This is a genomic window from Mycobacterium sp. NGS50, assembly GCF_059812545.1.
Window position 1 is genome coordinate 115000 of the sequence record NZ_JCALCW010000008.1, and the last position, 51183, is coordinate 166182.

The following is a 51183-nucleotide window of genomic DNA, read 5'->3' on the forward strand; positions in this document are numbered from 1 at the left end:
GGCCACCACCTTCGTGGACAGCACCAGCACCACCACCACGGCGATCTCGCTGATCACCCAGGCGGGACGCCGGCCAAACCCCTGCAGGTAGGCGACCGCGCACGCCGCGCTCCAACCGATCAGCACCGCGAACAGCACCCAGCCCAGGGCGGGGCGCTGCAGATCCGAGCTGACCGCGATGTGAAATCCCAGCGCGTAGAGGCAACTCAACAGCCGGAACACCTGCGCCGCCCGCCACAGCGGCACCGTCGGGTCAAGACCACGATCGGGGCGCATGGGCAAAGCATAAGGGGCTGTACCGGGCCGCCGGAGCGGATGATTTAGTGGTTGATATGAAGCAGCTTGCCGCCATCTTCGCATCGCTGACCGGGGCCGCCGTCACCGTCAACGGCTACCGACCGTTGTCCCGAAGCGGCTACCTGTCGACCTACACCTTCGTCTTCGGTGTGTTCGCCACCGAGCTGCCGCTGCACCTGATCGCCTGGCAATCGGCGGCGCTGGCGGCGGTGTCGAGGTGGCTGTCTCCGCGCACCCGGTGGTTCGCCTGGCTGGTGTCGGCGCTGTCGTGGCTGGGCCTGCTCGGCCTGCGCCGGTCCGGGCTCGGCGCCGACGTCCCGCTGACCGCCGCGCTGGACGCCGGGCTGGGAACCGACCGGTGCACCGAGACCAGCACCATCTGGAAGCGGCCGACCTCGGGCGAGCTGGCTGCGATGAAGCGCGGGATGATGCCGATGATGCGGGTCTACCGCGGCTACACCCACGACTGCGATGTCGCCTACGGCGCCTACGGCAGCCGTAATCATCTGGACATCTGGCGGCGGCCCGACCTCGACCGCAACGGCCGGGCCCCGGTGCTGCTGCAGGTTCCCGGCGGCGCCTGGATGATGGGAAGCAAACGCGGACAGGCGCATCCGCTGATGAGCCACCTGGCCGAGCGGGGCTGGGTCTGCGTGTCGATCAACTATCGGCTCAGCCCGCGCTCGACGTGGCCCGACCACATCGTCGACGTCAAGCAAGCGATCGCCTGGACCCGCGAGCACATCGGCGAGTACGGCGGCGACCCTGACTGGATCGCGATCACCGGCGGGTCGGCGGGCGGACACCTGTCCGCGCTGGCCGCACTGACTGCAGGCGACCCGCAGTTCCAGCCGGGCTTCGAAGACGCCGACACCCGGGTACAGGCCGCGGTCCCGTTCTACGGCGTCTACGACTTCACCGAAGACGCCCCCTACCAGCATCCGCAACTGGTCGGCGTGATGCAGAAGTACGTGTTCAAGCAGCATCGCCGCGAGTTCGCGGAGGTCTTCGCGGCGGCATCACCGATCAGCCACGTATCCGCCGACGCGCCGCCGTTCTTCGTGCTGCACGGCACCAACGACACCCTGATCCCGGTGGGGCAGGGCCGCAATTTCGCCGAACGGCTCCGCGAAGTCAGCGACAACCCGGTCGTCTACGCCGAATTGCCCTACGCGCAACACGCCTTCGATACCTTCGGCTCCCCCCGCGCGGCACACACCGCGCTGGCGGTCGAACAGTTCCTCGCCGAGGTGTACACCCGGCACCACGCGGCGCGGCAGTCCGCCTGAACAACCCCGCCGCAATTAGCCCGGCGCGGCCGCCGCCGATGTGCCAGACTTCGGGCATGGAAGCCGCCCCCGTGCCAAGCCTGCTGCCGCATCTCTGGAAATCCACGCTGGTGTCCGGGATTGTGTCCCTGGTCCTCGGCGTACTGGTGCTGACCTGGACCGGTGACAGCCTGATCGCCGCCGCGATCCTGTTCGGGGTGTATCTGCTGGTCACCGGGACCGCGCAGGTCTTCTTCGCGTTCAGTCTGCCGTTGCTGGCCGGGGGGCGGGTGCTGTTGTTCATCAGCGGCGCCGCATCACTGGTGCTGGCGGTGTTGTGCTTCCGGCACTTCGGTGAGGGCTACGCGATTCTGCTGCTGGGGATTTGGATCGGGGTCGGGTTCATCTTCCGTGGGGTTGCCACGACGGTGTCGGCGATCAGCGATCCGCAGCTGCCCGGGCGCGGGTGGCAGATCTTCATGGGGGTGATGACGCTGCTGGCCGGCGTCGTGGTCCTGGCCTCCCCCGTCGAATCCCTGGTGATCCTGACCTGGGTCGCCGGCATCTGGCTGGTGGTGATCGGGGTGTCGGAGATCATGTCGTCGTTCGCTATCCGACGCGCCTCCAAGGACATCGCCGCGGCGGTGTCCGGCCGGTAGCGATGCGCGTCACTGCCCGGGCATCCGGGTAACCCGCGCAACATTTCCCTGGTGCGGGGTCCGCCCGTACTACTACACTGCGTCGTAGTAACGTTCCGTAGCCGGGGAGAAGGCAGATGGACGTCGTCGACGTATCGCGGTGGCAGTTCGGGATCACCACCGTCTATCACTTCATCTTCGTGCCGCTGACCAGCGGACTGGCCCCGCTGGTCGCTCTGATGCAGACGGTGTGGGTGTGCACCGGCAACACCGCCTGGTACCGGCTCACCAAGTTTTTCGGCAAGCTGTTCTTGATCAACTTCGCCCTCGGGGTGGCCACCGGGATCGTGCAGGAATTCCAGTTCGGGATGAACTGGAGCGAATACTCCCGCTTCGTCGGCGACGTGTTCGGCGCACCGCTGGCGATGGAGGGCTTGGCCGCCTTCTTCTTCGAATCCACCTTCATCGGGTTGTGGATCTTCGGCTGGGGCAGGTTGCCGCGAGGCCTGCACCTGCTGTGCATCTGGATCGTGGCCATCTCGACCAACGTGTCGGCGTTCTTCATCATCGCGGCCAACTCGTTCATGCAGCACCCGGTCGGTGCGCATTACAATCCGGTTACCAAACGCGCCGAATTGGACAGCATCGCAGCGTTGTTCGCCAACAACACGGCGCAGGCGGCCTTTTCCCACGCGGTCACCGGCGCCTTCCTGACGGCGGGGACCTTCGTCGCCGCGGTCAGCGCCTGGTGGATGGTGCGCTCGCGGCACAGCATCGCCGCCGGCGGCGATCCGCAGACCGCCGATTCCGACGCCCGCGCCATGTACCGGCCCGCGGCCATCCTGGGCTGCCTGGTCGCGCTGGCGGCGGCAGCCGGGTTGTTCCTCACCGGTGACACGCAGGGCAAGCTGATGTTCGTTCAGCAACCGATGAAGATGGCCTCGGCGGAGTCGTTGTGCGACACCGCAACCGACCCGAGTTTCTCGGTGTTGACCGTGGGCCGGCAGAACAACTGTGATCATCTGACCCGGGTGATCGAGGTGCCCTACGTGCTGCCGTTCCTGGCCGAAGGACGGTTCAGCGGCGTGCAACTCGACGGCGTGCGCGACATCCAGCAGGACTTCCAGCAACGCTTCGGGCCCGGCGACTACCGGCCCAACCTGTTCGTCACCTACTGGTCGTTTCGCGCGATGATCGGCTTGATGCTGGCTCCGGTGCTGTTCGCGCTGCTCACCCTGTGGCTGACCCGCCGCGGGCGGATCCCGAAACAGCGCTGGTTCGCCTGGGTCGCGCTGCTGACCATCCCGACACCGTTTCTGGCCAACAGCGCCGGCTGGGTGTTCACCGAGATGGGCCGGCAGCCCTGGCTGGTGGTGCCGAACCCGACCGGCGACCAGGATGTCCGGCTGAGGGTCGCCGAGGGCGTCTCGGGCAACGCCGTGGGTATGGTCGTGGCCTCGCTGGTGATGTTCACCCTGGTGTACGCCGTGCTGGCGGTGATCTGGTTCTGGCTGCTGCGACGCTACATCGCCGAAGGACCACAGCACCACGACGCCGAGCCGGCGCCGCCGGCCCCGCCCGGCTCCCGGGACGTCGCTCCGCTGTCATTCGCCTACTGAAACACCCACTGAGACAAGGAGGTACCCGCCATGCAACAGCTGTGGTTCATCCTGGTCGCGGTGCTGTTCCTCGGGTTCTTCATCCTGGAGGGCTTCGACTTCGGGGTGGGCATGCTGATGGCGCCGCTGGGCCGGGTCGGTGACGCCCCGGAGCCGCATCGGCGCGCGGCGCTGAACACGATCGGCCCGGTGTGGGACGGCAACGAAGTGTGGCTGATCACCGCCGGCGGCGCGATGTTCGCCGCCTTCCCCGGCTGGTACGCCACGGTGTTCTCGGCGCTGTATCTGCCCCTGCTGGTGATCCTGTTCGGCATGATTGTCCGAGTGGTGGCGATCGAGTGGCGCGGCAAGATCGACGACCCGAGCTGGCGGGCGTGGGCGGACCGTGGCATCGCCGCCGGATCGTGGCTGCCGGCGATCCTGTGGGGAGTGGCGTTCGCGGCCCTGGTTCGGGGCCTCCCGGTGGATGCCGACCAGCATGTTCATCTGTCGGTGGGTGACGTCCTCAACGGCTACACCCTGCTGGGTGGCCTGGCCACCGGCGGGCTGTTCGCGTTCTACGGCGCGGTGTTCCTGACGCTGAAGACCGCCGGCACGATCCGCGCTGATGCGCATCGTTTCGCGACGCGGTTGGCGGTGCCGGTGACCCTGCTGGTCGCCGGGTTCGGGCTGTGGACCCAGATTGCGCGCGGCGCGAACTGGACCTGGCTGGTGCTGGCCGCCGCGGTCGTCGCGCAGCTGGCCGCGGTGACATTGGTGTGGCGGCAGGCATCGGACGGTTGGACGTTCGTCTGCGCCGCCGTGGTGGTGGCGGCGGTGGTGGTGCTGTTGTTCGGCGCGCTGTACCCGAATCTGGTTCCCTCCACGCTCAACCCGCAATGGAGTGTGACGATCTACAACGCATCGTCCACCCCCTATACCCTCAAGATCATGACCTGGGCGGCGGCGATCTTCGCCCCGCTGGCCATGGTCTATCAGGGGTGGACGTATTGGGTGTTCCGGCAGCGGATTTCGGCTGAGCGGATTCCGCCGCCGGTCGGGCTGGCCAGGCAGGCGTCCTGAGCGCCGGCGGCCGGACCCCGGTAGACCCGCGACTGTGGCGGGCCTCCCGTCAGATGCGCCGGTTCGTGGTCGCCACCGTGGCACACGGGGTGGTGATCTCGGGGTGTGCGATCGCCACCGCGATCATGTTGGCGCACATCGTGTCCCACGTCATCACCGATCCGGCTGCCCGCGGCCTGGGCCAGTGGACCCCGATGCTGGTGATGCTGGCCGCGGTGTGGGCGCTGCGCACCGTGGTGCACTGGCGTCAGGCCCGCCTCGGCCAGCGCGGTGCCACCGCGGTGATTGCCGAGCTGGGCGGCCGGGTGCTGACCGCCGTGACCGCGCGCTCCCCCCGGGAATTGGCTGAACAGCGGGATGCGGCGGCGCTGGTGGTGACCCGTGGTCTCGACGGGCTGCGCCCGTATCTGACCGCGTACCTGCCGGCGCTGGTGCTGGCGGCGATCCTCACCCCGGCCAGCGTGCTGGTCATCGCCGCGTTCGACCCGAAGGCGGCGGCGATCGTGGTGATCACGCTGCCGCTGATCCCGCTCTTCATGGTGCTGATCGGTTTGGCGACCGCCGAGCGGTCGGCGGCCGCGCTGGACGCCATGACGGTGCTGCAGGCGCGCCTGCTGGATCTGGTGGCCGGCATCCCCACCCTGCGGGCGCTGGGCCGCGCCGACGGGCCGCAGCATCGGGTGGCGGAATTGTCTGCGGCGCATCGCCGCTCCGCAATGGCGACGCTGCGGATCGCGTTCTTGTCGTCGCTGGTGCTGGAGCTGTTGGCCACCCTCGGTGTGGCGCTGGTCGCGGTCAGCATCGGTCTGCGGCTGGTGTTCGGCGAGATGAGCCTGACGGCGGGGTTGACGGTGCTGCTCCTGGCGCCGGACGTGTATTGGCCGCTGCGCCGCATCGGGGTGGAGTTCCACGCCGCCCAGGACGGCCGGGCCGCCGCCGATAAGGCCTTCGCGCTGCTGGACCAGACAGCTGCGGCGCCGAGCGGGCAACGCCGCGTCCGCGCCCGGGGTGCGGTGATCGCCATTGACCGGCTCAACGTTTCCGGCCGGGACGGCTGCGCCCCCTGCGATTTCTCCGCCGCGATCGAGCCCGGCCAGGTCACGGTGCTGACCGGCCGCAACGGGGCGGGCAAGACCACCACCCTGGCGGCCATCGCCGGGCTGAGCGCACCCGATGCGGGCCGGATCACGGTGGCCGGTATCGCCGTCGCCGACCTCGATCCGACCGGCTGGTGGCGTCAGCTGTGCTGGCTGCCGCAACGGCCGGTGTTGATCCCCGGAACCGTCGCCGACAACCTCACCCTGTTCGGCGACCTCGTCGACGCGGATTCCGCCTGCGCGGAATCGGGTTTCGATGATGTGCTGGCGACTCTTCCCGACGGTCTGCACACCATGGTCGGCCGCGGCGGAGTCGGGCTTTCGTTGGGTCAGCGACAACGCCTCGGGTTGGCTCGGGCGCTCGGCTCGCCGGCGCCCGTGCTGCTTTTCGACGAGCCGACTGCCCATCTCGACGCCGACAGCGAGGATCGGGTGCTGGCCGCTATCGTGGCGCGGGCCCGCGCCGGGGCGACGGCCGTGGTGGTCGGTCACCGGCAGCGGGTACTGGCGATCGGCGACCGGGTGCTGACCGTGTGCAACGAGGCCGATCATGTGCATGTCTGATCCACTGATCACCGCGTCACGGCTGCTGCTGCGCCCGCGGCTGACCCGACTGCTGGCGGCGGTCGCATTGGGGGTGCTGTCGCTGGGCAGCGCGCTGGCATTGGCCGCGGTGTCGGCGTGGTTGATCACCCGGGCCTGGCAGATGCCGCCGATATTGGACCTGTCGGTGGCCGTTGTCGCGGTGCGTGCGCTGGCGATTTCGCGCGGTGTCCTGCATTACTGCGAACGGCTGGTCACCCACGATGCGGCTCTGCGCGCCGCCGGCACCGCCCGCGAACAGATCTATCGCCGCCTGGCCCGCGGGCCGGTGGAGATCGCCAGCCGACTACACAGCGGAGAACTGGTGGCGCGGGTGGGCGGCGACGTCGACGTGTTGAGCGACGTGCTGGTGCGTGCGCTGCTGCCGATCGGTGTCGCGGCCGTCCTCGGTGTGGCCGCCACGGCCGTGATCGCGGTCATCTCGCCGACGGCTGCCGCGGTGATGGCGGTGTGCCTCCTGGTCGCCGGGGTCGTTGCACCGTGGCTGTCGGCCAAGGCGGCGCTCGCCCAGGAAATGGTTGCCCGACAGCATCTTTCCGATCGTGACGTCTCGACGATGCTGGCGCTGGACCACGCGCCGGAACTGCGGATCGCCGGCGTGCTGCCCGACGTGATCGACGACGCGCGGCGGCGCTACCGCGCCTGGGGTGATGCCGCGGACGCCGCGGCCAAACCGGCGGCGGTGGCCGCGGCGATGTCCACCGCCGCGATCGGCGTCAGCGTGCTCGGGGCGCTGCTGGCCGGTATCGGGATCGCCGGAGTCGTTGCACCCACCACGTGCGCGATCCTGATGCTGTTGCCGCTCTCGGCGTTCGAAGCGACCACCGCGCTGCCGGCCGCGGCGATCCAGCTGGCCCGGTCGCGGATTGCGGCGCAACGCCTCCTCGACCTGACGCCACCCGATGACGCGGCACCGGCGACCGGACGCGCACCGGCGCGTTCGGTATCGACGCCGCGCTTGGTCGCCGACGCACACACCGGGCATCACCTCGATCGCTCGCAGCAGGCGACGGTGGATCTGGCACCCGGTGCCCGGCTGGCGATCAGCGGGCCGAGCGGCTGCGGCAAGACCACGCTGCTGATGACCCTGGCCGGGCTGATGCCGACGCTGCACGGCGCGGTGATGTTGGATGGGGTTGCCCTGGATCAGTACGGCGAGGGCGAGTTGCGGTCGTTGGTCGGGTTTTTCGCCGAGGACGCACACCTCTTCGCCACCACCGTGCGGGACAACCTGCTGGTGGCTCGCGGGGACTGCACCGACGACGAACTCACCGACGTGTTGGGTTTGGTCGGCCTGCGCGGATGGCTGACCGGTCTGGGCGACGGGTTGTCCACCGTGTTGACCGGCGGCGCGCAGGCGCTGTCGGCCGGACAGCGCCGCCGGATGCTGTTGGCCCGGGCGCTGCTGTCGCCCGCGCGCATCGTGCTGCTCGACGAGCCGACCGAGCACCTGGACGCCTCCGACGCCGGGGATCTGCTGCGCGCGCTGTTGGAGCCCAGTCGCGCACTGTTCGGCGCGGATCGCACGGTGGTGGTGGCCACCCATCACCTGCCCGACGACATCACCTGTGCGCGCCTGGAGTTGGGTCCGGCTACAGCTGGCGTCGGCGCGGCATGAACTCCAGCGACAGCAGCACATAGATCAGCGGGACCAGCTGGCTCAGTGACACCAGCGCGTAGCGTCGGGCACCGGCGGCATGAAACTTGCGCAGGTAGCGGTACAGCGACTCCAGGGCGATCAGCGGGTCCAGCAGGTGGATGGCGTGGTAGAAGAAGCCCTGCAGCTTGCTGCGCCGGGTGGCGTCGAAGATCTCCGGGAACGCCGCGAAGGCGAGCGAAACACGCTGCGCACCAGCCTGTTTCGCGGCAGCGACCATATCGGCCGTCAGCCGTTCGTCAAGCCCGTTGGGGGCGCCGCGCCGTCGCCACGGGACGTCGAGACTGAAGTCGCTGCCGCCGCCGACCACCGCATAGCGGTGAAAGCCCTGCACACGCCCGTCGGCGTCGCGCGCCACGATCAGCTGAATCCCCGGGTAGCGGCCCTCCAGGGCGCCGTCGAGCGCCATGCAGAAGCCGCGCTCGGTCCGCGCGCCGCTCGGTGACGCCGCCAGCACCTCGGTCAACTCGGCCAGCAGCTCATCGCCGAGGTCCTGCTCGGCCACCACTTCGGTGGTGATCCCGAAGTTGCGGGTGCGCTGCACAGCCTGGCGCAGGTTGCGGAACTTGCGGCCCACCATGTCGAAGCTGGCCACGTCGATGACGACGTCGCGGCCGATCGGTACCGTGCGCAGCGCCTGCCCGACCACGGCCGGGTCGCTCCACAGCCCGAGCCGCGCCTCGCTGCAGCCCAGCACCACGATGCGCCAGCCGCGGCTGTGGCACAGCGCGGCGAAGTCGGCGACCAGTTCCGGGTAGCACCGCGGCTCCCCGATCGGATCGCCGCTGACCACCGCATAGCCGATGCGGGTGCGGTAGGCCAGCGCGGCGGTGCCGTCGGCGCTGAAGTGATACGACTTGAGTGTCTGCATGGCGAACGGCGCCAGCGGGTCCTCACGGGTTCGCTGCAGCAGTCGCCACACCTTGGGCAGGTCCGCCGGTTGCGGATACGCCGAGGTGGGCCACATCAGTGCCAGGCCGGCGCTGGCGATCAGCACGTCGGCGAGCAGGTTGGGGTACACCAGGTGCACCCCCAACCCGGCCAGCAGCAACAGCAGTGCGACGAAGGCGTGCAGCGCGGTGACCGGGCGGCCCAGGAAGATGCCGCGGGCGATAAACACCACGGCAGCCAGGATGGTCAGCGACCACCCCACCCGCCCGGCGGCCCGCACCGCCTCATGGTCGTGGGTGATCAGCACGGCAAGCCAGCCGACCACCGAGAACAGGGCTAACGCACCGATCCAGCGGGCGCGCGGCGAGTCCACGTGCACGACGACACGTTCGCGGGCCTGCACGCCCGTCGACAGCTCGCTCACCCCTAACCCTCCGTCCGCGGCCCTTTCACACCAGGTCTACCCGCATGAGGGGAACGTTACGCCCAGGTCGGGGAGTCAGCGCGCAGGAAATGCGCCGGGTCAGCGGGCCGAGCCGGGAAAATATTTGAGGATGCCCTCTTGCACGACGGTGGCGATCAGCTGACCGGCCCGGTCGAAGAAGTGCCCGGTGCCCAAACCGCGGGAATCCGTCGCCACCGGCGACGACGTCGCATACAGCACCCAGTCGTCGAAGCGCACCGGCCGGTGAAACCAGATGGTGTGGTTGGCGCTGGCGGCGAAGATCCGGTCGAACCCCCAGGACAAACCGTGTGTGGTGATGATGGAGTCCAGCACCGTGGTGTCCGAGGAGTACACCATGACGGCGGTGTGCAGGGTGGGGTCGGCGGGCAGTTCCCCGTCCGCCTTGAGCCAGACCCGGTTGTGGTCGAGTCGCTCGCCCTTGTCCCGCATCACCCAGGCCGGGTCGTTGGTGTAGCGCCATTCCACCGGTTGCAGTGCGTTGACGAAGTGCGGGACGGTCTGCTCGTAGCCGCGCAGCAACTCCCCGATCGTCGGCAACGTCTCCGGTGCGGCCACCTCGGGCGGCTCGACGCTGTGCTCGAGGCCGGCACCGCCGGACAGGTAGGAGATCATCGCGGTCGCCAGCAGCGTCCCGTCCTGCACGGCGTCGACCCGCCGGTTGGCGAAGCGGCGCTCGTCGCGCAGCCGCACCACCCGGAACTCGATGTCCTTGGCCGGGTCGCCGCCGTTGATGAAATGCACGGACAGCGCGTTGGGCGGCAGGTCGCGGGTCAGGGTCCGGGTGCTGGCCACGAACGACTGGGCCATCAGCTGCCCGCCGAAGGTGCGCAGCGGGGTCTTGCTCGGATGCGCGCCGACGAACACGTCGTCGCCGACGTCGTTGAGGTCCAGGACCGCCATCAGCTCCGCGAAGTCAGCGTTGGCCATGCGTTAGACGTCGTCCTCGCCGATCCGGTGCACGTGGATCAGGTTGGTGGAGCCCACCGTGCCGGGGGGCGCACCGGCGACGATGACCACGGTGTCGCCGCGCTGGTAGCGGCCGAGTTCCAGCAGCGATTTGTCGACCTGGCGGATCATGCCGTCGGTGGACTGCATCGGCGGCACGATGAACGTCTCGGTGCCCCAGGTCATCGCCAGCTGGCTGCGGATTTCGGGCAGGGCGGTGAAGGCCAGCAGCGGCAGCGGGGTGTGCAGCCGGGCCAGCCGACGCACGGTGTCCCCGGACTGGGTGAAGGCGACCAGGGCTTTGGCGTCCAGCCGTTCTCCGATATCGCGTGCGGCATAGGAGATCACGCCGCGTTTGGTGCGCGGCACGTGGGTCAGCGGCGGCGCCGCGGTCGAATGGGCCTCGACCGCGGCGATGATGCGTGCCATGGTCCGCACCGCCTCCAGGGGGTGCTTGCCCACCGCGGTCTCCCCGGACAGCATCACCGCGTCGGTGCCGTCCAGGACGGCGTTGGCGACGTCGGAGGCCTCGGCGCGGGTGGGCCGGGAGTTCTCGATCATCGACTCCAGCATCTGGGTGGCCACGATGACCGGCCTGGCGTTCTCCCGGGCCATCTGGATCGCCCGCTTCTGCACCAGCGGAACCTCTTCCAGCGGCAACTCGACGCCCAGATCGCCGCGGGCGACCATGACCGCGTCGAACGCCAGCACGACCGCCTCCAGGTCGTCGATGGCTTCGGGCTTCTCCAGCTTGGCGATCACCGGGACCCGGCGCCCGACCCGGTCCATCACCTCGTGCACGAGTTCGGCATCCGACGGCGACCGCACGAACGACAGCGCCACCAGGTCGACGCCGAGCTTGAGGGCGAACTCGAGATCCTCAATGTCCTTGTCCGACAAGGCCGGCGCGGACACGTTCATCCCCGGCAGCGACATGCCCTTGTTGTTGCTGACCGGACCGCCCTCGGTCACGGTGCACACCACGTCCTGGCCGTCGATGCTGTCGACCACCAGCGCGACATTGCCGTCGTCGACCAACACCCGGTCGCCGGGCACGGCGTCGACGTTCAGCTGCTTGTAGGTGGTGGACACCCGGTCGTGGCTGCCCTGGCAGTCGCCGACGGTGATGCGCACCGTTTCGCCGTTCGCCCAATTGGTCCGACCTTCGGCGAAGCGCCCCAACCGGATCTTGGGGCCCTGCAGGTCGGCCAGCACGCCGACGGCGCGTCCGGTGGCATCCGATGCCGCGCGGACGCGCTGGTAGGCGGCCTTGTGGTCGTCGTAGTCGCCGTGGCTGAAGTTCATCCGGGCGACATCCATCCCGGCCTCAACCAGCGCTTTCACCATCTCATCGCTGCTGGTGGCCGGGCCGAGAGTACAGACGATCTTGCCGCGTCTAGTCACCAGCCCAGCATAGTGGTGGCCCGGTGGGCGCGCTTCGCACCGGATGGGCAATGCGCGGGTCAGCCGGGCAGCAGCGTTGGGACCAGCGGGAATCCGGGCAGGTTGCGCACCACCGTCCAGGCCACCGCCGTGGCCACAAGCATTGCGACACCCGCCGTCGGGAGCAACGACGCACCGCGGCGACGCCGCAGCCACATCCAGACCCCCACCACGGGCAGACCCACCAACAGGAACACGTTGTCGGTGACAGCGGCCGCCAGGTCCGCGTGCAGCAGGTCGTGCACCATCCGCAGCCCGCCGCAGGCCGGGCAGTTCCAGCCGGTCAGCAGCCGGAATGGGCACAGCGGGAAGGGCGAACCCTGCCGGTGCGGGTCGGCCAGACCGATGTAGGCAAGAGCCCCGGCGAACAGCACGACGCTGCCGGCCGTCGCATAGCGGCGGCTGATGACATGCTCCTTGACGGCCATCGACTGGCTGTCGACCGACGGTTCCCGGTCAGTCATTCAGCCAGCATGCCAGAACTCGGTCCTCGACCGCAGTGCTCCGGCTAGCGGCGATTTCTTCTGGCCCGGTTCCACCAGCGGGTCCGCGCCTGGGGGACGCCGGTTTCAGGCGCGGACGGCAACTCTTCGGACTCATCGTCCTCAGTCACGATTTCGGGTTCTTCTGCCTCATCGACGACGTCTTCCTGGTCGTCGGACTCCGCCTCGGCCGCTTCCTCATCGGCCGCCTCTGCCGACGACTCCTCGGGGTCTGCCGCGGCAACTTCGGGCTCCTCGTCGGCATCAACCTCGTCGACGTCAGACGGTTCCTCGTCCTCGGGCTCGGCGTCCGAGTCTTCCTCCGCCGCTTCGTCGTCGGTAGTTTCGGCTACCGGCTCCGCGACGTCCTCGGCCTCGGGCTCGGCGTCTGCCTCCGACGACTCCTCGGCCTCGTCTTCGACGTCCGACTCCTCCGCGTCCTCAACCTCGGGCTCCGCGTCGACGTCTGACGGTTCCTCGTCCTCGTCCTCGACGTCCGACTCTGCCTCAACCGCTTCCTCATCGGCAGTTTCGGCTACCGGCTCCGCGACGTCCTCGGCCTCGGGCTCGGCGTCTGCCTCCGACGACTCCTCGGCCTCGTCTTCGACGTCCGACTCCGCCTCGGCTGCTTCCTCATCGGCCGCCTCGACTACCGACTCCTCCGCGTCCTCAACCTCGGGCTCGGGCTCCTCCAGATCGTCGGACACCTCGGCCGAAGTCCCGTCGGAATCCTCCTCCGCGACTTCGCTGTCCTGCTCGGCGTCCGCTACCTCGCCGTCCTCGAAGAGCTCCTCGGACTCGTCGTCAATGTCCGACTCCGCCTCAGCAGCTTCCTCATCGACGGCCTCGGCCAGCGGCTCTTCGTCCTCAACCTCGGGCTCGGGCTCGGGCTCCTCGCCGTCCTCCGACAGCTCCTCAGACTCGTCCTCGACATCGGACTCCGCCTCGGCCGCTTCCTCATCGACGAGCGCGGCCACGGGCTCCTCGGCGTCAAGTTCTGCCTCGTCCTCGAGGGTCTCGTCGTCGGCATCCGACTCGGCCAACTCGCTCTCGTCGACCACATCCGCCTCGAACATCGCCGCGCCGGATTCGGTATCCGCACCCTCGTCGGCGCCAGGCTCAGCAGATGTCTCCTCGGACTCGTCGGTCGTCCAGGTGGCCCGCAGCGCCTCGGGATCCTCACGTTGCTTGGGCGCCAGCATCATGTAGACCACTGCCCCGATGAACACGAACGTCGAGGTGAAAGAGTTGACCCGGATGCCGTAGATCATCGTGGCGGGGTCATCGCGCAGCAATTCCACCCCGAACCGGCCCACACAGTAGGCCGCGACATACAGCGCAAACAGCCGTCCGTGGCCGAACTTGAACCGTCGGTCCACAACGATCAGCACCACGAATACCAGGAGATTCCAGAGCAATTCGTACAGGAATGTCGGCTGCACCACCAACGCCACCTGCCCGGTCGACACCCCGTCCAGGGAGTGCACGTCGACGATGCCGGACGGGTCGCGGCGGAAGAAGACCTGCAACCCCCACGGCACCCCGGTCTCGCGGCCGTACAACTCCTGGTTGAAGTAGTTGCCCAGTCGCCCGATCGCCTGCGCCAGCACAATGCCCGGGGCGATCGCGTCGGCGAACGCCGGCAGCGGGATGCCGCGCCGGCGGCAGGCGATCCAGGCACCCACGCCGCCGAGGGCAATCGCACCCCAGATGCCCAGGCCGCCGTCCCAGATCCGCAGCGCCGCGTCCGCACCCGCCCCGTTGGGCCCGAAATATGTTCGCCAATCGGTCATCAGGTGATACACCCGGCCGCCGATCAGCCCGAACGGCACCGCCCACAGCGCGATGTCGTAGATCACGCCGCGTTCGCCGCCGCGGGCCGCCCAGCGCCGATCGCCGACGATCAGTGCGGCGATGATGCCGGCGATGATGCACAGCGCGTAGGCCCGGATCGGCACCGGGCCCAGATGCCACACCCCGCGTGAAGGGCTGGGGAACGCGGCCAGCACCGTTGTCAGCATCAGGCCGAAACCCTCTGGCGCACACCGGCGGCAAGTTCGGAGCTCAATGCCCGCAGCGCCGGGAGGCCGTCGGCCAACGCCGAGACCAACGCCGAGCCGACGATGACACCGTCGGCGTAGCCGGCGATTTCGGCGGCCTGCGGTCCCGACCGCACCCCCAGCCCGACCCCGACCGGAATGTCGGAGACTTCCTTTACCCGTCGGACCAGCTCCGGTGCGGCATCCGACACCGCATCGCGGGCGCCGGTGACTCCCATGGTCGATGCGGCGTAGACGAATCCGCGTGAGGCTTCCACGGTGGCCGCCAGCCGCTGCGACGTCGACGACGGCGCCACCAGGAAGATGCGGTCCAGACCGTATTGGTCCGAGGCCGCCAGCCAGGCTTCGGCTTCGTCGGGAATCAGGTCGGGGGTGATCAAGCCGTATCCGCCGGCAGCGGCCAGATCGCGTGCGAACGCGTCAACGCCGTAGCGCAGCACCGGATTCCAGTAGGTCATCACCACCGCGCGCCCGCCGGCGGTGCTGATCGCCTCGACCGCGGCCAACGTGTCACGCACCCGCACGCCGCCCTGCAACGCGATTTCGGCCGCCGCGGCGATCGTCGGACCGTCCATCCCCGGATCCGAGTACGGCACGCCGACTTCGATCAGGTCGCAGCCGGAGTCCACCAGTGCGGTCATCGCCGCCACCGACCCGGGCACATCCGGGTAGCCGGTGGGCAGATAGCCGATCAGCGCCGCCCGGTTCTGCTGCCGACACTCGTCGAAAAGCGCGGCCAACGAACTGGATTGGTTCTGCTGCACGGTCACGGCTGGCCACCGCCGTCCTCGTCGAGTAGACCGAACCACTGGGCCGCAGTCTCGACATCCTTGTCGCCGCGGCCGGACAGGTTCACCACCACCACCGCACCCGGCCCCAGTTCGCCACCCAGCTTGAGCGCGCCGGCGACCGCGTGCGCCGATTCGATGGCCGGAATGATGCCCTCGGTGCGGCACAGCAACCGGAAGGCGTCCATGGCCTCGGTGTCGGTGACGGGGCGGTACTCGGCCCGCCCCGTCTCCCGCAACCAGGCGTGCTCGGGCCCGACCCCGGGATAGTCCAACCCCGCCGAGATCGAGTGGGATTCGATGGTCTGACCGTCCTCGTCCTGCAGCAGATAGGAGTAGGACCCCTGGAACGCGCCCGGCGATCCCCCGGTGAACGTTGCGGCATGACGGCCGGTGTCCACACCGTCACCGGCCGCCTCGAAGCCGACCAACCGGACTCCGGGGTCATCGAGAAAAGCGTGGAAGATGCCGATGGCGTTGGATCCCCCACCGACACACGCCGTCACCGCGTCGGGCAGTCGACCGGCCTGGTGCTGGATCTGCGCTCGCGCCTCCATTCCGATGATCCGCTGGAAGTCACGCACCATGGTCGGGAACGGATGCGGCCCGGCCGCGGTGCCGAAGCAGTAGTAGGTGTTGTCGGCGTTGGTGACCCAGTCCCGGAACGCCTCGTTGATGGCGTCCTTCAAGGTTTTCGATCCGGCTTCCACCGCCACCACGGTGGCCCCCAACAACCGCATCCGCGCCACGTTGAGCGCTTGCCGGGCGGTGTCGACGGCGCCCATGTACACCACGCAGTCCAGCCCGAGCAGCGCGCACGCCGTTGCGGTGGCCACCCCGTGCTGGCCCGCACCGGTTTCGGCGATGACCCGGGTCTTGCCCATGTGCTTGGCCAGCAGCGCCTGCCCGAGCACGTTGTTGATCTTGTGAGAACCGGTGTGGTTCAAGTCTTCTCGTTTGAGGAACAGCCGTGCCCCGCCGGCGTATTCGGACAGCCGGGTCGCCTCATACAGCGGCGACGGCCGGCCGCTGTAGTGGGTCTGCAGGTTGTCGAGGGTGTCCAGGAACTCCGCATCGGTGCGCACTTTGTCGTAGGCGGCGGTGACTTCCTCGATGACCGCCATCAGCGCCTCGGGGACATAGCGCCCGCCGTAACTGCCGAAATGTCCACCCGTGTCAGGGTCGTGACCACTACGTTCGGTGACGGCCGCGCTGGAACGGGGAAGCTGCGGGCCTAGCAGATCTGCCATTGGGCTCAGGCTAGCGGGCCGGCTTAGGACAGGACGGGTGCCGACCGGCGGTGACCAGATCGGCGACCGCGGCGCGCGGGTCTCCACTGGTGACCAGGCCTTCGCCCACCAACACCGCGTCGGCGCCCGCGCCGGCGTAGGCGAGCAGGTCGGCGGTGCCGCGCACCCCGGATTCGGCGATCCTGATGACGTCGGTGGGCAGGCCGGGTGCGATGCGCGCGAAGCAATCCCGGTCCACCGTCAGCGTTCTCAAATCGCGTGCGTTGACACCGATCACCTTGGCACCGGCCTGCAGCGCGCGGTCGGCTTCCTGTTCGGTGTGGACCTCGACCAGCGCGGTCATCCCGAGCGATTCGGTGCGTTCCAGCATGGACTCCAGCGCGTGCTGATCCAGTGCGGCCACGATCAGCAGCAGCAGGTCCGCGCCGTGCGCACGCGCCTCGTGAATCTGGTACGGCGACATCACAAAGTCTTTACGCAGCACCGGAATGGACACTGCGGCGCGCACCGCGTCCAAGTCGGCCAGCGACCCGTTGAACCGCCGCTGCTCGGTGAGCACACTGATGATCCGCGCGCCGCCGTCCTGGTAGGCGCGGGCCAGCTCGGCGGGGTCGGCGATGGAGGCGAGTTCACCCTTGGACGGGCTGGCGCGCTTGACCTCAGCGATCACGGCGATGCCCGGCTCGCGCAGCACCGCCATGACGTCCAGCGGCGGCGGGGCGGCCTTGGCCGCCTCCTTGATCTCCGACATGCTCACCACGGCCTCGCGGGCGGCGACGTCTGCGCGAACTCCCTCGATGATGGAGTCGAGCACAGTCCCCGAACTCATGCCGGTCGGTTCCTTCCTGCGGTCGGAAGCGGATCGCAATGATGTTCATCGAAGGGTAGTCGCCGTAACCCCACCGGCCGTCACCGCCCCTTGCTGTCGGAGTCCGGCGCCTCAGATTCCGTGGTTTCGGCGGCCGCATCGGTGGGGTCGCGGCCCTCGTCGAGGGCGTCCCACAGGGTGCGCTCGGACATCTGCGGGTCGCCGTTGTGTTCCGCCATCGCGCGTCGGGCACCGGGCGCCACGTACTTCGTCGTGGCCGCGGAGACCGACGCCGCCGCGCGCATCAGCAACGCGGCACCGATCAGCGTGATGGCCGCTGCCGCCACGGTGATCGCCGCACCGACGTGGTGGCGTTCGCTGCCGACCAGCGAGATCACCGGCACCCCGGCCAGGTCGGCGCCGCGCAGCGCCACATCCGGCATCACCCACAGGCTGATCGCCAGGTATCCGATCGCCAGGCTGGCCGCGGCCACCACCATCGCCAGCAGCCGCAGCAGCCAGCCCCGCACCGCCAGCGCGGCGACCGCCGCGGCCAGCAGCACCGCCGCCACCGGCAGCAGCGCCGTCGACCATGCGGCACCGGACAGCGTGACCGTCTTCGGCTGGCCCAGCCCGTCGAAGGACCGGATGCGCACCCAGGGCAGCCGGGAGGCCCCCCAGAGCCCGACGGCGGCCAGCGCCAGCAGCAGCTGCGCGATTCGGATCGCCCGCCGGCCGCGCCGATCGGCGTCGGGGTCAGCCATGGCCGTCGGCGCCCGGTGCGGTCAGGGTTTCGGCGGCGGCGATCGCGCCCAGCACCGCACGGGCCTTGTTGGTCGCCTCGGTGTATTCGTAGGGGCCGTTGGAGTCGGCGACCACGCCCCCGCCGGCCTGCACATAGGCGGTGCCGTCGCGCATCAACGCGGTGCGGATCGCGATGGCGAAGTCGGCGTTGCCGGCGAAGTCCAGATAGCCGACCACCCCGCCGTACAGGCCGCGCCGGGTCTGCTCGACGTCCTCGATCAGCTCCATGGCGCGCACCTTGGGTGCCCCGGACAAGGTTCCGGCCGGGAAACAGGCGGTGACGGCGTCCAGGGCGGTGCGGTCGGCGGCCAACTGCCCGGTCACCGTGGACACCAGGTGCATGACGTGGCTGTAGCGCTCGATGTGGCTGTAGTCCTCCACCCGCACGGTGCCTGGCACACACACCCGACCCAGGTCGTTGCGGCCCAGGTCGACCAGCATCAGGTGCTCGGCGCGTTCCTTCTCGTCGTGCAGCAGATCCTTCTCCAGCAGCTGATCTTCTTCCTCGGTCTGCCCGCGCCACCGGGTGCCGGCGATCGGGTGGGTGGTGGCCCAGCCGTCGGTGACGGTGACGAGCGCTTCCGGGCTGGAGCCGACTATCGAAAATGCGAGAAGGCCATCGTTGTCAGGGACCTGCAGCAGGTACATGTACGGGCTGGGGTTGGAGACCCGCAGCATCCGATAGACGTCGATGGGGTCGGCGGCGGTGTCCATTTCGAAGCGCTGCGAGGGCACCACCTGGAAGGCCTCACCGGCCTCGATCTCCCCGACCAGACGCTCCACGATGGCCCCGTATTCGGCCACGGTGCGCTGGGAGCGGTGCTGCGGCTCGGGCCGGCTGAAGGTGGCCACCGTCGACGGCAACGGCTGCCCCAGGGCCGCGGTCATCACATCGAGGCGGGCGACGGCGTCGTCGTAGGCCTCATCGACGCGCTCGTCGGTGCCGTTCCAGTTCACCGCGTTGGCGATCAACGTGATGGTGCCCTCGTGGTGATCCACCGCCGCGATATCGGTGGCCAGCAGCAACAGCATGTCCGGCAGCTTCAGGTCGTCGACGGTCAGCTCCGGCAGCCGCTCCAGCCGCCGCACCAGGTCGTAGGCGAAGAACCCCACCATCCCGCCCGACAGCGGCGGCAGCCCGTGCGGCGCACCGGTGGCCAACAGCTCCATCGTCGCGTGCAGCGCGGTCACCGGATCGCCGCCGGACGGCGCGTCCTGCGGCACCACGCCCAGCCACGCCGCTTCGCCGTCGCGCACCGTCAACGCCGAGGGTGCCCCGGCCCCGATGAACGACCACCGCGACCAGGACCGGCCATTCTCGGCCGATTCCAGCAGAAACGTTCCGGGACGGTTGGCGGCCAGTTTGCGGTAGGCCGACAGCGGCGTCTCGGCATCGGCGAGCATCTTGCGGGTCACCGGAACCACGCGGTGCTCGGCGGCCAGCGCCCGGAAATCCTCCCGTGAGGTGGTGGTCGCGAGGGTGGCGTGCATCGATCCATCTTCCCAGACGTTGGCGATCGCAAGCGCGACGGAGTCGGGCGCAGCGGGTCGCCACCATCGGGCACAGCTTGTCGCTTCTGGCGTAGCGTGGCGAGCATGAAACCTGGTGACACCGTGGCCGACTTCGAGCTGCCCGACCAGACCGGCACCCCACGCACCCTCAGCGCCCTATTGGCCGACGGACCGGTGGTGCTGTTCTTCTATCCGGCGGCGATGACGCCGGGCTGCACCAAGGAGGCCTGCCACTTCCGTGATCTGGCGGCCGAGTTCGCCGCCGTCGGGGCCCAGCGGGTCGGGATCAGCGCCGACGCACCGGCCAAGCAGGCCAAGTTCACCGACCTGCACAGCTTCGACTACCCACTGCTGTCGGACACCGACGGCACGGTGGCCACCCAGTTCGGCGTCAAACGCGGCCTGCTGGGCAAGCTGATGCCGGTCAAGCGGACCACGTTCGTGATCGACACCGACCGCAGCGTGCTGTCCGTGGTCTCCAGCGAATTCTCCATGGACACCCACGCCGACAAGGCGCTGGAGACGCTGCGGGCGCGCTCGAGCGCCTAGCGGCGCCGGCGTCCACCACGACAAAGTTCGAGTGACCTACCTGGTGCGCGCAGAGCCAACGAGTAGCGGTCAGGGCAGGTCCTCTGGGCGGTGCCGGCTCGCGCCGAACCGGTCGAAATCGCTGTCGTAGAAGACGATTCCGGCGCGGTATTCAACTGTCCGTGCTGGCAGACGGGCGTCGGGTTCCACCCGATGAGACCAAGGTTGGCCTCGACGCCAACCAGCCAGCAACCAATGCCCGCTTCGTCGATGACCGGGCGAAGGCCAGGAACGGCCCTCGGGCTGTCCGCTCCAGCCAGCGCGCGACCCAGCCAGCGAAGCGACGCGACGCAGCCGCCCTTATTTGAAAATCACCTGAGTTCCGCGCGCCGTTTTTACGAGCAGGCTTGTAACTAACACGGCTTCATCGTCTATTTACATGCATCTTGCACGCCTACGTAGGTCGCCCTGCGCACCCCCGCCGAGCAACTCTCACGACACCCTGCGCGCCTTGGACATGCACAGTAGTGCGCCGTCCTGCCACGTCCGGCCCGCAGCCGAGGACGGGGTTTGACCCTGTCACCAGGCGCCACACCACTGATTTAGAACGAGTTCTAGTTTTTTGTATACAAATCAGGTATCTCTCAGCTAGCCTCATGCTTCGTACCCAACGTGCTGTGGATCACATACCTGAAGGAGTTCTCTTGCACGCCACTCTTCGCCCGTACGCCACCGCTGGTGTGGCGATCGTTGGCGCCAGTTTGTTCGCGGTTACGCCGGTGGTGGTGCCGTTGCCTGTGATTGTGTCCCCGGCTGTGCAGTTGGCGGGGGCGTGGGAGGAGGTGATGGATGCGGCCTCGGCGAATGCGACGGTGTTGTTGAACAACTATTTTTTGGCGCCGAATGTGGGGTTTCAGCAGTTCTTCGCCAACCAGGCCGACTACTGGAATCAGTTGCTCAATGATCCGGCGGGTTCGACCAATGGTGTGGTGGAGTCGATTCAGGGGCATCTGAATGCGGTGCTCTCGGGGTGGGGGCTCCAGAACGAAACCGATGCGACGCATGCCACGGTGCTCAATCACACGATGGATGGCACGCATGCGTTGATGTTCGGTCAGGTGGCCGGCTATCTGCCCGACAATGTTGATCCGAACGCGATCCTGCCGCTCATCGATTGGCTGGGCTCGCCGCAAAGCGCGGTGTTCATGGGGATGATCGGGCCGGGCATCAGTCCGTGGATCGCGTTGATGAACTCCATCAACGACCATGACAGTATCGGCGACACCCTGGCCAATATGTGGGGTGCGGTGTTCAACGGCGCCACCCTGAATCTGGATGCGTTGTTGCCGATGATCAACGAGGCCGGGTTCTTCCCGGCCGGAATGAACATGGATCACCTGGACTTCGCGTTCGGCGGACTGTTGAGCCCGGGCGCGGTGGCCGTGGGCCCCTATCAGGTGCTCGGGGCCGGCGGGGAGGTGGTCGCCTCAGTACCCGCCGTCGGGGGCTCGCTGTTTCAGAGTGTGGGCATCGAATTCTCCGGGGTGCCGGTGTTGGGCACCCTGGATCTCAACAGTGCCGGGATCGGGCCGATCGCGGCCTGGGAGGCGTGGGGTCAAACCGTGGGTGCGTTGTTGGGGTCGGGCTGGGACGGCAAGGGCCCGGTCGTGGTCACCCCACCGCTGGTCGACACCGAGCTGCCCACCCTGCCCGACCTGCTCGACGACGGCGGTATGGCTGCTGCGGCCAGCGATTCGCTGGGCTGGCTGCACGACTTGTTCACCCTCTAACCCGCCGCCCCACTTGCTTGGTAACGCTTTTCCTCAGAAAGGTTTTCGTTCATGAGTCCTCACCACACCCACCGGCGCCGCCACACCCGGGTGATCGGCGCCGCCAGCGCGGTCGGCGCGTTCCTGGCCTTCGGTATCACACCGTTGAGCACTGTGCCGGCGGCTCAGGCTGATGAGTTCGACTGGATCACCGATCTTTTCGACCCCGCCGCCTGGCTCAGCGCCACCGATCCGGGCGCAAGCCTGGATGGGCTGCTGGACGCCTCGGCGTTCTCGGGCACCGCTGAGCCATTGGCGTTCGGTGACCCCATCGACTGGACCACCATGCTCGATCAGTGGATCTATCAGCCCATGCACGACAGCATGCAGGCCTGGATCACCAGCCCGTTGGGCGCCCAGATCGACGACTTCATCAACCAGGCGTTCGGCAACGGCCAGATCCTGATCGGCAACGGCCTTGATGGCACCGCGGAAAACCCCGACGGCGGTAACGGCGGACTGTGGTTCGGCGACGGCGGAAACGGCTGGGACTCCGACCAAACCGGCATCACCGGCGGTAACGGCGGCAACGCACCCGGCTGGCTTGGTGACGGCGGCGACGGCGGCAACGGCGGCGCCGGAGCCAACGGCGGCAACGGCGGAGCCGGCGCAACCTGGATGGGCAACGGCGGCACCGGCGGGGCCGGCGGTATGGCGCTCGAAGCAGGCGGTACCGGCGGCAACGGCGGTGCGGGCGGCAATGCGTCGGCCTGGTTCCTCGGCAACGGCGGGGCAGGCGGTGCCGGAGCCGCCGGCACGGCCGGCGCCGCTGGCACCTTCGCCAACGGCGGAGACGGTAACGCCACTGCCGGTGGTTACGGCGGCAATGGTGGCGCCGGGGGGCGCAGCGGCTTCATGTTCGGAAACGGCGGCAACGGCGGCAAAGCAGGTGCCGGCGGTAACGGCGGCGACGGAGCAACCGGCACCGCCAACCACTACGACGGGGGTAATGGGGGATGGTCGTGGGGTGGAGGTGCTGGCGGAGCGGCTGGTGAACGCGGCTCCAGCATCTACACCAGCCCCATGTATGGACATGCGGGCCAGATTGGTGATGGCGGTGATGGCGGTAACGGCGGCGCCGGCGGTAACGCCTACCAAGACCCCGATGGCAATTACCTGGGCAACGGCGGTGCCGGCAGTGATGGCGGATACGCCGGCAACGGCAACATCGGCGGCGCCGGTGGCTCCGGCGGCCACGGCGGCAGCGGCCTCAACGGCGGCGGTGGCGGGTGGGGCGGCAACGGCGGCCAGTCCGTCGACAACAACGCCGGCGGTGCTGGCGGCGACGGTGGTGATGGCGGAGATGCCACCGCAGGCACAGCCGGCAGCGGCGGTTGGGGCGGTTGGGGCGGTCCCTCTCGAAGTGGAGCCGGCGGTGACGGCGGTGACGGCGGCGCCGGCGGCAATGGCGCCACCGACGACAACACGGTCAAAACCATCGGCGGTGACGGAGGAGGGGCCGGCAGCGGCGGAAGCACCCAAACCGGGCAAGGCGGGACCGGCGGCAATGGCGGCAATGGCGGTACCGGAACCTACGCCGGCGGCAACGGCGGTGACGGCTCCTTCACCGGCGGCGGCTCCGGTGCCACCGGCGGAATCGCCGGCAACGGCGGCAACGGCGGCAACAGCACCGGGTGGAACGACGGAACCGGCACCATCTGGAGCCACGGCGGCAACGGCGGTAACGGTTCATCCGGCGGAGGTGGTTACACCGGTGACGCTGCGGTCGGAGGCAACGGTGGCAACGGCGGCAATGGTGCCACCGGGCCGGGTGTCATCAGCGTTGGTGGCAACGGCGGCAGCGGCGGCACGGGCGGCACCGCGTACGGCGGTGGCAATGCCGGCACGGGCGGCGTTGGAGGTAACGGCGGAAGCGGCACGGCGTCCGGCGGCAGCGGCGGCACCGGTGGCAGTGGAGGTGCCGGCGCTGTCCTTCTCGGTGGAAGTGGGATAGGTGGCACAGGCGGGGATGGCGGTACCGGCGGTGCCGGTGGTGACAGCGACGGGGTTGCCATGCCCGCCAACAACCCCTACGGCGCTGGACCCAGCCACGCCGGTAACGGCGGTAGCGGCGGCATGGGCGGCACGGGCACCATTGGCGTTGGTGGTGACGGCGGTGCCGGCGGTGCCGGTGGCAACGCCCAAGGCAGCGTCGACGGCGGGAACGGTGGCGCTGGCGGCGTCGGTGGCACGGGGTTCATCGGCCAGCCCGCAACCAACCCCGCACACGGGCCCGGCGGCGACGGCCACGACGGCGGCACCGCCGGTAACGGCGGCCAAGGCGGTGCCGGAGGTAACGCGGAATCGGGTAACGGCGGCAACGGTGGCACCGGTGGAAAGGGCGGCACCGGCGGCGCCGGCAGCAAGGGCGGCAACGGCGGAACCGACACCAACGGCAACACCCTGCCCGGCGGTGACGGCGGCAACGGCGGAACCGGCGGCAACGGCGCGGCCGGCGGCGCCGGTGGCACCAGCACCAACGGCACCGACGGAACTCAGGGAGCCGCAGGCGCGGCCGGCAATGGTGGTGCCGGCGGCGCAGGCGGCACCGGCAACCCCGACGGCCAAACCGGCACCGACGGCGCAGCCGGACACCCTGGTTAACCCGCGCGACAAGACGTTAATGTGCCCCAAAACCTAGGTTTTGGGGCACATTAACGTCTGCTCGTCAGCTAGACCGCGCGTCGCTCAAAACACCGCGCAGGGTCAACTCGGCCAGCACCACTTTGGCCTGCCGCTCCGATCGGTCCATGCAGGCTGCCCGGGCGGCCTCGGGGTCGCGCCGCTGGATCGCGGCGGCTTCGGCCTCATAGGTGGGCAGGAACTCCTCGTAGTCATTGACGTAGGTCCCCCAGAATCCGCGGGGCATGAAGACGCGGGCCGCGATGATCGCCGCTTGTAGCGGCGGACCGGCATACTCCTCGACGACGATGCTGCGAAATGCGTAGGCCGCTTCTTGAAAAGCCGCGGGCGCCTTGTTGTCTCGCAGACTCCGCAGTGCCGCGTCGAGTTCGGCCAGTACCCGCGGGGTCGGGTTGGTCGCCGCCCGTGCCGACGCGATCGCGTTCAGCGTCCCGTGCAATTCATGCTGTTCGCGAACGACGGCCTCATCGAAGCGCGCGACAAACACGCCGCGGTGATAGCGGCTGGCCAGCATCCCCTGCTGTTCGAGCTGGTCCACGGCCTGCTGAACCGGCAGCCTACTGACCCCCAGGGCGGCCGCGATCGCATCGCGGTTGACCCGGGCGCCGCTGCGCAGCTCGCCGGCCAGCACCAGGTCGACGATGTGGTTGACGACCAGGTCCTTCTCTTTGACTCCGTACTTCTTAGGCATGCAAAGGCCTAGTCGGAATCCTCGCCCGACGGCTCTTCCGGCGAATCTGACTGCGGCAACAATGATTCCAAGGCGGCGCGGTTGATCCGCCGGAACGCCCGCTTGGGCCGGTTGGCGTCGAGGATGGCCACCTCCAAGGTGCCCGGCCCCAGATCGCGCGGCTCGGCGCCGTTGCCGCCCTCGGTCTGCTTGAGGGCGTTGACAGCGATGTGCAGCGCGTCGGCCAACTCGGCGTTCTCGGTGTAGGACTCTTTGAGCGCGTTGGCGACCGGTTCGGTGGTGCCGCCCATCACCACGAAGTGCGGTTCGTCGGTGATCGAGCCGTCGTAGGTGATCCGGTACAGCTCAGGGGCTTTCGTCTGTCCCTGGTAGGCGACGCCGGCGACGCACAGCTCCACCTCGTACGGCTTGGCCTGCTCGGTGAAGATGGTACCCAGGGTTTGGGCGTACACGTTGGCCAGTTGGCGCGCGGTGACGTCGCGGCGATCGTAGGCGTAGCCGCGGGTGTCGGCGAACTGGATACCGCCGCGCCGCAGGTTCTCGAACTCGTTGATCCGACCCGCCGCGGCGAAACCTACCCGGTCGTAGAGTTCGCTGATCTTCTGCAGCGACCGCGACGGGTTCTCCGCGACGAACAACACTCCGTCGGCGTAGGCCAACGCCACCACGCTGCGTCCCCGGGCGATGCCCTTGCGGGCGAGCTCGCTGCGCTCGCGCATCGCCTGCTCGGGCGAGATGAAGTACGGAAAACTCATGCGTCACCCCTGCGCGTGCGGGCTTCGATGACCTCACGGGCCAGCTCGGCGATCCGCTGCTCGGACACCTCCACGGCGCCGTCGGCGTCGATGGTGACCGAGGTCGGGAAAATCCCCCGCACCAGATCCGGGCCGCCGGTGGCCGAATCGTCGTCGGCGGCGTCGTACAGCGCTTCGATGGCCACCCGCAGGGCGGACTCGGCGTCGCTGATCTGCCCGTAGAGCTTCTTGATCGAGGACTTGGCGAACAGCGAGCCCGAGCCCACCGCCTGGTAGCCCTCTTCCTCGACGTGCCAGCCGCCGGCCGCGTCGAAGGACACGATGCGCCCGGCGCTCGCCGCGTCGTCGGCGTCGACGTCGTAGCCGGCCAGCAGCGGCAACGCCACCAGCCCCTGCATCGCCGCACCGAGGTTGCCGCGCACCATGGTGGCCAGCCGGTTGACCTTGCCGGCGAAGGTCAGCGGCACGCCTTCGAGCTTCTCGTAGTGCTCGAGTTCCACCGCGTAGAGCCGGGCGAACTCGACGGCGATCGCCGCGGTTCCGGCAATGCCGGTCGCGGTGTACTCGTCGGTGACGTACACCTTCTGCACGTCGCGTCCGGCGATCATGTTGCCCTGCGTCGAACGCCGGTCCCCCGCGATCAGCACCCCGCCCGGATACTTCAACGCGACGATGGTGGTGCCGTGCGGCAGCTGCTCACCGACGGTGCCGGCCGGGGATCCCGCGCCGCCACTCGGCAGCAGTTCGGGTGCCTGAAGCCGCAGAAACTCCGAAAACGACGAGAGGCCTACCTGGGTAAGCGGGATTCCTGAGGTTGCTGAGTTGTGGGGCAGACGGTCACGCGACAGCCAGGTCACTGGCCGCCCTTTTGGACATACGCCCGCACGAAGTCCTCGGCGTTCTCTTCCAGCACGTCGTCGATCTCGTCGAGCAGGTCGTCGGTGTCTTCGCTGAGCTTCTCGCGGCGCTCCTGGCCCGCCGCAGTGCTGCCGGACAGGTCGTCGTCGTCCCCGCCGCCCCCGCCGCGCTTGGTCTGCTCCTGAGCCATCGCTGCCTCCTGCTCGTCATCGGCCGCGCATCACCGCGGCCGGTTTCTCCACCCTACCGGTCCGTGCCCGTGTTGCTGCAGGTCTACGTCGTGAGTTGTTGGACCAGTTCGGCGGCGGTGTTCGCCGAGTCCAGCAGCGCCCCCACATGCGCCTTGCTGCCGCGCAGCGGCTCCAGCGTCGGGATCCGCACCAGCGAGTCCCCGCCCAGGTCGAAGATCACCGAGTCCCAGCTGGCGGCGGCGATGTCGGCACCGAAACGGCGCAGACACTCACCGCGGAAGTAGGCGCGGGTGTCGGTGGGCGGACTGTCCACGGCGGCCAGCACCTGTTGTTCGGTGACCAGCCGGCGCATCGAGCCGCGCGCCACCAGCCGGTTGTACAGACCCTTGTCCAGCCGCACGTCGGAGTACTGCAGGTCGATCAGATGCAGCCGGGGCGCCGACCAGCTCAGGTTCTCCCGCTGCCGGAAGCCTTCCAGCAGCCGCAGCTTGGCCGGCCAGTCCAGCCGGTCGGCGCACTCCATCGGGTCGCGCTCGAGCTGGTCGAGGATCTCGGCCCAGGTAGCGACGACGTCGTCGGCCCGCGGATCGGGGTCACGGGCCTCCAGCAGCTTGGCCACCCGCTCCAGGTAGATGCGTTGCAGCGCAAGCCCGGTCAGCTCCCGGCCGTCGGCCAGCGCGACCGTGGCCCGCAGCGACGGATCGCGGCTGATGACGTGCACGGCGTGCACCGGGCGGGCCAGCGCCAGATCGCTCAGGTCGATGCCGTGCGCCGGACCCTCCTCGATCAGGTCGAGCACCAGCGCCGTGGTGCCCAGCTTGAGATAGGTCGACGTTTCGGCGAGGTTGGCGTCGCCGATGATCACGTGCAGGCGGCGGTACTTGTCGGCGTCGGCGTGCGGTTCGTCGCGGGTGTTGATGATGCCGCGTTTGAGGGTGGTCTCCAGCCCGACCTCGACCTCGATGTAGTCGGCACGCTGGGACAGCTGAAAGCCCGGCTCGTCGCCGGACGGGCCGATGCCGACCCGCCCCGACCCGCTGATCACCTGCCGCGACACGAAGAACGGCGTCAGCCCGGAGATGATCGCCGAGAACGGGGTCTGGCGGCTCATCAGGTAGTTCTCGTGCGAGCCGTAGGAGGCGCCCTTGCCGTCGACGTTGTTCTTGTACAGCTGCAGTTTGGCCGCGCCCGGCACGCTGGCGACGTAGCGGGCCGCGGCCTCCATCACCCGCTCACCGGCCTTGTCCCAGATCACCGCGTCCATCGGGTCGGTGCATTCCGGTGCGGAGTACTCCGGGTGGGCGTGGTCGACGTAGAGCCGGGCCCCGTTGGTCAAGATCATGTTGGCCGCGCCCACCTCGTCGGCGTCGACGATCGGGGGCGGGCCGGCCGAGCGGCTCAGGTCGAATCCGCGGGCGTCGCGCAGCGGCGACTCCACCTCGTAATCCCAGCGGGTGCGCTTGGCCCGCTGGATGCCCGCGGCGGCGGCGTAGGCCAGCACCGCCTGGGTGGAGGTCAGAATCGGGTTGGCGGTCGGGTCCGACGGCGACGAAATGCCGTATTCCACTTCGGTCCCGATGATCCGGTGCATGAGGTCCACCCTAGGTGTGCCGAAATTGACGCTGGCGTGCGGTCCAGTCGCACTTTCGCGCACCGACGTCGATCTCGACGAGGGCGTGCACGCCCGCGGGAACGGGCCTGAGGGCCTACAGGTACTGACCCAGGTTCGACTCGGTGTCGATGGCCCGGCTGGCGCTGGAACTCTTGCCGGTGACCAGGGTGCGGATGTAGACGATCCGCTCGCCCTTCTTGCCCGAGATCCGCGCCCAGTCATCGGGGTTGGTGGTGTTGGGCAGGTCCTCGTTCTCGGCGAACTCGTCGACGATCGAATCCAGCAGATGCTGGATACGCAGACCGGGCTGCCCGGTCTCCAGCACCGACTTGATGGCGTTCTTCTTCGCCCGGTCGACGACGTTCTGGATCATCGCCCCGGAGTTGAAGTCCTTGAAGTACATGACTTCTTTGTCGCCGTTGGCGTAGGTGACCTCCAGGAACCGGTTGTCGTCGATCTCCGCGTACATCCGGTCGACGACCTTTTCGATCATCGCCTTGATGCACTGTCCGCGGTCGCCGCCGAACTCGGCGAGGTCCTCGGCGTGCACCGGCAGGTCCTCGGTGAGGTACTTGGAGAAGATGTCCTGCGCCGCCTCGGCGTCGGGCCGCTCGATCTTGATCTTGACGTCCAGGCGGCCGGGCCGCAGGATCGCCGGGTCGATCATGTCCTCGCGGTTGGAGGCGCCGATGACGATGACGTTCTCCAGCCCCTCCACACCGTCGATCTCGCTCAGCAGCTGCGGAACGACCGTGGTCTCGACGTCCGAGGAAACGCCGGTGCCGCGGGTGCGGAAGATCGAGTCCATCTCGTCGAAGAACACGATCACCGGGGTGCCTTCGGAGGCCTTCTCCCGGGCCCGCTGGAAGATCAGCCGGATGTGCCGCTCGGTCTCGCCGACGAACTTGTTCAGCAGCTCCGGGCCCTTGATGTTGAGGAAGTACGACTTGGCTTCCTTGGCGTCGTCGCCGCGCACCTCGGCCATCTTCTTGGCCAGCGAGTTGGCCACCGCCTTGGCGATCAGCGTCTTACCGCAGCCGGGCGGGCCGTAGAGCAGCACGCCTTTGGGGGGCCGCAGCATGTACTCGCGGTACAGCTCGCCGTGCAGGAACGGCAGCTCCACCGCGTCGCGGATCTGCTCGATCTGGCGGGTCAGGCCGCCGATGTCGCCGTAGCTGACGTCGGGAACCTCTTCGAGGACCAGGTCTTCGACCTCGGCCTTGGGGATGCGTTCGAAGGCGTAGCCGGCCTTGGTGTCGACCAGCAGCGAGTCGCCGGGGCGCAGCTTGCGGGGCCGGGTGTCGTCGCTCTGCGGGTCGCGGACACCGTCGGGCAGGTCGGCGGCCACCAGCGGCTCGGCCAGCCAGACGATGCGTTCCTCGTCGGCGTGGCCCACCACCAGCGCGCGGTGTCCGTCGGACAGGATTTCCCGCAGCGTGGAGATCTCACCGACCGATTCGAAGGTGCCGGCCTCGACCACCGTCAGCGCCTCGTTGAGCCGCACGGTCTGCCCCTTCTTCAGGGCGCTGACCTCGATGTTCGGCGAGCAGGACAGCCGCATCTTGCGGCCCGAAGTGAACACGTCGACGGTGTCGTCGTCGTGGGTGGCCAACAGCACCCCGTAACCGCTGGGCGGCTGACCCAGCCGGTCCACCTCCTCGCGCAGGGCGAGCAGCTGCTGGCGGGCCTCCTTGAGGGTGTCCATCAGCTTGGAGTTGCGGGCCGTCAGCGAGTCGATCCGCGCTTCCAGCTGATGCACGTCGCGAGCACCTCGCGCGGTGTCCTGCGGGCTGGAAGCGTGTTGCAACTGGTCACGCAGGATCGAGGCTTCTCTGCGCAGCTCTTCGAGTTCGGCGGCGTCGTCCGCGGACATGCCCGTCTCGCGTTCGAACGACCCGGGACGCTCTGACTCACCCATGGTGCGCTCCTTTCCCTTGCCGGAAGTTGGCGCGGCGGATGCTTCAACGCTACCGGCGATTGCGTCTGCATGTGCGCACTGGGGAATTCGACACACCGCCAACGCTGTTAGCCTGGCGAGTGAATCGGCTCCATCGAAAGGACAACCGTGACCCTGAAGTCCCTCGCCACAGGTGTGGCCGCCGTTGCTGCGATCGGCGCTGCCGCCGCTGGTGTGACGTCCCTCGCCCCGGTTGGCCCGTCGGTTTCCGGGGTGGCGCCGGTCGTGTTCGGGATCCCGTTGCCGCTGGACCCGGCCCCGCCGGCACCGGCCGCGGTGGACGTGCCCAGCCCGGACGGGGTGGTCAGCATCCTCAACGGGCTCGCCGATCCGGGCGTTCCGTTCGCCAACAAGTCCGGGCTGATCGAGGGCGGCATCGACCCGTTCATGGCCCACCACGCCGACAAGCGGCTGAAGAAGGCCGCCGATAAGGGTCAGCTGCCGTTGGCGTTCAACGTGGCCAATATCGCACCGGCCGGCCCGGGCGCGGCCACCTCCGACGTCACGGTTTCCGGGCCGCAGATGCAGCCCCAGACGATCAACCTCACCTTCGTCGACCAGGACGGCTGGAAGCTGGCCCGTTCCTCGGCGATGACGCTGATGCAGACCGCCGGCGCGGCCTGACCCAGCCCCATGCGCGCTCGTCTCGCCGGTGCCCTCGGCGTTGCCACCGTGGTGGCGGCGCTGGGCCTGTCGGGTTGTTCGTCGGACCACCCGTCCAGCGAGCCGGCCGAGACCCCGCAGGCGACGACGTCGTCCTCGGCTGCACCGCCTCCCGACACCGGCCTGCCGGCGCCGGAGGCGCTCACCGATGTGCTGTCCCGGCTGGCCGACCCCGCGGTGCCCGGCAACCAGAAGCTGGGCCTGGTCGAAGGCGCGACACCGGCCGACGCCGAGCGGTTGGACAAGTTCGCCAAGGCGCTACAGGACAGCGGCTACACGCCGCCAGTCTTCGGGGCGGCCGACCTGGCCTGGTCGGAGGCCAATCCGAGCGATGTGATGGCCACCATCACCGCCAACAAGCCCGACGCCGACGGCGGGTTCTCCATCCCGATGGAGTTCAGGCCGCATCAGGGCGGTTGGCAGCTGTCCCGGGACACCTACGACCTGCTGCTGAACTTCGATTCCAGCCAGACGAGCACGACGTCCGCGGCTCCCCCGGGCTGAGCTGGTCGGGGACCGGATGTGGATCGGCTGGCTGGAGTTCGACCTGCTGCTCGGTGACGTGCACTCGCTCAAGCAGAAGCGGTCGGTGATCCGCCCGGTCGTGGCCGAACTGCAGCGCAAGTTTGCGGTGTCGGCGGCCGAGTCGGGTTCCCATGACCTGCATCGGCGGGCCGGGATCGGCATGGCGACGGTTGCCGCCGACCGCAGCCACGTGGTGGATGTGCTGGATGCCGCCGAGCGCCTGGTGGCGGCCCGCCCGGAGATCGAACTGCTGGCGGTGCGGCGGGGCCTGCACCGCAGTGACGACGCCTAGGGCGAGCAGTCCCCCGCAAGCGGGAGGTGCCCCCAGCAAATGTGCCCTAAACAGCGGGTTTTAGGGCATGTTTGCGTCTGCTCGGCGAGGGTTATAACTGCTTGCGGCGGCGCGGGGTCGGGGTGACCGCCCCGGGCGCCAGCCGGCGCGCCGACACCAGGAACGCGGTGTGCCCACGCATGCTGTGCTGCGGACGAACCGCCAACCCGACGACGTCCCAGCCGCGCTGCAGCGTCTCCCAGGATCGCGGCTCGGTCCAGCACTGCTGTTCGCGCAGCGCCTCCACCACCCGCGACAGCTGTGTCACGGTGGCGACGTAGACGATCAGCACCCCGCCGGCGACCAGCACCCGGGCCACGGTGTCGAGCACATCCCAGGGCGCCAGCATGTCCAGCACCACCCGGTCGATCGAACCGTCGGCCAGCTCGGCGTCGGCGACGTCGCCGACGATCAGCTGCCAGTTCTGCGACACCGCGCCGAAGAACGTCTCCACATTGCGTTGGGCGTGCTCGGCGTGGTCGTCGCGCACCTCGTAGGAGGTCACCTGCCCGTCGGGCCCCACGGCGCGCAGCAGCGAGCAGGTCAGCGCCCCGGAACCGGCGCCGGCCTCCAACACGCGGGCGCCCGGGAAGATGTCGCCCTCGTGCACGATCTGGGCGGCGTCCTTGGGGTAGATCACCTGCGCGCCGCGCGGCATGGACAGCACGTAGTCGATCAGCAGCGGACGCAGCGCCAGGAAGGCGTCGCCGTTGACGGCTTTGACCACGCTGCCTTCGGGCTGCCCGATCACCGAGTCGTGGGCGATCGCCCCGCGGTGGGTGTGGAACTCCTCGCCGGCGGTGAGCACCACGGTGTAGTGCCGGCCTTTGGCGTCGGTGAGCTGAATGCGGTCACCTTCGGTGAACGGGCCGGTTGTGGACACAGCCGTCTAGCGTGCCAGCAGACCCGCCGACGACGGTGCGCGGGGTTGTCGGTCCGGACTCGTAGGCTGCCGATATGAGTGCACCGGCCCCCTCCCGTAGCCGGCCCGCGCTGTCGCCGTCGCGGGCGGCCGATTTCAAGCAATGCCCGCTGCTGTACCGGTTCCGGGCGATCGACCGGCTGCCCGAACCGTCGACGCCCGCGCAGCTGCGCGGCTCGCTGGTACACGCCGTCCTCGAGCAGCTCTACGGCCTGCCGGCAGCCCAGCGCGACCCCGAAACCGCGACGGCGCTGGCGGAGCCCGCCTTGGCCCAGCTGATCGCCGCGGACCCCGACCTGGGCGCCCTGGCCGAGCCCGCGCAGCAGGCCCAGCTGCTGGATGAGGCCCGCGCCCTGCTGTCGGGCTACTACCGGCTGGAAGACCCGCGCCGGTTCGACCCGGAAAGCTGCGAGCAGCGTGTCGAGGTGGAGCTTGCCGACGGCACCATGCTGCGCGGCTTCGTCGACCGCATCGATGTCGCGCCCACCGGGGAGCTGCGGGTGGTGGACTACAAGACCGGCAAGGCGCCGCCGGCCGCGCTCGGGCGGCTGCAGGCCGCTGAAACCCGAGCACTTTTCCAGATGAAGTTCTACGCGGTGGCGTTGCTGCGCTCGCGCGGGGTGCTGCCGACCCGGCTGCGGCTGATCTATCTGGCCGACGGCCAACTGCTGGACTACTCCCCCGACCACGACGAGCTGCTGCGCTTCGAGAAGACGCTGACCGCGATCTGGCGGGCGATCCGGTCGGCCGGTGAGACCGGTGATTTCCGGCCCAGCCCGTCGCGACTGTGCGGCTGGTGCGCCCATCGGACGGTGTGCCCGTCGTTCGGTGGCACCCCGCCGCCGTATCCGGGCTGGCCGGAGCAGCCGGCCTGATGGCCGGGGCCTTCTACCGCCGACTCGGTGTCGACGGTGACGACCACCTGTTCGACTCGACCGACTTCACCCGCAGCAACTGGGATCCCGCGATCCAGCACGGCTCGCCGCCGCTGGCGCTGCTGACCAAGTCGGTCCAGCCGTTGACCGACGGCACCGATCTGCGGATCGGGCGGCTGTCGCTGGACATCCTGGGGGCGATCCCGGTGAGCCGGGTCGCGGTGCGGGCCTGGGTGCAGCGTCCCGGCCGCCGGATCAGCCTGCTGGCCGCCGAGATGCGCGCCGAAGACCGTCCGGTCGCCCGGCTGTCGGCGTGGGCGCTGGCCGCCAGCGACACCGCCGATGTGGCCGCCGACCGCTATCCGCCGCTGGTGGAGGGCGATCCCGCACCGATACCGCCGATGTTCCAGGGCAAATCCGGCTACTTCGACGCGATGGACTGGCGCCCGCAGCACAGCGACGCAGAAGCCGTGTGGTGGGGCCGCACGCTGGTGCACGTCGTCGACGACGAGCCCGACACCCCGCTGCTCAAGCTGGCCGGCGTGGTGGATTCGGCGAACGGGGTGGGCGCGGTGCTGGACATGGACCGGTTCATGTTCATGAACACCGACACCGTCGTGCACCTGCATCGGCTGCCGACGGGCGAGGATTTCGGGCTGCGGGCCCGGGCGTCGATCGGGCCCGACGGTGTCGGGGTGACCACCGCCGAACTGTTCGACCGCACCGGGTTCGTCGGCACCTGCGCGCAGACGTTGCTGGTGCAGCGGCGCTGAGCCGCCGAGCCGCACTCCGGCGACGGGTCGCCCGCGTGTCGCGTCGTGAGAATGCCGCTCGGCGAAAGGGCGAGCCGGCGAAACGGGGTTACACGATGGCGGTGGTCACCGCGATGGCGAAGCCGCCCAGCACCGCGATGGTGTCTTCGAGCAGCGCGATCGGCAGGCCGTGGCCGTCGCGGGCGGCGGTGAGCCGGGTCCGGGCCTCATAGCCGACCAGCGTGCCCACCACGGCCCCCAGCACCCCGGCGCCCAGCCCGCCGAAGCTGTAACCCCACGCGGTGCCGATCACCGCGCCGGCAAAGCCGCCGTTGATGATCCGGGCGGCGAACTGGATCGGGCTGGTCCGACTGCCGGTACGCGGCAGCTTGTCGCCGACGAGTTCAAGAACGGCCAGGGCCGTGATCAAGGCGACGATCAGCGGGTGACCCAGCCACGACGCCCACGTTCCGTCCATGTTGATCCAGTGCATCAACGTGGCCCAGGCCACCGCCGCGGACGCGGTGAATGTCCGCAGCCCGGCGACGACGCCGATCAACCCGGCCAGCAGCAGCACGATGGAATGCGTCACGTTCGGACGCTAACACGGCGGCCCGGCGGCCACCGGTTCAAAATCGGCAGAATCGGATGTCGGACGCCAGGATTGCTTTGGCCCCGATAGCAGCCAACTGATCCATGATCGCGTTGACTTCCCGGCGCGGCACCAGCGCGCGGACCGCCACCCAATCCGGGTCGACCAACGGGGCGATGGTGGGCGACTCCAAGCCCGGTGTGATGGCGGTGGCCTTGTCCAGCGTCGCGCGCGGACAGTCGTAGTCCAGCATCAGATACTGCTGGCCGAACACCACGCCCTGCACCCGGGCCGCCAGCTGGTCGCGGGCCGCGGCGGTCTGCGCGCTGCGACCGTTGGATTCGGAGCCTTCGATCAGTACCGCCTCCGAATCGCACAGCGACGCACCGAAAGCCACCAACCCGTGCTGACGCAAGGTGCGACCGGAGCCCACCACGTCCGCGATTGCGTCGGCGACGCCGAGCTGAATGGAAATCTCCACCGCGCCGTCGAGTCGCACCACGGTCGCGTCAATCCCCTTGGCGGCCAAGTCGTCGCGGACCAGGTTCGGATACGCGGTGGCGATCCGCAGACCGGCGAGATCGGCGGGCGTCCAGTCCCGCCCGGCCGGGGCGGCGTAGCGGAAGCTCGACGACCCGAATCCGAGCGCCAGGCGTTCGGCAACCGGTGCACCGGATTCCGCGGCCAGGTCGCGTCCGGTGATCCCGAGGTCGAGTTCGCCGGAACCGACGTAGATGGCGATGTCCTTGGGCCGCAAGAAGAAGAACTCGACTTTGTTGACCGGGTCGAGGACGGTCAGATCCTTGGGATCGGTCCGGCGCCGGTAGCCGGCCTCGGCCAGCACCTCGGCGGCCGATTCGCTCAGCGCCCCCTTGTTGGGCACGGCGATACGCAGCATGGGCGTCAAAGTCATCACAGTTTCCGATACACGTCGGTCAGCGTCAGACCGCGCGAGATCATCAGCACCTGCGTCCAGTACAGGAGTTGGCTGATCTCTTCGGCCAGCGCCTCATCGGGCTCGTGTTCGGCGGCCAGCCACACCTCGCCGGCTTCCTCGAGGATCTTCTTGCCCACGGTGTGCACGCCGGCGTCCAGGGCGGCGACGGTGGCACTGCCCGCCGGCCGGGTACGGGCGCGCTCGCCGAGTTCGGCGAACAGATCCTCGAACGTCTTCACGGGTAGCGATTGTTTCATGCGACAGCGGGCAAAGTCACAACGGTTTCACCGCAGCGAGGCGGTCATCGGGTGTGCTGGCTGAGTCCGCGCGCAGCTCAGCGTGGATAGTGCGCAGGTCGGCGAGGTCGAGGCCGGCCAACGAACCGATGTGGCGACGCCGCGGGCCGGCCGGCACCTCCCCCTGGTTGGGCACCACCAGCACCGGGCATCCGGCGGCCTCGGCGGCCGCCGAGCCGGTCACCGAGTCCTCCACGGCCAGGCAGTCGGCGGGCGGGTATCCGAGCAGTTCCGCGGCCCGCCGGTAGGGGTCGGGCGAGGGTTTGCCGTGCGCCACCTCGTCCCCGCACACCGATACCGCGAAGTAGCGCCGGCCGATGCTGTTGAGTGCCCGTTCGGCCAGCGCACGCGGGGTGTTGGTGACCAGCGCCATCGGAACCGATTGGGCGGCAAGCTCGTCGAGCAGCTCGCCGGCGCCGTCGCACCACGGCAGACCGGCGTCGAACAGCTCACCGGTGTAGTCGTGCAACCAATCCGCCGAGGCGGCCATCGCGGCGGGGTCGAGGTCGAGTCCCAGGTCGGTGTACACGATGCGCATGGTGTCCTCGGCGCAGCCGCCGACGGTGGACGCGCGCACCTGCGGGGTGAGCACCCCACCCAACCGTGCGTAGAGCGCCTCCATCGAGACATCCCACAGCTTCTCGGAGTCGACCAGGGTGCCGTCCATATCCCACAGCACCGCGCGCAGGCTGCCCAACAGAGCTCAGTCCTCCGGGTTGTAGGCGAGGTTGGAGCTGAGCCAGCGCTCACCTTCCCGCAGCGTCCAGCCCTTGCGCTTCGCGTAGTCGGCGACCTGGTCCTGGGCCATCCGGCCGACCACGAAGTACTGCGACTGCGGGTGCGAGAAATACAGGCCGCTGACGGCGGCACCGGGCCACATCGCCATCGACTCGGTCAGCTCGATCCGGGTCCGCTCATGGACATCCATCAACTTCCAGATCGTCGCCTTCTCGGTGTGCTCCGGGCAGGCCGGGTAACCCGGGGCAGGGCGGATGCCCTGGTACTTCTCGGCGATGAGTGCCTCGTTGTCCAAGGCCTCGTCAGGCTGGAATCCCCAGAACTCCTTGCGAACCCGCTGGTGCATCCGTTCGGCGAAGGCCTCCGCCAGCCGGTCGGCGACCGACTCCAGCAGGATCGCGCTGTAGTCGTCGAGCGCCGCCTTGAACTCGGCGATCTTCTCCTGGCTGCCGAGCCCCGCGGTGACGGCAAAGGCGCCGACGTAGTCCGCCAGACCCGTTTCTTTGGGGGCGATGTAGTCGCCCAGCGACCGGTTCGGGATGCCCTCCCGGTGCTGGCCCTGCTGGCGCAGGTTGTGCAGCGTGGCCAGCACCTCGGTCCGGGTCTCGTCGGTGTAGACCTCGACGTCGTCGCCGACCGCGTTGGCCGGGAAGAACCCGATCACCGCGTTGGCCGTCAACCACTTCTCCTTGATCAGGGTGTCGAGCATCTCCTGGGCGTCGTCGTACAGCTTGCGGGCGGCCTCGCCCGAAACCGGGTTGTTGAGGATGTCGGGGAAGCGGCCCTTCATCTCCCAGGCGTTGAAAAACGGCTGCCAGTCGATGAACTCGCGCAACTCGGCAAGGTCGTAGTCCAGGAAATCCCGTACGCCGAGCCCCTGGGCGGGCACCGGCGGCGTGTAGCCGTCCCACTCGATCGGCGTCCGGTTCGCGCGGGCCTTCTCCAGCGTCAGCATCGGCCGCTCGTTCTTCTGGGCGTGCCGTTCCCGCAGGGCCGCGTAGTCGGCCGCGGTGGACTCCAGCAACGCCGGCCGCTGCTTGTCGTCGAGCAGTGCGGCCGCGACGGGAACCGAACGCGAGGCATCCTTGACCCACACCACCGGGCCACTGCGCCGCGGCGCAATCTTCACCGCGGTGTGCGCGCGCGAGGTGGTCGCGCCGCCGATCAGCAGCGGAATCTCCAGGCCTTCGCGTTCCATCTCGACGGCGAAGTTGGACATCTCGTCCAGCGACGGGGTGATCAGGCCGGACAACCCGATGATGTCGGCCTTGTGTTCGCGCGCCGCGTCCAGGATCTTGCTCGCCGGCACCATCACACCGAGGTCGACGACGGTGTAGTTGTTGCACTGCAGCACGACGCCGACGATGTTCTTGCCGATGTCGTGGACGTCGCCCTTCACCGTCGCCATCACAATGATGCCGTTGCTGGTCTCGGCATCACCGGGCTTCTTCTCGGCCTCGATGTATGGCAGCAGGTACGCGACGGCCTTCTTCATCACCCGCGCCGACTTCACCACCTGCGGCAAAAACATCTTGCCCGCGCCGAAGAGGTCGCCGACGACGTTCATGCCGTCCATCAGCGGGCCCTCGATCACCTCGATCGGGCGACCGCCCGCGGCGGCGATCTCGGCCCGCAACTCCTCGGTGTCGGCGTCGACGTGGGCGTCGATGCCCTTGACCAGGGCGTGCGTGATCCGCTCCCGGACCGGGAGAGATCGCCACTCGGCCGCCGCCGGATCGTCGGCCTTCTCAGTGCTGTTGAACCGTTCGGCGATCTCCAGCAGCCTCTCGGCGGCATCGGGGCGACGGTTCAGCACGACGTCCTCGATCCGGTCCCGCAGTTCGAGGTCGATCGAGTCGTAGGGCACCAGCGCACCGGCGTTGACGATGCCCATGTCCAGGCCGGCCGCAATCGCGTGGAACAGGAACACCGCGTGGATCGCCTCACGGACCGGGTTGTTGCCCCGGAACGAGAACGACACGTTCGAGATACCGCCGGAGATGTGTACCCCGGGCAGATTCTCCTTGATCCAGGCGCAGGCCTCGATGAAGTCGATCCCGTAGGTCGCGTGCTCCTCGATGCCGGTGGCCAGCGCGAAGCAGTTCGGGTCGAAGATGATGTCCTCGGGCGGGAAGCCGACCTGCTCGGTCAGGATCCGGTAGGCGCGCCCGCAGATCTCTTTGCGGCGCTCCAGGTTGTCGGCCTGGCCCTGTTCGTCGAACGCCATCACGACGACGGCGGCGCCGTACTTGCGGCACAGCCGTGCCTCGCGGATGAACTTCTCCTCGCCCTCCTTCATGGAGATCGAGTTGACGATCGGCTTGCCCTGCACGTTCCGCAGGCCCGCCTCGATGACCTCCCACTTGGAGGAGTCGATCATCACCGGGATGCGGCTGATGTCCGGCTCGGCCGCGACCAGTTTGGTGAACCGGTCCATCGCGGCGACGCCGTCGATCATGCCCTCGTCCATGTTGATGTCGATGACCTGCGCACCGACCTCGACCTGCTGCAGCGCGACCGACAGCGCGGTGTCGTAGTCCTCGGCCTTGATCAGGTTGCGGAACCGCGCGGAGCCGGTGATGTTGGTGCGTTCACCGATGTTCACGAACAGCGAGTCGTCGGTGATGTTGAGCGGTTCCAGGCCCGAGAGCCGGGTTGCCACCTCGATGCTCGGCAGCTCGCGCGGCGGCTTGCCCTCGACGACCTTGGCGATCTCGGCGATGTGCGGCGGCGCCGTTCCGCAGCACCCCCCGACGATGTTGACCAGGCCGGCGTCGGCGAAGTCGGCGATGTAGCCGGCCTGATGCTCCGGGGACTCGTCGTACTCGCCAAAGGCGTTGGGCAGGCCGGCGTTCGGGTAGCAGGAGATGAAAGTGTCCGCGATCCGCGCCATCTCGGCGATGTAGGGCCTCATCTCCGGCGCGCCCAGGGCGCAGTTGAGGCCCACCGCGATCGGCTTCGCGTGCCGGATCGAGTTCCAGAACGCCTCGGTGACCTGACCCGACAACGTACGCCCGGACGCATCGGTGATGGTGCCGGAGATGATGACCGGCCAGCGGCGTCCGCGTTCCTCGAACAGCGTCTCGACGGCGAACACCGCCGCCTTGGCATTGAGCGAGTCGAAGATCGTCTCGATGAGGATGATGTCGGCACCACCGTCGACCAGTCCGTTGGCGGCTTCGAGGTAGGCGGCGACCAGCTGCTCGTAGGAGACGTTGCGGGCTCCGGGGTCGTTGACGTCCGGCGAGATCGACGCCGTCCGGGTCGTCGGCCCGAGCGTACCGGCCACGTAGCGGGGCTTGTCGCCAGTGCTGTATTCGTCGGCCGCCTTGCGGGCCAGGGCGGCACCCGCATAGTTCAGCTCATAGCTGAAGTCCACCATGTCGTAGTCGGAGAGCGAGATCGCGTTCGCGTTGAACGTGTTGGTCTCCAGGATGTCCGCACCCGCCTCGAGGTACTCGCGGTGGATCCCCTCGATGATCTGCGGCTGCGTCAGAGTGAGCAGGTCGTTGTTGCCCTGCAGCGCGGTCGGCCACTCGCTGAACCGGTCGCCGCGGTAACCGGCCTCGTCCGGACGGTCCCGCTGAATCGCCGTACCCATCGCCCCGTCGATCACCATGATCCGCCGGCCCAGCGCAGCCGTCAGCTCGTCGGTGCAGTCGGGCCGGATGTTGGGCGCGAAGGTTTGGGCCTCGGGGGCGGTCATGCGGGCTCCTTCCGTGACGGAAGGCGTCCTTAACTCTGTCGAGCGTGGCGGTCACCGGCAGGGACCGGCGAACCGTTGCAACGCCTCTCGACGGTGAAAAGTCTACTGTGTCGCCCAGCGTCGGGACGAACGCCCCAACCAACAAGCCGACTCAGCCGGTCGGAGTAGAGCCCGTGATCTTTGCGCACGCCGTACGCTGATTCTGTGACCCGACCGCCCGACGGCCCTGTGCTGCCTGAACTGCACAACGCCATCGTCGTGGCGGCATTTGAGGGCTGGAACGACGCCGGCGACGCGGCCAGCGACGCGGTCGAGCATCTGGACGCCATCTGGGAGGCCCATCCGCTGACCGAGATCGACGACGAGGCCTACTACGACTATCAGGTGAACCGCCCCGTCATCCGCCAGATCGACGGGGTCACTCGCGAGCTGGTGTGGCCGTCCATGCGGGTCTCGTTTTGCCGCCCGCCGGGCGCCGACCGCGACATCGTGCTGATGCACGGCGTGGAGCCGAACATGCGCTGGCGCACATTCTGCGCCGAGCTGCTGGCGATCATCGAGAAGCTGCAGGTGGAGACGGTCGTGATCCTCGGGGCGCTGCTGGCCGACACGCCGCACACCCGGCCGGCGCCAGTGTCCGGGGCGGCCTACTCACCGGAGTCCGCCCAGCACTTCGGGCTGACCGAAACCCGCTACGAGGGCCCGACCGGAATCACCGGGGTGTTCCAGGACGCCTGCGTGGCGGCGGGGATCCCGGCGGTGACGTTCTGGGCGGCGGTGCCGCACTACGTGTCGCAGCCGCCCAACCCGAAGGCGACGGTGGCGTTGCTGCGCCGCGTCGAGGAGGTCCTCGACATCGAGGTGCCGCTGGGCGACCTGCCGGCCCAGGCCGAAGAATGGGAGCAGGCGGTCACCGAGATGACCACCGAGGACGAGGAGATCGCCGAGTACGTGGCGTCACTGGAGGAACGCGGCGACGCCGAGGTTGACATGCACGACGCGCTGGGCAAGGTCGACGGCGACGCGCTGGCCGCGGAGTTCGAACGGTATCTGCGCCGGCGTCGGCGCTGATTTTATTTTGCGCCTTTTGCGCCGAATGTCGACTTAAGGCACGCTTCCGGCGCGTGGGCGTGCCACAACCCGACATTCAACGTGGCTTACTTCTCGTGTTCCTCGTTGTAGGCGCTGGTGGAGCGGCCCAGCGCGGCGACTTCGGCGTCCATCCGCGGCACGATGGCGGCGGCCCCTTTGACGAACGGGGCTTCGATCGGCCGCAGAGTCAGCACCGGCTTGAGCCAGCGGAACAGCCCCACCCAGCGCGGGCAGTAGACGCGGCGGCGACGGTTCTCGATGCCGTCGATGAAGGCGTCGACACATTTGTCCACCGAGGTGGTCTTGTTCAGCGGCCACGGCAGCTTGGCCAGCATCTCGCCGAAGGCCCCCAGATCGGCCTTGGTATCACGAACCAAGGGGGTGTCGATCCACGCCATGTGCGCCGACCCGACCTCCACTCCCTGGTAGGCGACCTCCTGGCGCAGCGCACTGGCGAAGTGCTCGACCCCGGCTTTGGCCACGTCGTAGGACGCCATCCCGGCCAGCGGAGTGAACGCCGCCAGCGAGGACACGACCAGCACATAGCCGCGACGCTCGATGACCGACGGCAGCGTGGCCCGCACGGTATTGAACACCCCGACCACGTCGACGTCGATAACCCGCTTGAACGTCTCGGGATCCACCCCCAGCACCGATCCGTAGCTGGCGATGCCGGCGTTGGCGACGACGGTGTCAATCCCGCCGAAGCGCTGCACGCCCTGGGCGGCCGCGGACTGCATCGCGGTGAGGTCGCGCACATCGGCGGCCACCGTCAGCACCCGGTCCCCTAGGTCACCGGCCAGTGCTTTGAGGGCGACTTCATCCAGATCGGTCAGCACCAGCGAAGCGCCCTTGGCATGCAACCGGCGAGCGACCTCCTCGCCGATACCGTGCGCGCCGCCGGTGATGAAGACCACTTGGGAGTTGACGGAAGTCATAGCGGAACGCTACAGGGCCACGCCCAGCAGCGCATCCACCGCGCTGGCCACCAGCGCCGGCGCGCCGCTGTCGTGCCCGCCGTATTCCAGTGCATCTGTAACCCAACCATCCAGTGCGGCAAGTGCTTTCGGTGTGTCGAGGTCGTCGGCCAGATAGCGCCGCACCCGGGCGATCACATCGGTGGCGTCCGGGCCGGCGGGCAGCGCGGCCGCGGTGCGCCAGCGGTGCAGCCGCGCGACGGCCTCGTCGAGTGTGGCGGTGCTCCAGGATCGGTCGCTGCGGTAGTGCCCGGCCAGCAGCGACAGCCGGATCGCCGCGGGCTCCACCCCGTCCTCGCGCAGCCGCGAGACCAGCACCAGGTTGCCGCGGCTCTTGGACATCTTGTGCCCGTCCCAGCCGATCATCCCGGCGTGCACGTAGTGGCGGGCGAAGCGCCGTTCGCCGCTGACCGCTTCGGCGTGTGCTGCGGAGAATTCGTGATGCGGGAACACCAGATCGCTGCCGCCGCCCTGGATGTCGACGGTGGTGCCGATCCGGCTGGACGCGATCGCGGCGCATTCGATGTGCCAGCCGGGGCGGCCCGGGCCGAACGGCGACGGCCAGCTGGGCTCGCCGGGGCGGGCCGCCCGCCACAGCAGGGCATCGAGGGGGTCGGTCTTGCCGGCCCGGTCGGGGTCGCCGCCGCGCTCACCGAACAGGGCCAGCATGGTGTCGCGGTCGGCACCCGATTCGTAGCCGAACTGCGCCGTGGCGTCGGCGCGGTAGTAGACATCGGGGTGCTGCGCGTCGTCGACGACGTAGGCGAGCCCGGCGGCCAGCAGTTTCTCGATGACCGCGATCACCTCGTCGACGGACTCGGTGGCCGCCACGTAGTCGCGCGGCGGCAGCACCCGCAGCGCAGCCATGTCCTCACCGAACAGGGCGACCTCACTGGCGGCCAGGACTTGCCAGTCGACACCGTCGCGGTCGGCCCGCTCGAACAGCGGGTCGTCGATGTCGGTGACATTCTGCACGTAGTGGACCTGATGCCCGCCGTCCAGCAGTATCCGATAGATCAGGTCGAAGGCCAGGTAGGTGGCGGCGTGCCCGAGGTGGGTGGCGTCATACGGGGTGATGCCGCAGACGTACATCGTCGCCGTCGGCCCCGGCGAGACCGGGCGCACCTGACGGTCGGCGCTGTCATAGAGGCGCAGCGCCGGGCCCCGCCCGGGCACCGTCGGAACGGCTGCCGCCGACCACGAATCCATACCGACGACTTTAGGCGGGCCGCCGATGCGGGCCGGAACGAGCCCGAGGTGGGGGCACCCCCAGCCGCGCAGCGGCGAGGGGGCAAGGCCCGCAATCCAGCCCCGCGGGCCGGTCAGTGCACCGCTTGGCGGATCGCCGCAAGCAGCGGCGCGGCCACCTCCTGACGGCACATCAGCAGGTCGGGCAGGTAGGGGTCGGGCTGGTTGTAGAGCAGCGGCGACCCGTTGAGTCGCGACGCGTGCATCCCCGCGGCGAGCACCACCCCGGCCGGGGCAGCCGAATCCCACTCCCACTGGCCGCCGGCATGCAGGTAGGCGTCGACGTCGCCGCGTACCACCGCCATCGCCTTGGCGCCGGCCGAGCCGATCGGCACCGGCTCGATGTCCATCGCCTGCTGCATGCGGTACACGATCGCCGGCATGCGGGTGGCGCTGACCGCGATACGCACCGGGTGCGGGCTGCCGTCCGGCGCGGGGCCTGCGGTCACCGTGTCGCTGCGAAACACGATGTTGCCCTGGGCCGGCAGCGACACCACGGCGTCGGTCAGCGCACTTGGGCCGGCCCCGTCGCGCTGCCACAGCGCGATGTGCACCGCCCAGTCGTGGCGGCCGGGGGTGGAGAATTCCCGGGTGCCGTCCAGCGGGTCGACGATCCACACCCGGTCGGCGGCCAACCGGGTCAGGTCGTCGTCGGCTTCTTCGCTCAGGATCGCGTCATGCGGACGGGCGGCGCGCAGCCGCGCCAGGATCAGCGCATTGGCGCGGCGGTCGCCGGCGTCGCCGAGCATCCACGGGTGGGCGAACCCCACCTCGTCGCGCACCGCCAGCAGCAGCCGTCCGGCCTCCGCGGCCACGTCGGCGGCCAGCGCCGCGTCGGTCAGGGTCACGTCAGGCAGTATTCCGGACCGGCCCGGCGCCGAGATCGACGGTAGCGTGCAACACCTCGAATGGCGGCCACGGTGGTGTCGATTTCGACGCAGAAACGGCGGAGCCGACGACTCAGAACGCCGGCCAGGGAATGGGGCGGTGCCGGTCCGGACCGGGCATCACCGGATTGGCCAGCAGCGACTGGGCGCGCAGTCGCAACGCCGCGATCTCCTGGGCGGTCAGATGCGGCCCCAGCTCCTCGGCGAGCGGGCCGTCCAACGCCTCGACCAGCCCGCTCACCGCGGCCAGGGTGTCGTCGTCGATCCGCTTGCCGGCCCACCCCCACAGCACCGTGCGCAATTTGTCCTGGACGTGCAGGCAGACCCCGTGGTCGACGCCGTAGATGCTGCCGTCAAGGGCGCGCAGCACGTGGCCGCCTTTGCGGTCGGCGTTGTTGACCAGCACGTCGAACACCGCCATCCGCCACAGCCGGATGTCGTCGGCGTGCACCAGCGTGACCGGATCCCCGGTGTAGTCGTAGGCCCGCAGCACCGGCAGATAGCCGCGCGGAACCCTGCCGTCGGGAACCAGGTCGACCGGGTCGGGGCCGGGCCGAGGCGCTGAATCCTCGGTGTCGCCGGGTTGGTCGATCCACAGCTGCAGCATCCCGTCGCCGGCGGGTCCGTAGCGAATGATGGTGTAGGGCACAATGTTCCAGCCCAACCGAACCGACACCAGATAGGTCGACAGTTCGCGTCCGGCCAGCGTCCCGTCCGGGAAATCCCACAGCGGCTGCTCCCCGGACACCGGCTTGTAGACGCAGTGCACGCTGCGCTCCCCCAGCGTGGCCTCGCATAAGAAGGTCGCGTTACTGGCCGAGCGGATCCGTCCCAGAACCGTCAACTCGCCGCACCGCAACGCCTCACGGTCCGGTGTCACGATCCGTCGTCAGCGTCCGGGCCGAGGAACGCGCCGCGCCGGTAGCCGTTGGTGCGCACACAGATGTGCCCGTCGGGGTCCAGCGGCTCGTCGCACAGCGGGCATGGTGGCCGGCCCGCCGAGATGACCCGGTGTGAGCGGGTGGCGAACTGCCGCGCCGACTCCGGGGTCAAAAACACCCGCACCGCGTCGGGCCCTTCCTCGGTGTCGTCGAGCACCACCGAGGCGTCGAACTCGGCGTCGGTGACCGCCAGCAACTCGACCACCACCGTCTGCGCTTCGGAATCCCACCCCAATCCCATGGTGCCGACCCGGAATTCGGCGTCGACCGGGGTGATCAGCGGGCTCAGGTCGTCGATTTCGACGGGTTCGGGCGGCACCGGGGTGCCGAACCGGCGGTGCACCTCCAACAGCAGCGCCCCGATCCGTTCGGCCAGCACCGCGACCTGCTGCTTCTCCAGGATCACCGACACCACCCGGGCGTCGTGGACGGCCTGCAGGTAGAAGGTGCGGTTTCCGGGCTGGCCTACGGTCCCCGCGACGAACCTGTCGGGGGTGCGGAAGACGTGGATCGCGCGTGCCATGGCAACTCCAAAATACCGGCAATTGGTAACGGGCCGAAAATTTCCGAACGGTCAGTCGATGGAGCCGCCGACGACGGCGTCGCCGGCCGGTGCCTCGGCGTGCTGCGGCGGCGCGGTCAGGCCGGCCGCCAACCGGGGCCCGGTGTGGTTGACGTGTACGACGAACGGTCGCATCGGGGTGTAGCGGATCACGCTCATGGACGCCGGGTCGGCGGTGATGCGCTGGAAGCTGTCCAGGTGGGTGCCCAGCGCGTCGGCGACCACGGCCTTGATCACGTCGCCGTGGGTGCAGGCCAGCCACAGCACATCGCCCTCATGCTGCTCGGCCAGCCGGCGGTCGTGCTCGCGCACCGCGGCGACCGCGCGGGCCTGCACCTGCGCGAGCCCCTCCCCGTCGGGGAACACCGCCGCGCTGGGCTGCGCCTGCACCACCTTCCACAGCGGTTCGGTGACGAGCTCGCTGATCTTGCGGCCGGTCCAGGAGCCGTAGTCGACTTCGGCGAGCCGCTCGTCGACGACGGGGTCCAGGTTCAGGGCGGCCGCCAGCGGTTCCACCGTGCTGCGGCAGCGCAGCAGCGGCGACCGCACGATCGCCCGCAGCGGCAACTCACCGATCCGCTCGATCAGCTCGGTGGCCTGCGCGCGGCCCTTGTCATCGAGGTCCACGCCCGGCGTGCGACCGGCCAGGGTGCCGGCGGTGTTGGAGGTGGAGCGGCCGTGTCGCAACAGGATGACGGTCATACCGCTGCCACCACCCCGGTTGCCAACAACGCCAGCACGCCCACCCCGGCCAGCACCCGGTAGCCGACGAACCAGTACATGCTGTGGGCCAGCAGAAAGCGCAGGAACCAGGCCACCGCGGCCAGCCCGACACCGAACGCGATCACGGTGGCGACCAGCAGTTGCGGGCCGCTGGCGCTCATCCCCTCGCTGACCGGGTGGAAGGCGTCGGGCAGCGAGAACAGCCCGGAGGCGAACACCGCCGGGATGGCCAGCAGGAAGCCGAATCGGGCGGCCAGTTCGCGGTCCAGCCCGCTGAACAGCCCGGCGCTGATGGTCGCCCCGGAGCGCGACACCCCGGGAACCAGCGCCAGCGTCTGAGCGAACCCGACGACGACAGCGTCGCGCCAGGTCAGCTGCTCGACGTGGCGGGTCTGACGCCCAACGTATTCGGCGGCGGCGATCACCGCCGAGAACACCACCATCGCGGTGGCCACCACCCACAGGTTGCGCACCCCGGACCGGATCTGGTCGGTGAAGACCAAGCCGAGCACACAGATCGGGATGGTGCCGACGATGACGTACCACCCCAGCCGGTAGTCGGCGTTGCGCTGAGCCTTGGCCCACAGCCCGGCGAACCAGGCCTTCACGATGCGCACGATGTCGCGGGCGAAGTAGACCAGCACCGCGGCCTCGGTGCCCAGCTGGGTGACCGCGGTGAAGGACGCGCCGGCGTCACCGGCGAAGAACAGCCGCGATGCCAGCGCCAGGTGCCCGGAGGAGGACACCGGCAAGAACTCCGTCAGCCCCTGCACCACCGCCAGAACGACGACCTGCGGCCAGGACATGGGTGGGGCTGCGGACACGACGACGACCGTACCCGGTGGTGGTGCGGGTCGGGTTAGCGCCGGATGGGTTCAGCGGCGGCGACCGCGTCACGAACGGCCGCGGCGAGGCTGCGCTCGTCGTCGACGTCGATCTCGACCAGGCTGCGGCTGCTGGTCGCCATCACGTCCTCGGCTTGGGGCACCGGCCCGGCCAGGCGGGGCCGGTATACCTCCACCATCAGCACCGCCCGCTCGATGTGGAACGAGAAGCTCCGACCATCGCCGACCTGCCCGAATCCACTGGCGAACACCCCGGTCGAGATGTCCTCGATGAGGAACTCCCGGCCAGGGGAATGCCGCGTCGTAGTGACGGTCATGGGGGCACCATACCTCGCAATGACCCGTGGTCATAGGTAACGGGCCGAACTCGCACCGGCTACATTCCTTAGAATCGTGGGCTAACCGGGGGTGAACCCCGAATGCCGTTGCAGACCCGAGGGCGACCCATTGCCGCAGCACCGTAGACGCGCTGTTCAGCGCGGTATTGCCGGGTTGTTGTCGGCGATGGCGCTGCTCAGCGGGTGTGGATCGAATCCGGTTGATCCGGCACCGCCGACCATCGCGCCGGCCCATCCCGCCGACGCGCCGACGCTCTCGGTCTCCCCCGCCGGTGTGGTGCGACCCGCGCCGTGCCACCCGCACGCCGCGGTCTTCGACACCGGCACATTGGTGCTGCTGTGCCCCGGCGCCGACGCGCAGGCCCCGTCTTCGCTGCACACGCTGGGCTCCGCGCAGCCGATCACGCTGCCGGGTCCGGCCTCGGTGATGACGGGCGACGGCCGGGGCACGCTGTATGTGGCGGGGCGCGGCGGCTATTTCGTCGTCGACCTGGCGGCCGGTCGCGCCACCCGGGTGGCGGTCGGCGACGACGACGCCACCGACTTCACCGCGATCGCCCGCCGCCCCGACGGCCGGTTGGTGTTGGGCAGCGCCGACGGTGCGGTGTATCTGCTGGCCGCCGACCCCGGCGACACCGCCTCGGTAACACGGCGCACCAAGGTCGCGGTTCGGGTGGATGCTCTTGCCGTGCAAGGCAATACGATTGTCGTACTGGACCGGGCGCAGACCTCGGTGATCGCGCTTGATGCCGACGGCAACCGGCAGCAGGCGCTGCGGGCCGGTTCCGGCGCAACGACATTGGTGCCCGACCCGCTGGGCGTGCTTCTGGTCGCCGACACCGGCGGCGGGCAGCTGCTGGTGTACGGCGTCGACCCGCTGATCCTGCGACAGGCCTACCCGGTGCCGCACTCCCCCTACGGGCTGGCGGGCTCGGGCGGGCTGGCGTGGGTGTCGCAAACCGCGACGAACAGCGTCGTCGGCTACGATCTGACCACCGGAATACCTGTGGAGAAGGTGCGGTACCCAACCGTGCGGCAACCGAATTTGCTCACCTTTGACGACACCTCGGGAACCTTGTACGTGGTGTCGGATTCCGGAGTCCAGGTCATCGAGCACGCCGGAGTGCCGCGTTGACCGCGGCGCAGCGCGGCCGGATGCCGGTGGGATGGGACGCTGAGCTGTCCGACGACTACGAGTGGGTTCCGCTGCGCCTGCCGCCGGAAGTGACCCGGGTGAGCGCATCCACCCGGCTGTCGATCGAAGCCGAATACCGCGGCTGGGAACTGACCCGGGTCCGCCTGTACACCGATGGGAGTAGGCGAATTTTGTTGCGCCGCAGAAAAAGCCATGGCCTCGTCGACCGGCCGGAGCAGTAGTGGCCTACCGCGCACTGCGCCGGGCAATGTTCCTGGTGCCGCCCGAACGTATCCACACCCTGGTGTTCGCCGCGCTGCGTGGCGTCACCGGGCCGACTCCGTTGCGCCGTCGGCTGCGGCGGCGCCTGGCGCCGGTGGATCCCATCCTGGCCAGCACCGTGTTCGGGGTGGATTTTCCCGGGCCGCTGGGTCTGGCCGCCGGTTTCGACAAGGACGGCCTGGGCCTACACACCTGGGGTGCACTGGGTTTCGGCTATGCCGAGGTCGGCACCGTCACCGCACGGCCGCAGCCGGGCAACCCGCTGCCCCGGTTGTTCCGGCTGACCGACGATCGGGCGCTGCTGAACCGGATGGGGTTCAACAATCACGGTGCCGGCGCGCTCGCGATGCGGCTGGCCCAGCACCGGGCCGACGTGCCGATCGGGGTCAACATCGGCAAAACCAAGACCACGCCGCCCGAGCAGGCCGTCGACGACTACCGGGCCAGCGCCCGGCTGCTGGCTCCGCTGGCCAGCTACCTGGTGGTCAACGTCAGCTCCCCGAACACCCCGGGCCTGCGTGATCTGCAGTCCGTGCAGCAACTGCGCCCGATCCTGTCCGGCGTGCTGGCCGAAACCACGATTCCGGTGCTGGTGAAGATCGCGCCGGACCTGGCCGACCCGGATATCGACGCGATCGCGGATCTGGCGGTGGAGCTGGGGCTGGCCGGCATCGTCGCCACCAACACCACGGTGTCGCGGGACGGCCTGGCCACCCCCGGGGTGGACCAGCTCGGTTCCGGCGGCATCTCCGGGCCGCCGGTCGCCCGTCGGGCCGTGGAGGTGCTGCACCGGCTCTACGGGCGTGTCGGTGACCGGCTGACGCTGATCAGCGTCGGCGGCATCGAGACCGCCGACGACGCCTGGGAGCGGATCACCGCGGGCGCCTCGCTTCTGCAGGGTTACACCGGGTTCATCTACGGCGGCGGGCTGTGGGCCACGCAGATCCACGACGGGCTGGCCCAGCGGCTGCGCGGCGGGGGCTTCAGCTGCCTGGCGGACGCGGTCGGGTCGGCGGCTTCCTAGGCCGAGCAGACGCAAATGTGCCCGGTAACTGCGTTACC

Annotated in this window: 49 protein-coding genes (1 of these 49 only partly in view); 18 read left to right on the plus strand and 31 right to left on the minus strand. The window is 69.1% G+C overall.

Annotated features, from left to right (window positions below; genetic code table 11):
- Positions 1-276 carry the beginning of a MacS family sensor histidine kinase gene (gene macS, locus AC5Y36_RS08015; protein ID WP_500040329.1) on the minus strand. Its footprint begins 879 nt before the window's first position, so only the first 276 of its 1155 coding nucleotides appear in the window; the start codon lies at positions 274-276; the stop codon falls past the left edge of the window.
- A 56-nt stretch (positions 277-332) separates the two neighbouring features.
- On the opposite strand from macS, the gene AC5Y36_RS08020 reads away from it, so the two are divergent.
- From AC5Y36_RS08020 to cydC, 6 genes are all read left to right on the plus strand, one after another.
- The gene (locus tag AC5Y36_RS08020; RefSeq protein WP_500040330.1) at positions 333-1586 is read left to right on the plus strand and encodes an alpha/beta hydrolase fold domain-containing protein; all 1254 of its coding nucleotides are present in this window, start codon (positions 333-335) and stop codon (positions 1584-1586) included.
- 38 nt (positions 1587-1624) lie between these two features.
- Positions 1625-2224: an HdeD family acid-resistance protein gene (locus AC5Y36_RS08025; RefSeq protein WP_500040331.1), complete on the plus strand. Its 600-nt coding sequence runs from the start codon at positions 1625-1627 to the stop codon at positions 2222-2224.
- A gap of 116 nt (positions 2225-2340) precedes the next feature.
- On the plus strand, positions 2341-3822 hold the full coding sequence (locus tag AC5Y36_RS08030; RefSeq protein ID WP_500040332.1) for a cytochrome ubiquinol oxidase subunit I: 1482 nt from the start codon (positions 2341-2343) through the stop codon (positions 3820-3822).
- Positions 3823-3852: 30 nt separating this feature from the next.
- Positions 3853-4884: a cytochrome d ubiquinol oxidase subunit II gene (gene cydB / locus AC5Y36_RS08035; RefSeq protein ID WP_500040333.1), complete on the plus strand. Its 1032-nt coding sequence runs from the start codon at positions 3853-3855 to the stop codon at positions 4882-4884.
- Between the two features lie 53 nt (positions 4885-4937).
- Positions 4938-6545, plus strand: a complete 1608-nt coding sequence (cydD, locus tag AC5Y36_RS08040) for a thiol reductant ABC exporter subunit CydD (RefSeq protein WP_500040334.1) — start codon at positions 4938-4940, stop codon at positions 6543-6545.
- Complete coding sequence (cydC, locus tag AC5Y36_RS08045) at positions 6538-8202, plus strand: thiol reductant ABC exporter subunit CydC (protein WP_500040335.1); 1665 nt, start codon at positions 6538-6540, stop codon at positions 8200-8202. Before cydD ends, cydC begins: the two co-directional genes overlap by 8 nt.
- Here the strand turns inward: cydC and AC5Y36_RS08050 are convergent.
- The 10 genes from AC5Y36_RS08050 to AC5Y36_RS08095 all read right to left on the minus strand — a co-directional run bounded on the left by AC5Y36_RS08050 (position 8177) and on the right by AC5Y36_RS08095 (position 19669).
- Complete coding sequence (locus AC5Y36_RS08050; RefSeq protein WP_500040336.1) at positions 8177-9556, minus strand: bifunctional lysylphosphatidylglycerol flippase/synthetase MprF; 1380 nt, start codon at positions 9554-9556, stop codon at positions 8177-8179. The two genes, cydC and AC5Y36_RS08050, sit on opposite strands and share 26 nt — an antisense overlap.
- A 99-nt stretch (positions 9557-9655) precedes the next feature.
- Positions 9656-10525, minus strand: a complete 870-nt coding sequence (locus AC5Y36_RS08055) for an acyl-CoA thioesterase II (protein ID WP_500040337.1) — start codon at positions 10523-10525, stop codon at positions 9656-9658.
- 3 nt (positions 10526-10528) lie between these two features.
- A complete protein-coding gene (pyk, locus tag AC5Y36_RS08060; RefSeq protein ID WP_500040338.1) occupies positions 10529-11947 on the minus strand; it encodes a pyruvate kinase in 1419 nt (472 codons plus the stop codon).
- Positions 11948-12006: 59 nt separating this feature from the next.
- A complete protein-coding gene (locus tag AC5Y36_RS08065) occupies positions 12007-12414 on the minus strand; it encodes a DUF2752 domain-containing protein (protein ID WP_500040383.1) in 408 nt (135 codons plus the stop codon).
- An 80-nt stretch (positions 12415-12494) separates the two neighbouring features.
- The gene (gene lgt, locus AC5Y36_RS08070) at positions 12495-14489 is read right to left on the minus strand and encodes a prolipoprotein diacylglyceryl transferase (RefSeq protein WP_500040339.1); all 1995 of its coding nucleotides are present in this window, start codon (positions 14487-14489) and stop codon (positions 12495-12497) included.
- Positions 14489-15298 carry a tryptophan synthase subunit alpha gene (gene trpA, locus AC5Y36_RS08075; protein ID WP_500040340.1) on the minus strand — a complete coding sequence of 270 codons (810 nt, stop codon included), beginning with the start codon at positions 15296-15298 and terminating at the stop codon, positions 14489-14491. Before trpA ends, lgt begins: the two co-directional genes overlap by 1 nt.
- A complete protein-coding gene (trpB, locus tag AC5Y36_RS08080) occupies positions 15295-16566 on the minus strand; it encodes a tryptophan synthase subunit beta (RefSeq protein ID WP_500040341.1) in 1272 nt (423 codons plus the stop codon). Before trpB ends, trpA begins: the two co-directional genes overlap by 4 nt.
- Before the next feature lie 10 nt (positions 16567-16576).
- Positions 16577-17395 (minus strand): indole-3-glycerol phosphate synthase TrpC, encoded by an 819-nt coding sequence (gene trpC, locus AC5Y36_RS08085; RefSeq protein ID WP_500040342.1) that lies wholly within the window; start codon positions 17393-17395, stop codon positions 16577-16579.
- Positions 17396-17475: 80 nt separating this feature from the next.
- Positions 17476-18138 carry a TIGR02234 family membrane protein gene (locus AC5Y36_RS08090; protein ID WP_500040343.1) on the minus strand — a complete coding sequence of 221 codons (663 nt, stop codon included), beginning with the start codon at positions 18136-18138 and terminating at the stop codon, positions 17476-17478.
- Positions 18131-19669 (minus strand): anthranilate synthase component I, encoded by a 1539-nt coding sequence (locus AC5Y36_RS08095; RefSeq protein WP_500040344.1) that lies wholly within the window; start codon positions 19667-19669, stop codon positions 18131-18133. Before AC5Y36_RS08095 ends, AC5Y36_RS08090 begins: the two co-directional genes overlap by 8 nt.
- Positions 19670-19774: 105 nt before the next feature.
- Between AC5Y36_RS08095 and AC5Y36_RS08100 the strand changes: the two genes are divergently transcribed.
- The 3 genes from AC5Y36_RS08100 (at position 19775) to AC5Y36_RS08110 (ending at position 24651) form a co-directional block, all read left to right on the plus strand.
- A complete protein-coding gene (locus AC5Y36_RS08100; RefSeq protein ID WP_500040345.1) occupies positions 19775-20239 on the plus strand; it encodes a peroxiredoxin in 465 nt (154 codons plus the stop codon).
- A 683-nt stretch (positions 20240-20922) separates the two neighbouring features.
- The gene (gene gjpA / locus AC5Y36_RS08105) at positions 20923-22008 is read left to right on the plus strand and encodes an outer membrane porin GjpA (protein WP_500040346.1); all 1086 of its coding nucleotides are present in this window, start codon (positions 20923-20925) and stop codon (positions 22006-22008) included.
- A 51-nt stretch (positions 22009-22059) separates the two neighbouring features.
- Positions 22060-24651 (plus strand): PGRS repeat-containing protein, encoded by a 2592-nt coding sequence (locus AC5Y36_RS08110; RefSeq protein ID WP_500040347.1) that lies wholly within the window; start codon positions 22060-22062, stop codon positions 24649-24651.
- Positions 24652-24715: 64 nt separating this feature from the next.
- On the opposite strand, the gene AC5Y36_RS08115 is transcribed toward AC5Y36_RS08110, so the two are convergent.
- From AC5Y36_RS08115 to arc, 6 genes are all read right to left on the minus strand, one after another.
- On the minus strand, positions 24716-25381 hold the full coding sequence (locus AC5Y36_RS08115; protein WP_500040348.1) for a GntR family transcriptional regulator: 666 nt from the start codon (positions 25379-25381) through the stop codon (positions 24716-24718).
- An 8-nt stretch (positions 25382-25389) separates the two neighbouring features.
- Positions 25390-26136: a proteasome subunit alpha gene (gene prcA, locus AC5Y36_RS08120; RefSeq protein WP_500040349.1), complete on the minus strand. Its 747-nt coding sequence runs from the start codon at positions 26134-26136 to the stop codon at positions 25390-25392.
- On the minus strand, positions 26133-26993 hold the full coding sequence (gene prcB, locus AC5Y36_RS08125; RefSeq protein ID WP_500040350.1) for a proteasome subunit beta: 861 nt from the start codon (positions 26991-26993) through the stop codon (positions 26133-26135). The genes prcA and prcB overlap by 4 nt, the downstream gene beginning before the upstream one ends.
- Positions 26990-27184 (minus strand): ubiquitin-like protein Pup, encoded by a 195-nt coding sequence (locus tag AC5Y36_RS08130; protein WP_500040351.1) that lies wholly within the window; start codon positions 27182-27184, stop codon positions 26990-26992. The genes prcB and AC5Y36_RS08130 overlap by 4 nt, the downstream gene beginning before the upstream one ends.
- 83 nt (positions 27185-27267) lie before the next feature.
- On the minus strand, positions 27268-28776 hold the full coding sequence (dop, locus tag AC5Y36_RS08135) for a depupylase/deamidase Dop (protein ID WP_500040352.1): 1509 nt from the start codon (positions 28774-28776) through the stop codon (positions 27268-27270).
- 115 nt (positions 28777-28891) lie between these two features.
- Complete coding sequence (gene arc / locus AC5Y36_RS08140) at positions 28892-30715, minus strand: proteasome ATPase (protein WP_500040353.1); 1824 nt, start codon at positions 30713-30715, stop codon at positions 28892-28894.
- Positions 30716-30862: 147 nt separating this feature from the next.
- Between arc and AC5Y36_RS08145 the strand changes: the two genes are divergently transcribed.
- The 3 genes from AC5Y36_RS08145 to AC5Y36_RS08155 are packed head-to-tail and all read left to right on the plus strand — an operon-like array spanning position 30863 to position 32234.
- Positions 30863-31378 (plus strand): MTB12 family secreted protein, encoded by a 516-nt coding sequence (locus tag AC5Y36_RS08145; RefSeq protein ID WP_500040354.1) that lies wholly within the window; start codon positions 30863-30865, stop codon positions 31376-31378.
- Positions 31379-31387: 9 nt separating this feature from the next.
- Entirely contained in the window at positions 31388-31921 is a 534-nt protein-coding gene (lppK, locus tag AC5Y36_RS08150) for a lipoprotein LppK (RefSeq protein ID WP_500040355.1), read from the plus strand.
- Between the two features lie 16 nt (positions 31922-31937).
- On the plus strand, positions 31938-32234 hold the full coding sequence (locus tag AC5Y36_RS08155) for a DUF503 domain-containing protein (protein WP_500040356.1): 297 nt from the start codon (positions 31938-31940) through the stop codon (positions 32232-32234).
- A gap of 91 nt (positions 32235-32325) precedes the next feature.
- On the opposite strand, the gene AC5Y36_RS08160 is transcribed toward AC5Y36_RS08155, so the two are convergent.
- Positions 32326-33156 carry a tRNA (adenine-N1)-methyltransferase gene (locus AC5Y36_RS08160; protein ID WP_500040357.1) on the minus strand — a complete coding sequence of 277 codons (831 nt, stop codon included), beginning with the start codon at positions 33154-33156 and terminating at the stop codon, positions 32326-32328.
- A gap of 74 nt (positions 33157-33230) precedes the next feature.
- Here AC5Y36_RS08160 and AC5Y36_RS08165 point away from each other — a divergent pair, with 74 nt between their 5' ends.
- Positions 33231-34070 carry a RecB family exonuclease gene (locus AC5Y36_RS08165; RefSeq protein ID WP_500040358.1) on the plus strand — a complete coding sequence of 280 codons (840 nt, stop codon included), beginning with the start codon at positions 33231-33233 and terminating at the stop codon, positions 34068-34070.
- On the plus strand, positions 34070-34843 hold the full coding sequence (locus tag AC5Y36_RS08170; RefSeq protein WP_500040359.1) for a thioesterase family protein: 774 nt from the start codon (positions 34070-34072) through the stop codon (positions 34841-34843). Before AC5Y36_RS08165 ends, AC5Y36_RS08170 begins: the two co-directional genes overlap by 1 nt.
- A gap of 88 nt (positions 34844-34931) precedes the next feature.
- Here the strand turns inward: AC5Y36_RS08170 and AC5Y36_RS08175 are convergent, their stop codons facing one another.
- Genes AC5Y36_RS08175 through metH form a run of 5 tightly spaced genes read right to left on the minus strand, consistent with a single transcriptional unit; the run spans position 34932 to position 41091 of the window.
- On the minus strand, positions 34932-35414 hold the full coding sequence (locus AC5Y36_RS08175; protein ID WP_500040360.1) for a DUF4126 family protein: 483 nt from the start codon (positions 35412-35414) through the stop codon (positions 34932-34934).
- A gap of 37 nt (positions 35415-35451) precedes the next feature.
- Positions 35452-36312, minus strand: a complete 861-nt coding sequence (gene hisG / locus AC5Y36_RS08180; RefSeq protein ID WP_500040384.1) for an ATP phosphoribosyltransferase — start codon at positions 36310-36312, stop codon at positions 35452-35454.
- Between the two features lie 14 nt (positions 36313-36326).
- A complete protein-coding gene (locus AC5Y36_RS08185) occupies positions 36327-36608 on the minus strand; it encodes a phosphoribosyl-ATP diphosphatase (protein WP_500040361.1) in 282 nt (93 codons plus the stop codon).
- 16 nt (positions 36609-36624) lie between these two features.
- Positions 36625-37335, minus strand: a complete 711-nt coding sequence (locus AC5Y36_RS08190) for an HAD family hydrolase (RefSeq protein WP_500040385.1) — start codon at positions 37333-37335, stop codon at positions 36625-36627.
- 15 nt (positions 37336-37350) lie between these two features.
- Positions 37351-41091 carry a methionine synthase gene (metH, locus tag AC5Y36_RS08195; protein ID WP_500040362.1) on the minus strand — a complete coding sequence of 1247 codons (3741 nt, stop codon included), beginning with the start codon at positions 41089-41091 and terminating at the stop codon, positions 37351-37353.
- 204 nt (positions 41092-41295) lie between these two features.
- Between metH and AC5Y36_RS08200 the strand changes: the two genes are divergently transcribed.
- Positions 41296-42162 (plus strand): PAC2 family protein, encoded by an 867-nt coding sequence (locus AC5Y36_RS08200; protein ID WP_500040363.1) that lies wholly within the window; start codon positions 41296-41298, stop codon positions 42160-42162.
- A gap of 86 nt (positions 42163-42248) precedes the next feature.
- Here AC5Y36_RS08200 and AC5Y36_RS08205 read toward each other — a convergent pair whose 3' ends face one another.
- The 8 genes from AC5Y36_RS08205 to AC5Y36_RS08240 all read right to left on the minus strand — a co-directional run bounded on the left by AC5Y36_RS08205 (position 42249) and on the right by AC5Y36_RS08240 (position 48683).
- A complete protein-coding gene (locus AC5Y36_RS08205; protein ID WP_500040364.1) occupies positions 42249-43121 on the minus strand; it encodes an SDR family oxidoreductase in 873 nt (290 codons plus the stop codon).
- A gap of 9 nt (positions 43122-43130) precedes the next feature.
- A complete protein-coding gene (mshC, locus tag AC5Y36_RS08210; RefSeq protein WP_500040365.1) occupies positions 43131-44369 on the minus strand; it encodes a cysteine--1-D-myo-inosityl 2-amino-2-deoxy-alpha-D-glucopyranoside ligase in 1239 nt (412 codons plus the stop codon).
- Positions 44370-44482: 113 nt separating this feature from the next.
- Positions 44483-45256, minus strand: coding sequence for a 3'(2'),5'-bisphosphate nucleotidase CysQ (locus AC5Y36_RS08215; protein ID WP_500040366.1), 774 nt, complete (start codon positions 45254-45256; stop codon positions 44483-44485).
- A 112-nt stretch (positions 45257-45368) separates the two neighbouring features.
- On the minus strand, positions 45369-46175 hold the full coding sequence (locus AC5Y36_RS08220; protein ID WP_500040367.1) for an SCO1664 family protein: 807 nt from the start codon (positions 46173-46175) through the stop codon (positions 45369-45371).
- Entirely contained in the window at positions 46172-46759 is a 588-nt protein-coding gene (locus AC5Y36_RS08225) for a DUF3090 domain-containing protein (protein WP_500040368.1), read from the minus strand. The genes AC5Y36_RS08220 and AC5Y36_RS08225 overlap by 4 nt, the downstream gene beginning before the upstream one ends.
- Positions 46760-46810: 51 nt before the next feature.
- The gene (locus tag AC5Y36_RS08230; protein WP_500040369.1) at positions 46811-47500 is read right to left on the minus strand and encodes a histidine phosphatase family protein; all 690 of its coding nucleotides are present in this window, start codon (positions 47498-47500) and stop codon (positions 46811-46813) included.
- Positions 47497-48327, minus strand: coding sequence for an undecaprenyl-diphosphate phosphatase (locus AC5Y36_RS08235; protein ID WP_500040386.1), 831 nt, complete (start codon positions 48325-48327; stop codon positions 47497-47499). The genes AC5Y36_RS08230 and AC5Y36_RS08235 overlap by 4 nt, the downstream gene beginning before the upstream one ends.
- 53 nt (positions 48328-48380) lie before the next feature.
- Positions 48381-48683 (minus strand): hypothetical protein, encoded by a 303-nt coding sequence (locus AC5Y36_RS08240; protein ID WP_500040370.1) that lies wholly within the window; start codon positions 48681-48683, stop codon positions 48381-48383.
- Positions 48684-48813: 130 nt separating this feature from the next.
- Here AC5Y36_RS08240 and AC5Y36_RS08245 point away from each other — a divergent pair, with 130 nt between their 5' ends.
- Genes AC5Y36_RS08245 through AC5Y36_RS08255 form a run of 3 tightly spaced genes read left to right on the plus strand, consistent with a single transcriptional unit; the run spans position 48814 to position 51145 of the window.
- Positions 48814-49839, plus strand: coding sequence for a YncE family protein (locus AC5Y36_RS08245; protein WP_500040371.1), 1026 nt, complete (start codon positions 48814-48816; stop codon positions 49837-49839).
- A complete protein-coding gene (locus AC5Y36_RS08250; protein WP_500040372.1) occupies positions 49836-50081 on the plus strand; it encodes a DUF5703 family protein in 246 nt (81 codons plus the stop codon). Before AC5Y36_RS08245 ends, AC5Y36_RS08250 begins: the two co-directional genes overlap by 4 nt.
- 14 nt (positions 50082-50095) lie before the next feature.
- Entirely contained in the window at positions 50096-51145 is a 1050-nt protein-coding gene (locus tag AC5Y36_RS08255) for a quinone-dependent dihydroorotate dehydrogenase (protein ID WP_500040387.1), read from the plus strand.
- Positions 51146-51183 lie beyond the last annotated feature (38 nt).

Bases quoted from the DNA above. Each gene is read 5' to 3' on its own strand.
- lgt (WP_500040339.1), bottom strand. From the start codon at position 14,489: ATGCTGACAACGGTGCTGGCCGCGTTCCCCAGCCCTTCACGCGGGGTG.
- cydC (WP_500040335.1), top strand. From the start codon at position 6,538: ATGTCTGATCCACTGATCACCGCGTCACGGCTGCTGCTGCGCCCGCGG.
- AC5Y36_RS08025 (WP_500040331.1), top strand. From the start codon at position 1,625: ATGTGCCAGACTTCGGGCATGGAAGCCGCCCCCGTGCCAAGCCTGCTG.
- cydB (WP_500040333.1), top strand. From the start codon at position 3,853: ATGCAACAGCTGTGGTTCATCCTGGTCGCGGTGCTGTTCCTCGGGTTC.
- AC5Y36_RS08230 (WP_500040369.1), bottom strand. From the start codon at position 47,500: ATGACCGTCATCCTGTTGCGACACGGCCGCTCCACCTCCAACACCGCC.
- AC5Y36_RS08240 (WP_500040370.1), bottom strand. From the start codon at position 48,683: ATGACCGTCACTACGACGCGGCATTCCCCTGGCCGGGAGTTCCTCATC.
- AC5Y36_RS08095 (WP_500040344.1), bottom strand. From the start codon at position 19,669: ATGCACGCCACCCTCGCGACCACCACCTCACGGGAGGATTTCCGGGCG.
- hisG (WP_500040384.1), bottom strand. From the start codon at position 36,312: ATGCTGCGTATCGCCGTGCCCAACAAGGGGGCGCTGAGCGAATCGGCC.
- AC5Y36_RS08235 (WP_500040386.1), bottom strand. From the start codon at position 48,327: ATGTCCTGGCCGCAGGTCGTCGTTCTGGCGGTGGTGCAGGGGCTGACG.
- AC5Y36_RS08055 (WP_500040337.1), bottom strand. From the start codon at position 10,525: ATGGCCAACGCTGACTTCGCGGAGCTGATGGCGGTCCTGGACCTCAAC.
- AC5Y36_RS08205 (WP_500040364.1), bottom strand. From the start codon at position 43,121: ATGACTTCCGTCAACTCCCAAGTGGTCTTCATCACCGGCGGCGCGCAC.
- trpB (WP_500040341.1), bottom strand. From the start codon at position 16,566: ATGGCAGATCTGCTAGGCCCGCAGCTTCCCCGTTCCAGCGCGGCCGTC.
- AC5Y36_RS08225 (WP_500040368.1), bottom strand. From the start codon at position 46,759: ATGGCACGCGCGATCCACGTCTTCCGCACCCCCGACAGGTTCGTCGCG.
- lppK (WP_500040355.1), top strand. From the start codon at position 31,388: ATGCGCGCTCGTCTCGCCGGTGCCCTCGGCGTTGCCACCGTGGTGGCG.
- dop (WP_500040352.1), bottom strand. From the start codon at position 28,776: ATGCACCGGATCATCGGGACCGAAGTGGAATACGGCATTTCGTCGCCG.
- mshC (WP_500040365.1), bottom strand. From the start codon at position 44,369: ATGGATTCGTGGTCGGCGGCAGCCGTTCCGACGGTGCCCGGGCGGGGC.
- AC5Y36_RS08185 (WP_500040361.1), bottom strand. From the start codon at position 36,608: ATGAAACAATCGCTACCCGTGAAGACGTTCGAGGATCTGTTCGCCGAA.
- AC5Y36_RS08100 (WP_500040345.1), top strand. From the start codon at position 19,775: ATGAAACCTGGTGACACCGTGGCCGACTTCGAGCTGCCCGACCAGACC.
- AC5Y36_RS08030 (WP_500040332.1), top strand. From the start codon at position 2,341: ATGGACGTCGTCGACGTATCGCGGTGGCAGTTCGGGATCACCACCGTC.
- AC5Y36_RS08020 (WP_500040330.1), top strand. From the start codon at position 333: ATGAAGCAGCTTGCCGCCATCTTCGCATCGCTGACCGGGGCCGCCGTC.
- cydD (WP_500040334.1), top strand. From the start codon at position 4,938: ATGCGCCGGTTCGTGGTCGCCACCGTGGCACACGGGGTGGTGATCTCG.
- AC5Y36_RS08110 (WP_500040347.1), top strand. From the start codon at position 22,060: ATGAGTCCTCACCACACCCACCGGCGCCGCCACACCCGGGTGATCGGC.
- AC5Y36_RS08170 (WP_500040359.1), top strand. From the start codon at position 34,070: ATGGCCGGGGCCTTCTACCGCCGACTCGGTGTCGACGGTGACGACCAC.
- trpC (WP_500040342.1), bottom strand. From the start codon at position 17,395: ATGAGTTCGGGGACTGTGCTCGACTCCATCATCGAGGGAGTTCGCGCA.
- AC5Y36_RS08130 (WP_500040351.1), bottom strand. From the start codon at position 27,184: ATGGCTCAGGAGCAGACCAAGCGCGGCGGGGGCGGCGGGGACGACGAC.
- prcA (WP_500040349.1), bottom strand. From the start codon at position 26,136: ATGAGTTTTCCGTACTTCATCTCGCCCGAGCAGGCGATGCGCGAGCGC.
- AC5Y36_RS08155 (WP_500040356.1), top strand. From the start codon at position 31,938: ATGTGGATCGGCTGGCTGGAGTTCGACCTGCTGCTCGGTGACGTGCAC.
- metH (WP_500040362.1), bottom strand. From the start codon at position 41,091: ATGACCGCCCCCGAGGCCCAAACCTTCGCGCCCAACATCCGGCCCGAC.
- AC5Y36_RS08165 (WP_500040358.1), top strand. From the start codon at position 33,231: ATGAGTGCACCGGCCCCCTCCCGTAGCCGGCCCGCGCTGTCGCCGTCG.
- AC5Y36_RS08065 (WP_500040383.1), bottom strand. From the start codon at position 12,414: ATGGCCGTCAAGGAGCATGTCATCAGCCGCCGCTATGCGACGGCCGGC.
- AC5Y36_RS08090 (WP_500040343.1), bottom strand. From the start codon at position 18,138: ATGGCTGACCCCGACGCCGATCGGCGCGGCCGGCGGGCGATCCGAATC.
- arc (WP_500040353.1), bottom strand. From the start codon at position 30,715: ATGGGTGAGTCAGAGCGTCCCGGGTCGTTCGAACGCGAGACGGGCATG.
- AC5Y36_RS08115 (WP_500040348.1), bottom strand. From the start codon at position 25,381: ATGCCTAAGAAGTACGGAGTCAAAGAGAAGGACCTGGTCGTCAACCAC.